Raw genomic sequence first — 57,671 nt, 5'->3', positions numbered from 1 at the left:
TGCGTGCCCCGAACTTACAGCGAGAGCTGCTGCCCCGCCTTCCAAAGCAGCAATGCGTTGCTCGAACACATCGCTTGTCGGATTCATGATGCGGGTATAAATATTCCCGAACTCTTTCAATGCAAACAAATTAGCTGCGTGTTCGGCATCGTTGAAAACATACGAGGTAGTTTGATAAATTGGAACTGCTCTCGAGTTGGTTGTTTGGTCGGGCTGATGCCCTGCGTGTAATTGAAGGGTTTCGAAACTTAACTTTTTTTCAGTCATTGCTATTTAATTTTGGGTTAGAAACTATTTAAAAAACGCCTTATAAATTTCCCTGACGCTTTTTTCTTTATCGGATTTACTTACTATGAGGTAACTCACCAGATCGGATGCACCGGAACCACTCAGCACCACATTAATTTTGTTATTGGCTACAGCAGTAAAAATCTTCGCCGAAACTCCATACGCATGTTGCATCCCGTGCCCCACTACCCCGATCAGCGAAATGTCTTTAATAACAGAAATATCAGTAACCGATGAAAACACGAGGTCGTGTATTAGCTTTATCGCCTTATCGCCATTCTCTTTGCTCAGGATAAAGTTGATGGAAGTTTGCGAGGTGATCACCGATTTGATGTTAAGTCCGGCTTCATTCAGCTGGTTGGTAACCCGCGCTAAAATTCCCGGTTTTAAACCAACTCCCGGCCCATCGAGTTTCAGCAAAGAAATATCGTCGGTGCAAGCCACACTTTTTACGATTTGTTCTTCAACAAAAGTCTCAGTATTGATAGTGGTTTCAATCGTTCCGGCGCCTGATTCAGAATTAAGAATAACGATCGGGATGTGCTCGTGTTCGAGCGGTTCCACAGTTCTTGGGTGGAATGAATAATGATCGAAATAAGCCAGCTCACTCGCTTCTTCGTATGTCAATCGTTGCAGCTTTGGAAGATCACTGATTATCGCAGGATCAGCCCGCAGGAAATCGTGATCGAGATCCCAGAGTTCCAGTTTTTCTGCACCAAGTTCGCGGGTTAGAAATGCTGCGGAATAATCGGCAGCCAATCTTCCCGATCTTGAGATTTTACCGGCTTCGGTAATTCCATATGTTCCCGGAACAATGTAGGTTCCGACGGCCAGATCGTTTATGGTTGAATGATCTATTCCGATCAATGTTGCATTGCCAAAATCGCCGGTTGCCATTAGTCTAAAATCCTCAGGCAGCAAAACCTTTGCCTTCTGCCATCTGGCTTTTAAAAGCTCAACTGACAAACGTTCAGCATAGGTTAAAACCTGATCTTTCAGTGCGGTGGAATAATCGCCGATCAGTGCAATGCCTCTTAATAAATTGGCGGTTTGGTCAGCCAGTTCGAGGTATTCGGGAGTAATATCACAATCAAGATAGTTTTTATATACTTCAATCAGCTGTTCCTTTATATCTGCATTCTCAATGCGCTTATCCAATACAGTTGACAGATGTACTTCCAAAATATTGATCAGTTGTGGCACGGCTGAAAGCACCACGAAATTACGCCCATTCTTATTAGCGCTTAAATATTCTGTTAAATTGATAAGTGAAGTTTTGTCGCCGATGTGACTACCTCCCACTCGAATAACTTTATCCGACATGAATTAATTTTAATTAAATTGATTTTGATTTGTATGCGCGAAATATGAATGCCTTCAGGTCAATGAAACAATCGACTGAAGGCTATCGCATAGACATAAACATCGACGACATAAATACAGTTACACAGCTCATTCGGGCTGAACACAAACTTGTATTTTCTGTAACTAAATTCATTCTTGTCGTTTTTGATTGCTTCAAATATAAGTTGATTTTTTAAAACGACAAGCTTATTTGGAATGATTTTAGATAAAATTTACATTGATTTTTTTTTCATTGCGTCTCAGCCTTTCTTCTTTTTTTATGTTTTCGGAAAATTTGAAAACATTTGTATTTTTGTTTTCATGGATAACACTGATATTCTGATTAAAATCCGCAAGATTGTTCGCTCCATCGATATTGAGTCGAAAAAGATTCAAAAGGAACACGGGGTGAGCATTCCTCAGGTACTGTGCCTGAATTACCTGCTCAATACTCAGAATTATCAGGCTACTCAGGGAGAAATCCGAAAATTTTTGAACCTGAATCCCAGTACCGTAAGTGGTATTATCAATCGCCTGGAGAAAAAAGGTTACCTCGCTCGGCTTCCAAAATCGGGTGATAAAAGGGTGGTGAACATCGCGCTTACCTCTGCCGGCGACAAACTCATAAAATCGATTCCCTCGTTATTACATGTTCAGTTATCCGAAAAGCTGAAAAAGCTAAATGACGAAGAACTGGCCAAGGTAATTGAAGGTTTGAATACGCTGGTACGTATTCTTGAGATCGAGGAAGTTGAAGCTTCGCCAATGATTACCATGGAAGCTGGTCTGGAAGAATTTGAGGAAAATAACGAGTGAAATTCTGAATACTACTCTTCAGAGGAAAATGTAAACTTACTGTTAATTAATGACTCGTTGACACTTTAGGATGCATCGACTTTTGCTTCATTTACAACATAATCTTTATCGATAACAAGGTCGGCATAAGGTTTTAGGGCCAGCATGTGCTGATGTTCCATTTCCAACACCTGGAAGCGGAAATCATCGATGTCTTCTTTTCCGCGGGATCCCTGGTTAACTTTGGTCTCGAGGTATGTTAAATCGATGTATACCCGTAAATCAACCTCTTTAATTTTGATGGCATAAAGTCCATCAACTACCAAAATATCGATATCGCCAAAATTGGTGATTAACTTATCGATTTGTTTCGATACCACATCGATGCAAGGCATTAAAGCTTCACGTCCTTCTTTAAATTCTTTGATGTTACGTTTCAGCAGCGCCCAGTCGTATTCTTTTACACCTACTCTGCTTATGCCTTTCTGCTTACGCCATTCGTTTCGTAAGTTTGGCGGAACCTTATAATAATTATCAGTATGAAGTATTTTTACCCGTTGCCCTTGTTTTTTCAGTAATAATGCCAACGAATGTGAAAGCTCTGATTTTCCTGCACCGGATTCACCTGAAATAGCGACGATAAATCGATAACCTTTCTTTTTTGTCCGTAATTTTTCCTGTAAGTGACTGTAAATCGACAATGCAGCACTTTTATGTTTCTCGTTTATTAATAAAACATCACCAAGCATCAGCTAAATCCTTTTCTTAATAATTAATTACTTCCTTTTTATTGGCTTGCAAAAATATTGCTTTATCCATAAAATTAAAGTGAATTTGGTCAGAATTTTCACTTTTTACTTCAATAGCCATTTCGTCTCTATTTAAATCAATGAAGTACTGATTTTGTTTAAACCAAAAGCTAAATTTGAGTTTTTCCCAGTTGGAGGGTAAGGATGGATTAATTTCGAGAATTTCTTTTTTGAAGTTAATTCCGGCAAAAGTTTTCATCACCATCAGAACGGTAGCTCCCATAACCCCGGCATGAATACCTTCGGCAGTTGTACCTCCCTGAATGTCGTTAAAATCGCTCTGGAGCGCCTCAAAATACAACTGGTCGCCATCTTCTTTAATTCCACATTTATTGGCCAGGTAGGCATGCACTACCCTGCTTAAAGTTGACCCGTGCGAAGTTCGATGTAGGTAATATTCGTAATTCCGGCTGAGGTAATCTTCAGGCAAACGATGTCCCGATTTCTCGATTATTTCTTTAACATCTTCTTTATCGATCGTGTAGAAAGTCATCAGTGTATCGGCCTGTTTTGCGAGTTTAAAATCATCGGGCGATTCGCCTTCGGCTTTCAGAATGCGATCGAGACGGTAAATGTTTTTATACTTTTTACGATACGCTTCCCAGTCCAGCTCCTTTAGTTTAAAATAACCGTCGAACTGTTCTATTATGCCTTGGTCCGAAACCGGAATGTGCAAATTCTCTTCTATAGTATTCCAATGCTCCAGTTCCTCTTTTTCGAAATTTATGGATGCAAAAATTGATTGCTGTGCATCTTGCGGCAATTTATTCAAAATTTCGCGCGACTTTTCGAAAAGCCAGGCCACCATAATGTTGGTGTAGGCGTTATCGGTTAATCCACCTCCCTTTGTATTCGGATTGGTTTCGTGAAATTCGTCGGGTCCCATTACATTGGCAATGCTGAAGCTGTTGTTATTATTCTTTTTGGCTTTACTGGCCCAAAACCTGCAAATCTCGAGGAACATTTCAGTTCCGTATTTCTCCATGAATTCGGTATCGCCGGTAACATTAAAATAGTACCAAACATTGTAAGCGATGGCAATAGAAACATGCCGCTGCAACGAACTGTAGTCGTCGCCCCATTCTCCCGAAACCGGATTCAGGTGGATAACCTGTGTTTCTTCACGCCCGTCGCTTCCGCTCTGCCAGGGAAACATGGCTCCCGAGTAACCGTGTTGTTTTGCATAATTGCGTGCTTCGTCCAGCCGGCGATAGCGATACATTAATACCGACTTTGCCACATCGGGCAGCAAGAGATCGTAAACCGGAAGTATGTACAACTCATCCCAAAAAATATGCCCGCGATAGGCTTCGCCGTGCAGTCCGCGCGCAGCAATACCGGCGTCAATCGTTTTGTTGTTGGGCGAAGAAGCCACCATCAGGTGGAAAAGGTGCAAACGAATAAGCATCTGTGATTTCGGATCGCCTTCGATTACGATATCAATCTTTTCCCATAATTCTTTCCATGCTGCCTCGCTTTCTTTAAAAACTTTCGAATAAGAAGCGGCAGTTTGCAGCGTGTTAAGACTGCGACCCAGAGCATCTTCAACATCATCTTTTTTCGATGTATAAACCGAAACTATTTTTTCAATTTTAATTTCTTCGTTCTCTTGGAGCTCACAGTCAAATTCGGTGAACAGTTTACCAGATTCTGTACTCGATTTTAAGCCGGATAATTTTTCACCTTTGCATTCAACTGAGTGTTTTACAGCTTCTGCAATCTCTATTTTCGATTCAGAAGTGCGCACTTTTAACCAACCACCATCCTCGGCTGTTTGCTGGTCTACCGGTTCGAGATGATTTTGATTGAGATCGCGGTATCGTGTAACCCCGTCATTAATGATCTGGCCGTCGAGTGCCGAATAAAACGAAATCTTACCGGAATAGTTAAGTGGCTTCAAACGGTATTCCATTGCCATAAGGTGCGGATTGTGCATGCTTGCAAACCGTGTGCTGTTTATGGCTGTTCGTCTGCCTTTTTCGTCTTCCACAACCAATTCTTTATGCAGCTGACCACTACTAAAGTCGAGTTTCCTTTTTATGGAAATAATGTCGCACTTATTTACATCGAACCATTGGTCTTCATCGATTTTAAAAGTCAGGAACAACCAGTTTGGTATGTTCACAAAATCTTCGTTCTCGATGTCTTTATCGGCAATTTTCGATGTTAACCGGTTGTATAAACCGGCAATATAAGTTCCAGGATAGTTGGTATCGGAAGCTTTTGTTTCTTCAAGTGTTCCACGAGACCCCAGGTAACCGTTTCCGATGGTTAACAGTGATTCACGCGATTTCTCTTTTTTAGGATCATAATCGCTGTATTCCAGCGACCAGTTGTTAAACGTGTCCGTTTCTTCGGGCATAAAATTATCTAATTTCTATTTACTGAATTCCTTAAATACTTTATTTAAACCTTCGATTCCACCAATCTCCTCCAAATCTTCCACAACAATATGGGCTCCGGCTTCTTTCAACTCTTTCACGTTATTTTCGCGCGCAATACCAATGGTTAATCCGAATTTTCCCTTAACGCCAGCTTGTACACCAGACACAGCATCTTCAACTACAATCGATTTGCTGTATGTTTTTTTAACCATATCGCAGGCTGTAGTAAAAATGTCGGGTTCGGGCTTTCCGTGCAAATTAAGTTCTGCTGATACGACACCGTCTACACGGGCATCAAAAACATCGAGCAGATTGACACGTTCCAAAACCGGTTTGCAGTTTTTACTCGATGATGCAACTCCAAGTTTAATTCCTGCCTTCTTGAGTTCATCGATCAATGCTGCTGTCGACGGGTATACTTCAGCACCTTCTTCCTCGAGAACTTGGTTGAACGCAATATTTTTTCGGTTTCCCAATCCACATACCGTTTCCTTGTCGGGATTATCCGAAGGATCGCCAAATGGGATGTCGATACCACGCGATTCAAGAAAAGATGCAACACCTTTGTATCTGGGTTTTCCGTCAACGTATGGCAGGTAATCTCCTTCGTGCGTGAATTCAACAAATTTTTCACTGTGTTCTTTTTCCCTTTTTTTCAGGTACTCATCAAACATTTTCTTCCAGGCAGCCGCATGGGTGAGCGCAGTTTTTGTTATCACTCCATCCATGTCGAAGATTACTGCCTCAAAACTCAGGTTTTTATTCATTTTCTAATTTATTTCTAACAACAACAAATCGTTACATGTGTTTAAACTCTTCCGTAATAACTTCATTTATTTGAAGTGTTTCAAAATAAACGGTATATTCGTTCGTAAACAAACTATTCAAGCTCAAATTCATAAAAAAGATACAATGAAACGTTTATTCATGATTTCAAACAGGTTGCCGTTCGAAGTAAACAATAACAATGGAGACAAAGAACTGATTCCATTTGGCGATGTATTTGATTCAGGACTACGTAACTTCTACAATTCTTTTGATATAAAATGGGTTGGCCGCGCCGGTATAAACATCGACCAGATAAACGAATCGGAAAAACAGTTTATCGACAATAAATTCAGATCGGAAAACTGCATTCCCATTTATTTGGATCAGCAACTGAACAGTGAGTTTATCGAAGGATTTTGCGACAATACAATTTGGCCGGTTTTTAATTATTTTATTGAAACATCTCGCTACAATCCCGATTTTTGGGAATCGTACAAAGTAGTGAACCAGATTTATGCCGATGCAATTTTAAAGTACATTAACGAAGACGATATTATTTGGGTGCACGATTATCATTTAATGCTTTTGCCCAAATTAATCAGGGAAAAAAAGCCCAACGTTTCGATCGGTTATTTTCAACACATCCCGTTTCCATCGTTTGAAGTTTTTAGGCTTTTACCCTGGCGGATGGAATTACTGGAAGGAATGCTGGAAGCTGATCTTGTTGGGTTTCATACCTACGATTACCAGCGCCACTTTATGAGCTGTGTAAGGCGGTTGCTCGGTCTCGAAACTTTTTTTAACCGCATACGGCTCGACGAGCGAGTGGTAAAAGTTGATGCCTTTCCGAAAGGCGTTGATTTTGATTTTTTCAACAATACAGCGCAGGAACTTGCAACAAATAAAAAAGCTAAGCATTCGGCCATTAGGGAGGAATTGCAGGAGTTTTTAAAAAGAGACAAAGAGCGAAAAATCATATTGTCGATTGATCGTCTGGACTATACCAAGGGAATTCCGGACAGGATAAAAGCGTTTGAATTATTCCTAAAGAAGTACCCGCAATACAGAGAGAAAGTCAGCCTATTTTTATTTGTAAAACCATCGCGCGAGAATGTACTCGACTACCGCGAACTAAAGAAACAAATGGACGAACTGGTCGGCCGAATAAACGGCATGTACGGCTCAATTAGCTGGATGCCTATCTGGTATTTTTACCGGGCTACCGACCGTATGGAAGCGCTTGAATTGTATACCAGCGCCGATATTGCTTTAATAACACCTACACGCGACGGCATGAATTTGCCGGCCAAAGAATATGTGGCCAGCAGGTACGACAAAACCGGTGTTTTGATTTTGAGCGAGATGGCAGGTGCCGCCAAAGAGCTGGGCGAGTCGATTATTGTAAACCCGAACAGTCGGGTTGACGTTGCTGAAGCCATTTACCAGGCTTTAAATATGAGCAAGACGGAGCAGGTCAAACGCAATTCGGCACTTCAGAAAAGGCTGAAAATATACAACGAAGAACGATGGGCCAACGATTTTATCAACAGCCTGGAAGGTGTGAAAAAACTCCAGGAATCGAATTATACCCGGAAGGTTACCAATCAGTTTATTAAAAAGCTGGTTGAAAAATACAAAAACAGTAAAAAGCGTATCATTTTTCTCGATTACGACGGTACACTAACCGGATTCCATAACGATCCACAAAAAGCCATGCCCGACGATGAACTGTATGGAATTATGGAAAGACTGACGTCGAACAAAAACAATACGATTGTTGTAATCAGTGGTCGAGACAAAGAGACACTATCAAAATGGTTTAAGAAATACTACGACAACCTTGCTTTTATTGCCGAACATGGTGTATGGAACAAGAATCCCGGATCGGAGTGGACCATGAGCAACCAGATCGATAAAGAATGGATGGATATTATTGAACCGGTACTTCAAAATTTTGTCGATCGCACTCCCCGATCATTCATCGAATATAAAAACTATTCGTTGGTGTGGCACTACCGACATGCCGACCCCGACATGGGACAACAAAGAGCATGGGAGCTGAAGGATGACCTGAAAAATTACATTGCCAACCTTAATCTGGAAATCATGGATGGCGACATGGTAATTGAAATTAAAAATGCAGGCATCAACAAAGGAATGGCGGCATTAAATAAAATTGGTAAAGAAGATTTCGATTTTGTACTCGCCCTGGGCGATGACTGGACGGACGAATACACATTTAATGCTATGCCCGACTCGGCATACACCATAAAAGTAGGCACAAAAACCACTGCTGCCCAATATTACGTAAACGATGTAAAAAGTGTTCGTAGTTTATTAAAACAACTCGAAAGTTAGGAACCGGGATAAATTTTTTAATGTAGTATCGTTCCCAGAATTTCTTCGTTTTCGGTTAGTTTACCGTCCGAAAGGTTGATGGCTGTTTCAATTAAAGCCAGATGCGAGTACGCCTGAGGAAAATTTCCCAGGAGTTCCTTAGTTTCAAAGTCAAGATCCTCGCTGAATAACCCCACATGGTTACTGTATTTCAACAGTTGATCGAACATCCGTTTGGCTTTGTCGTGTTCACCAATCGAATTTAAGGCATTGATAAACCAAAATGTACAAATAGTGAAAGACGATGAAGGCTGCCCAAAATCATCTTCATTTTTATACCGGTACAACAATCCGTTAAAGCACAGTTCCTTTTCGGTTTGTTTAACCGTTTCAACATATCGTTCGTCCTTTGCGTCAATAAATCCAAAGGATGCCATTAATAAGTTGGCAGCATCCATATGATCGGTTCCATAAGCTTGCGTGAATGCCTTTTTCTTTTCATTCCAGGCATTTGTAAGAATGTTGTCTTTTATTTCATCGGCTAATTTTTGCCAGTCGGCAAGGTATTTCTGTTTATGAATGTTTTTGGCAATTTTAATGGCGCGATCAATTGCAACCCAACACAATACTTTCGAGAACGTAAAATGCTTTTCTTCTGTTCTGATCTCCCAAATCCCCTTATCGGGCTTTTGCCAGTTGTTTTCCACAATGCGCACAATGCTTCTTACAATGGTCCACAAAGCTTCACTGTTTTCGAGCGAGATTTTAAAGCGTACAAATTGCTGATAAATCACATCAACCAAAACGCCGTAAATATCGTTTTGCTTTTGCAAATACGCGGCATTTCCAATCCGTACGGGAGCTGAATTTTTATAACCTTTTAAATGAATTAGTTCTTCTTCCTGTAACTGCTTTTCACGGTTAATGCCGTACATGATCTGTATTTTTTCATCTTTATCTGGTATAATGTCGATAATAAACTTCATGAAACGCTTCACCGTGTTCAAGTGTCCCAGCTTCGAAATCACATGAATGGCCATTGAGGCATCGCGAATCCAGCAGAAACGGTAATCCCAGTTACGCTCTTCGCCAAGCGATTCAGGCAGCGATGTGGTTGCAGCTGCCAAAAATGCACCGGTTTTATCGTAGCTTAAAAGCTTCAACACCAGGGCGCTTCTTTTTATTTCATCGTTGTACATGGCAAAAGAAGTGAGTTCATTGGACCAGTCTAGCCAATAAACTTCGGTTTTCTGAAGTTTCAGGTATTGCCTGTCAAGCGACTGATTAAGGATTTTCTCATCGTAGGAAAGTAACAGATAAGCATTTCCCTTGAGTTGAATCGGTTTTTGCTCGATGATGTCCTTGAAGTCCAGATCCGAGTACAGGTATATTGAATCGTAATCGCCTTCGGTAGTAAAACTTTTTATGTATTCACCCTCGTCAACAATTGTTGTTTCATGCTTGGCGTATTCCAGTTTGGGTTGAAAGAATACCGTGAAAGTCGGACTACCGGAAATAAGCCTGATGTAACGTATTATTTCTGAAGGATTGAAATAGGTGTTGTCGTCGATTTTGAAGCGAGGCATAAAGTCGATTACCTCGAAACAGTCGTTAGCGCTTTTGAATACTGTTGAAACGATATTGGTGTTCCGTACATATTTCTGGGTGATTTTATAGCTCTCATCAGTTCGAATATCGAAACTGCCGCCTATTTCATCGTCGAGCAGTTTTGCAAATACCGATGGCGAATTAAAATCGGGAATACATAACCAATCGATCGAACCTTTTTCAGAAATCAACGCTGCCGTTTTACAATTTCCTATAACTGCATAATTTAAATTATCCATTTAAACATTCTTTATGGATTTATTTTCAGGGATCATTAATGTCTCTTCCTGACGTTTATTTTAATAGCTCCTTTAAAAAGTTACGAACCTCCTTATAGTTAGAAACATAATAATCGGCTGTGGAATTTTCAGAGCCAACCTTTACGGCATAAGAATCTTTCGGAAGTGCTTTAAACATCAACTCATCGGTTGTGCCGTCTCCAAAAGCAAGAATGAAATCTGCCGATTTACCATCAAGGAAATCTACTGCTGCTGTTCCTTTGTTTATACCGCTGGCTTTAATTTCAATTAGTTTTTTTCCCTCAATTATTTCAACCTCCTGGTTAAGAATTAAGTTCGATAAGGTATCGGTTAGTTCCAGCGCTCTTAATACCCCCAGTTCAATATCGGCTTTTCGGTAGTGCCATACCAGCGAATAATCCTTTTCCTCTATTAAACTTCCTGGTGTACTATCGACGAACGATTCGAGAATAGGATGTATCTTTTCTTTCCAATCCGAATCCACTGTCTTTTTATCTTCCCATTTCTCACCGGTTTGTCGCACCCAGGCGCCATGTTCGGCAATGAGGTCGAAATTTTTATCGCCAAACCAGGCTTCAAGCGTATGCCGGTCGCGCCCGCTGATTAAAACCAAACTGGTGTTCTCCAACAAAACAATCTGGTCGAGTAGTTTGTACAATTCATTATCCGGAATTGCAGCCTGAGGTTTGTCGAAATATCGCTGTATCGTGCCATCGTAATCCAAAAACAACACTTTCGATTTTGCTCCCCTAAATTCGCTTAAGATCTTCTTACGCAGACTTGCCGATATTTTTCGTGCCTGGAAATCGGATTGCTTGGCAATGGTTGAATCGAGCGCTTTCATAAATTCCGACGCCCATTTATGTATATCATAACGCTTAATCCGACGTTGCATAGCCCGCATTCGTTTAATACGGTCTTCATCCGGCATGGTGAGTGCTTCATAAATGGCTTCAGCCGTATCGGCATAATCATTCGGATTAACCGATATTGCTTCTCCAAGCTCTTTTGCGGCCCCTGCCATCTCGCTCAAAACAAGCATCCCTTTTTGGTTGACCTTGGCAGCGATATATTCTTTGGCCACCAGGTTCATTCCATCTCTTAAAGGTGTTAATAATGCTACATCTGCCGAACTGTAAAGTTCAATAAGATTCTCGAAAGGCATAGAACGGTAAAAATAGATTACAGGCGTCCAGTTTAGTGTTCCAAACTCTCCGTTTATATTTCCAACCAGAATATCAACTTCATTCTTCAGGTTCTGGTATTGCTCTACATCGGTTCTTGAGGGAACAGTCAGCATAATCAGCGAGACTTTTTCCAGAAATTCGGGATGTGTTTTTAAGAACCGTCGATATGATTTCAGACGATGTGGAATACCTTTGGTATAATCCAACCTGTCGATTGACAGGATCAGTTTCCTGTCGGGTATACTCATCAAGAAGCGATCGATATCCTGATGCACTTTGGAGCGCTCCTGAATGGATTTGCTTTGCACTTCGTTAGCCAGATTTTCAAATTTCTTGTAGTCAATTCCCATCGGAAATACATCGATAAAAACCTGCCGGTTTTCGAGCTTAATCTGGTTGAATTCCACATCGTAACCAAGCAGACGTTTTACCGAACTTATAAAGTGACGGGCATAATCGTAGGTATGAAATCCGATTAAATCGGCCCCCAACAAACCGGAAATAATATCCTGGCGTTTGGGCAATGTTCTGATGATCTCGTACGACGGGAAAGGAATGTGAAGGAAAAAACCGATTTTAAGATCGGGGCGTCGCTGGCGCAGAATATTAGGAACCAGTAATAACTGATAATCGTGCACCCACACCTTGTCGTTTTTCTGGGCGTTTTCAATAATCGCTTCAGCAAACATTTCGTTTACTTGTAAATATGCTTCCCAATACCTGGCCTTGAACTTGGTAAACTCGGTAAAATAATGAAATAAGGGCCACAATGTTGCATTGCTAAAACCACCGTAATACTTCGAAATAAGATCTTCGGAAAGAAAAACCGGTAAACACTGTTCAGTTTTTAACAGTTTGGTAACAGTCTTTTCTTCTTCTTTATTCTGCGGAATAACCCCGGGCCAACCAATCCAAACACTGTCACTTCCTTTGTGATATGATTTTAGCCCGGTTGCTAATCCGCCGGCACTGGGCGTTATCAGCATTTCTTCTCCGTTCTTTTCAATTTTAACCGGCAAGCGGTTGGATGCAATTATTAATCGTCCCATTTTCTTTATTTCTGTAGAAATTATTATTATGACAAAGATACAAAATTTGTATCAACGGTTTTTAAAGCTAGCATGAACACAAAGTAAACAAAGCGTTTACCCCATTAGTTCAATTTTTGTAATCGTAAAATCCTTCAAATTTAGTTCGTATAGAAACATTTAAAAAATGTTATTACTTTTGTCTGCTGAAAAACAGACAGCAAAACCTTTAGTAATCATCGAAAATTACTTTTATGATTTATAATAGTGTACAGCAAAAAATCGCAAATAAAATTGAAGAAGAGTCCAGAATCAGCAATTGGAAAGACTGGAAATGGCAATTGAAACATTCCATAAAATCGCTGGATAAATTTGAAGAACTGACCGGAATCCGGTTCGATGAAAAAGAACGGGAGAACCTGCATAAGACCTTTGACAAATTTCCACTTTCAATAACTCCTTATTACCTGTCGTTAATCAGCAAAGAGAATTTCAGAAACGACCCGGTATTTAAGCAGGCTTTTGGAGGCATTGAGGAACTGATTACCTTGAAATCAGAACTCGAAGATCCGCTCTCGGAAGACAGCGACAGCCCGGTTGAAGGCATCACTCACCGATATCCGGACAGGGTGTTGTTTCATGTCAGTAATATTTGTTCGATGTATTGCCGCCATTGCACCCGTAAACGTAAAGTTGGCGACATCGATTTTGTGCCATCGAAAGCGCAGTTGAAAAAAGGAATAGAATACATTGCCAATACACCTCATGTGCGCGACGTACTACTTTCGGGAGGCGACCCGTTTATGTTGCCCGACAGTATGATCGATTGGCTGCTTTCGGAGATTTCTGCCATTCCACATGTTGAAATAATTCGTATAGGAACCAGAATGCCGGTTGTACTGCCCTACCGCATCACCGATAAGCTGGTAAATATTCTGAAAAAATACCAGCCGCTTTGGATCAACACTCATTTTAATCACCCCAACGAAATTACAGCTTCGGCCAAAGAAGCGCTGGCAAAACTGGCTGATGGAGGTTTTCCTCTTGGGAATCAATCAGTGTTACTGGCCGATGTTAACGACTGCCCGCGAATCATGAAATCGCTGCTGCATAAGCTTGTACAAAACAGGGTTCGACCCTATTATTTATACCAGTGCGACCTTTCTGAAGGACTTTCACATTTCAGGACTCCTATCGGAAAAGGAATTGAAATTATGGAAAGCCTGATCGGCCATACCAGCGGTTTTGCTCGGCCAACTTATGTAATTGATGCTCCCGGCGGTGGCGGAAAAATTCCGGTAATGCCAAACTACATCATTTCGTGGTCGACCAATAAAGTAGTGCTTCGGAATTACGAAGGCGTAATTACAACGTACAAGGAACCCGACAGTTATGAACAAAAAATGTGCGACAGGGACTGCGACAACTGCAACCTGGAGTTAAATGTAAAAGAAATTGACGAATCGGATGCGATTGGCATTGAACGATTGTTGTCGGATTCCAACGATTCGATATCGCTTGTACCCGAAGACAATGAAAGACACTTAAGACGAGAAGACGAAATTGTTGAATAACGATATAATAAGAACAATACAGAAGAAACAATAAACAGACATTTAGAAAAAATTAGAACAAAGTGGCGTGTTAATCCGTCACAATTAAAACAATTTAGAAAGCAATGAATCAAGATAGATTTGAAAAAATTGGAAAAGGAACGCTTATTCATCATGGCGATTACAACAAGCGAGTTTATTTAATGAAACTCGATAAGCGTGATCTACCGGGTGTTATAGGAGAAATCAATCAAATTGCACGAACAAACAAGTACACCAAAATAATCTGTAAAGTACCACAAAGTGCATCGCCGCATTTTCTGGCTGATGGCTTTTTTACCGAAGCCCAGATTCCACGATTTTACGACGGAAAAGAAAGTGCCTTTTTTATGTCCAAATTTTTAAATTCCGACCGTCTGATGGGCATGGAAACCGAACAGCTGAAATATTTTGGAGGCATGCTCGAGAAACGCAACGGAACAGTTGCCGATATTATTGAGCCCAACGGCTATCAGGTACGACGTTTGCAAGCGGAGCACAGCATGGAAATGGCAGCTATTTATCGCGAAGTATTCGATAGCTACCCCTTCCCTATTTACGATGAGAAATACATTGAGGAAACCATGAAAGACGAAGTGCAGTATTACGGTGTTGAAAGCAAAGGGAAATTAATTGCGCTCGCTTCTTCCGAAATGGATAAAAAAGGCTTGAATGCTGAAATGACCGATTTTGCAACGCCGAAAAAGAACAGAGGTAAAAAGCTGTCGTTGATGCTATTGCAGGAGATGGAAAGACAAATGAAGGACCAGGGATTCAAAACGCTTTATACCATGTCACGCCTCAACTCTGTAGGCATGAACAAGACCTTCTTGCGATCGGGCTATACTTATTCGGGAACGACGATTAATAACACCAATATTGCCGGCCAGATCGAAAGTTTGAACATATATTATAAACACATATAAACATGAATTTAGGAAATAGATGTCAGTTTGCAGCAGAATGCCCCATTTTTCAGGGTGAAGAGGAAACAAAAATCGAGCTTTCCTTATTCAGAAACGTATTTTGTAACCGCGGCTATAAAGGCTGGAAAAACTGCGACAGATATCTCGAATTAACAAAACAGAAAGAAAATAACGAAAAAAACTACTAATAAATGGACGATAAAACCGAAGTAAAAATTCAATCAATTGATAACCAGTTCGAAAAAGATATATTATTGTTTTTAAAAGAAAACGGGAAATCGATTTACGGTGAAATATTTAAGCAACTCAAGATCTCCGGCAGACGCGGCCAGGAAGCTATTTTTTCACTGCTGAATAAGGGGCTGGTTAAACATCCTGAAAAATCAACACATATCGAATTAAATGTTGATCTCAAAGCATGAGTTGGATCGATCTGTCGATTTTTATCGTTTACCTGGCTGCCATGCTGGGTGTTGGAATTTACTTTTTACGGAAAAACAAAAACACCGATGATTACTACGTTGGAGGAAGAAAATTAAGTAGTATTCATATTGGTTTGTCGGTGGTGGCCACCGATGTGGGCGGAGGTTTCTCCATTGGATTGGGAGGCCTGGGTTTTACCATGGGGCTTTCAGGAAGTTGGTTGCTTTTTACCGGTCTGCTGGGTGCCTGGATGAGCGGAGTATTTCTCATACCACGTATTTCAGAACTGGCCCGACGAAAAAGTTTTTTATCTTTTCCGCAATTTCTGGAATATATTTTTGACAGGCGGGTCGCCTTAATCGCCGGAATAATTTCGGCCATTGGATACCTGGGTTTTACCAGCTCGCAGATTCTGGCCGGAGCTAAACTGGCTTCGTCTACCTTCGACGGACTGAACCTTAATTATGCCTTGTTGATTATGGGAGTAATTGCCGTTGTGTATACTGTACTTGGCGGTTTAAAAGCTGTAATTTACACCGATACCATTCAGTGGATTGTTTTAATGGCAGGGCTGATTTTTGTTGGCATTCCCATTTCATACTACAGCATTGGCGGATATGAAGCCATAAAAAACACGATTGAACCAGAGTTTCTTTCGCTTCAGAACATTTCCTGGCAGCAAATCATAAACTGGATGTTTACCATCATTCCAATCTGGTTTATCGGAATGACATTGTACCAGCGCATTTATGCCGCTAAAAACACCAGGGCAGCACAAACAGGATGGTTTATTGCCGGTTTGTTTGAATATCCTGTAATGGCTTTTATGGGTGTAATTCTTGGAATGTTTGCACGCGTTGCGGTTGAAAACGGGTTGCTTGCCGGCTATACACTGACCAATCTCGATGCCGAAATGGGGCTTCCGGTATTATTGAAAATCGTACTGCCGGTCGGATTACTGGGCATTGTTCTTTCAGCTTATTTTTCGGCCATTATGTCGACAGCCGACAGTTGTTTAATGGCGGCCTCGGGAAATATCCTGACGGATGTATTGAAGAAACATGATTCACCCAACAGTCTGCGATTCTCGCAATTGCTTACACTGGCCATAGGCACCATCGCCTTATTGCTGGCCTTAAAAATGACGAGTGTTTTAGAACTAATGCTCCACTCTTACTCGTTTATGGTTTCCGGGATGATTGTACCTGTGCTGGCAGCGCTGTTTACCAAACACCCGAATTCGCGGGCAGCCTTAGCGGCTATGATTACCGGCGGAACAACTACACTAATCCTGATTATTGGAAATTTCCAACTGCCCTTTCAACTCGATGCCAATATATTTGGAATAGGCTTATCCGCAGTTGTCTATACCATTTCCAGTGTCTTCTTTAAAAAAGTTTAGGTAAATTAGGTGTTTCATTTGTTACTATAGAAAACAGGTAAAACCATTTACATGAGCATGGATAGTCTTAAAGATTTTCTGGGGTTCGAATTTTTTACGTACAAAGATTTCACTTTCACGGTAAAATCCCTCATTATAATAATTATAGCCTTCTTTATTACGAGGTTGTTATTGTGGATCATCAAAAAAATCATGTTTCGTAAAAAGGACATTGATTTTGCCAAACGAGGAACCTTACATTCTGTCTATCAGATTGTTGCCTATGTGCTTTGGATCATTACCATTTTAATCGTCCTGGAATCGTTCAATGTTAAAATAACGGTTCTGCTGGCCGGTTCAGCCGCGTTACTTGTTGGCGTGGGGCTGGGACTTCAAAACACATTTAACGATTTTATTTCGGGTTTTATCCTTCTTTTTGAGGGATCAATCAAAGTGGGCGATATCCTTGAAGTAGACGGCGATATCATCAAGATCAGAAAAATAGGAATACGAATATCGGAAGCGTTTAACCGTGACGACATCGTGGTTCTCATCCCCAACTCCATCATCACAAACAATAAAGTGATCAACTGGAGCCACCAGTCGAAAAAAACGCGGTTTCGAATTAAAGTGGGCGTGGCATATGGCAGCAATGTTGAACTGGTTGAGCGTCTACTTCTCGAAAGTGCAAAAGAACATCCCGAAGTTGTAAATGATGGAATGATTCGTGCACGTTTCGTGGATTTTGGAAACTCATCACTCGATTTTGAGCTGTTGTTTTACAGCCAGAATATATTCAGAATCGAAAATGTAAAATCCGACATCCGGAGAACGATCAACCGAAAATTCAACGAAAATCAGGTTACCATTCCTTTCCCGCAAATCGATCTTCATGTGAGATCGGATGATACAAAATAGTTTCACTATTCAGAGGAACTTATTCAAAGCAATAAAAAACAGGGAATATTTCAATTCCCTGTTTCATATTATTAAATGTTGACTACCGCGATTCGTAAGGTTCGTGTTTTGGCCACGATACCGGATTTTTCTGCAACTGATCTTTTACGATCTCAATTGCTTTTTCCAGTTGATTATCTATCCCTTTAGCCAGTTTCTCGTGATCTTCGGCCACCGGAACATCCGGATCGACACCATGTCCTTCGAGGAACCATTTTCCATCAGGATCATACATTCTGAATGTTGGTGCAGTAACATTTCCTCCATCGATCAGTGAAGGAGTTCCGCTTATCCCAATCAAACCGCCCCATGTGCGCGATCCAACCAGCGGTCCGAGCTCGGCTTTGCGGAAATAATCGGGGAAGGCATCTCCTCCGGATCCGCTCCAGCCATTTATAAGCATTACTTTTGGTCCGAAATGACCAACCGGCGGCCATTGCCAGTCGTGGCCGTCACGAACGGCCCAGTAAGCCAAAGCTTTGCGGTTTAACAATTCAATAAAACGATCGGGAATCTGCCCACCGCTGTTAAAACGCTCGTCGATGATCAAACCATCTTTATTCCATTGTCCGTAAAACTGGCGAGCCAGCTCATTTTGCCCATCAATTCCGGTGCTTCGCACATAAATGTAACCCACTTTTCCATCGGTAGCTTCGTCTACCCTCTGGCGTTTGGCTTCTATCCAGGCTAAATGACGAAGCCTCGATTCATCATCAAGCAATTTTACAACCACTTTTATGGCATCAGCTTCCGAAGTCGTCTTGCTAACCGTAAGTTCAACGGTTTTGCCGCCCAGCCCCTGAAACGCGGCAGCTGGCTCGTTATCCACTGATAGAGGTAGTCCGTTCACTTTCAAAATATAGTCTCCTTCTTCCACGTCAACTCCGGGCTCGGCAAGTGGAGAACGTGCTTCGGCATCCCATTTGGCGCCTTTCAATATATTTTTGATTCGGTATGCACCATCGCTAATCGCCCAGTCAACACCCAAATATCCGGTTTTCTGACGAGGTGCTTGTTCCAGATCGCCGCCGCCTTTGTATGTATGTGATGCGTTCATTTCGCCGATCAACTCTCCGAGGATAAAGTTCACATCTTCGCGGCTGGCAGCCTGTTCAATTAGCTCACCGTATTTCTTTTTCAAGGCATTCCAATCCAATCCATGCATGTTTTTGTCGTAGAAATAATCACGTTCAATCCGCCAGGCATCGGCAAACAATTGTTTCCATTCTTCTTTCGGAACCACATTCATTTCCATATCCTGAAGTGGCACGAACTTTTCTGCTTTCTGATTCTCATTTACACCGATTACACTCAGCTGGCCTTTACTCATAACCAACATTTTTTCGCCGTTCGCAGCAATAACAAATCCATCGGCATTATCAATAATCGTTTTGAGTTCGCGATCTTTTAAGTCCCAGTAAACAACTGGCCTTTTTGCATTTTCACCACTGGTATTCGTCAAGTCATGAAAAATCACTTTTCCTTTGGTAGCTGCCAGGCTTTGATAATTACCTGCATCAACCGGCAATATAACGAGGCGTTGTTCCAATCCGTCAAAATCAGTGTTAATTGCCTCTTCCTCTTCTTCCGATTCGTCTTTTTCTTCAGTTTCCTTGTCACCGTTATTATCTTCGTCTTCTTTTATCTCTACCCTATCATTTTCAGGTTCAATGGGAGATGGAGTATCTTTCTGAAGACTGATAGCTGCAATTTGTGATGACTTTGAATAAATAAAAGTGTTATCGAAATCGCTGTAGTCGGGCGTCATCGAGCGGTTTGTGATCACATAAAGGTATTTTCCGTCCGGATCGAAGGTAGGCGAAGTATTGCTGTAAAATTCAGACGTTACGGCATGTTTCTGATTTTCCTGTACATCGTAAATAAACACGACTGAATTACGGTTCTCTACTCCTCTGCTCCACGTCACATAACGGCTATCCGACGACCAGGAAACAGAAAATCCTTGCAATGGACCGTGCATCATCCACAGTGCTTTATCTATTTCTTTGACCTCGCCGCTTTCTACATCACACACTTTTATGCTCATGGTTTGATCAATAAAAGCCAGTTTCTTCGAATTTGGTGACCAGTACAAATCGTAGCGAAACCCGGGTCCCAGTGAAGTAACAGTTTTTGAGGTTTCCTTTTCAACATCATAAAGCGTTAGTTCATATTCTCCTGAAGCATCGCTCCACCACGCTATTGTTTTTCCGTCGGGCGACCAGGCCGGCGAACGTTCTGCAACACCTGAACTTTGGGTAAGATTCAATATGAATCCTTTTTCGGCAGGGAGTGAGAAAACTTCTCCACGTGCTTCAGCTATTACACGATTTCCGTCGGGAGAAATATCAGCTCCTATCAGGTATTTGTTCACTTTTACATTTTTTGGCATACTTGCCATTTGGTCGGTAAGCACAGTAATCTCAACTTGTTTGGTTTCTTCGGTCGACAGGTTCATCAAATACAAATCACCACCCGCTTCAAAAACCAGATCATCTGGTCCAATTGAGGGAAAGTGAACGTCAAATTCAGAAAAATCAGTGACCTGACGATTTGTTTTCGAATCAACATTATAGCACCAGATATTGTATCGTTTTTCAGGACCATTATCTGACAGGTAATAAATTTTATTTTCGCTCCACATGGGTAACTCATCACTGGCATTGTTATTTGTAATGTTTTGGGTGGTGTAATCCTCCAGGTTCATTACATAAATATCTGGGGCCATTCCTCCCCGGTATCTTTTCCATGTTCGGTTTAAACGCGATTTATCGGTAAAAGCCAAATACTTTCCATCGGGAGAAAAAACTCCGACTTCGGCATAAGCAGGAGGCAGAACTTCGGGTAATCCTCCGTCTTTGTCAATGGTAAATAACCGCGAAAAACGCTGCCTGCCACTTTCCTTTGAAGTGGCAAACATAATCTTTTCGCCACTGGGATGCCAGTCGGTAACGATACTGCCACGCCAGGTAATGCGTTGAGGAAGTCCCCCGTTAACAGGGACGGTGTAAACATCCATTGAGCCATCGTAATTGGCCGAAAAAGCCAGGGTCTGTCCATCGGGTGAGAACTTGGGTTTTACTTCCTCTCCTTCGGGAGAACTTAATCGCGATGCCTGTCCGCCATCTTTGTCAACCAGCCAGATATCACCGGCATAAACAAAGGCAATTTTTAATTCAGAAACATCGGTATACCGAAATAGCGAAGCATCTACCTGTGCCGCTGATGACAGAGCAACAAACATGGCGATGACAAGCAGAAATAGATTTGTCTTCATGTTATTTTTTTTATAATTATGGTTACTAAGTATTAGCTAACAAAATGCACATTGAAAAGTTTGTTGATTCCAAAATCATGAAGTTATTTCAATCGATTTTTAGTTTTATGTAAGTTATTAAATATGATTGAATTAATCTAAAGTATCAGCAGAATTATCGGAAGGAAAACACAAATCGCTTGTGGGAATCAACGCTATTCAATAAGCGGAAATATTAATAAGGATGAAATGACATAAAAAGAAGCATCCCGTAAACAGGATGCTTCAGTTTATAAATTCTCCTTTATCGGATCATACAACAGAAATTTCATTTCTGTTCGAAAAAACGAATCGATCCAATTCTTAAATAAAATCTTGAGGTTAGAACAATTGATGAGTCTGCGTCCTAAACTTCGGCTAATTATTTATCGGCAAATGTTTTTCTCTTTTTTTGTCGCCATATAAAAGTTTGTACAGCAGTACAAGGCTGAAAATGAATCCAACAAAAGAGATCGCGAATAAAACAAATAGAAAAGTTTCCATAATACTAAATTTTGGTTTGTAAATGATACACATGTCTGTTTCCAGATTGTGCTGTGTATTTAAAATTTGTTTAGTTTATACTCCTGTAAAGCACATTCCCCTTATCAAAAGTCAATCCAAGTATTGTAAAAAACTAAAATTCAACACATTAGCAATCTACACCCCAAAAAGCAATCGTCTCTATATGGGACAATGTTTCGAAATATTAGAAAATGCTGAATATAATTAGGTCTATTTACTCCAGTATTAGTGGTCAACTTAAATCGTGGAAGTGTGGTCACATTAAACGGCTCTTCCAATTAATGAAAGAAAAAAATCTTATACTGATAAAGCAAAGTTTTCACGAAAAACATCAACCAAATTCCTGAATTACGAGGTTAATACTTCTTAGAGAACTGAAATTGTTGAAGCTAATCCAAGTTATCGGTTGAGTACACGAGTAGAAGAACTTTGTAATTTAGCACAACAGATATTTCTTCCTGACTTTTATTGATGAACTTACAATTAATATTCCCTTTAGCTGCATAGAGAATGAAATGGCTGTTTTCATCTAATTTTTTAATTTCTGCAATTGTATGTGTACCACCATCTTTGATGTTGGTTAGGTAGTCGCCCTGTGTGTAATCTTTGAATCTCACAGCAGCTTCGAAATTACATAAGTCTTTAATCCCTACGGAATTTTGAATGTTATAATTGCCTTCTCCTGCAGAAATAAAATCATCTAAATCAGTATAATGCATAATGTGTAGATCTATGTAAAAATCTGAATTTTCAAATTCACCCACATTTACACGAGTACCCCTCTTATTATCACAAGTTTCTGTGTCATAATATGACAATTCTTCTACGATACCATCATATTTTTTACCATTTACCTCTACTTCCAGATATTCCTCACTCAGAGGATCATCTTTTTTGTCACTACAAGATAAATATGAGATAAATGAAACAACAATTAATAGGTTTAAGATAGATTTTTTCATGATTTATGTTTTACATAAAAATCCAAATATCATGCCAGAGAGTACCCTAGCTTTATTTACTTGATTGTTTCTTATAGGTAGAAACTTACTTAAGGCAAAATTTTGATTATCCAAACAATAGTTTAGCACTTTTTTTTGCAGTCCTAGTGATTTTGGGTTACAGAAATACCTAGACTTTTGTATTTCCTCTTACCATCCTTGTTTACATGCAACATTCGCGGATTCTCGCCATTAGCAAGGGTTTTAGACTTAAAACATACTACTTAAACTGGAGTATTCATGAGGTAAAATGGTTTACATCTTGGGTTATATTGCTCTGTAAAAACCTGCGTATAAAAGAAAAATCAGCTAATTACATTTAACGGTAACTAGCTGACCTTTTAGTACCCCGGACGGGATTCGAACCCATGACCTACTGCTTAGAAGGCAGTTGCTCTATCCAACTGAGCTACCGGGGCAGCCTTATTTTGCCGTGCAAAAGTATAAATCAAATTGCAAAAAACAAACACGAATCTGCAATTTACAAATTCGGCTTTTGTAAAATGCACATTTCGAACAGTTTAAAGCAGATTGATTCCGTTTACTTTGCAGGTTTCAATCATTTTATCGGGCCAGATACTCGATTGTATTTCACCAATGTGAGCCTTGCGTAAAAAGTACATGCATAAACGCGATTGACCGATACCACCACCAATGGAAAGCGGTAGTTCGCCATTTAGCAGTTTCTGGTGCCAAAGCAATTCTTTTCTTTCTTCGGCTCCTCTGATACGCAGTTGCTCGAGCAATACTTCGCGGTTTACCCTGATCCCCATCGACGAGATCTCAAAAGCACGATTCAACACGTTGTTCCATAATATAATATCGCCGTTCAGTCCTTTGAGACCATTACCGGTTGGTGTACTCCAGTCATCATAATCGGGTGCACGTCCATCGTGAATCTGTCCTCCGGGCAATTCACCACCAATACCAATTACGAAAATAGCACCATGTTTTTTCGCCTCTTCGCTTTCGCGTTCAAAAGGAGTTAGCTCAGGATATTTTGCCTCTAATTCTTCGGCATGAACAAAGGTAATTTCATCGGGTAATTCGGGTTGAATATCCAGGTAAGTTTCGCAAATGTGGAACTCGGTTCTTACTAATGCGGCATAAATTTTCTTTACAATGTATTTCAGGTAATCGAGGTTGCGTTGATCTTCACTGATAACACGTTCCCAATCCCACTGATCGACGTACAAAGAATGAATATTGGTCAGTTCTTCATCAGGCCGGATGGCATTCATATCGGTATAAATACCAAATCCTTCCCTGATTCCCAATTCAGCAACAGCCAGGCGTTTCCATTTTGCCAGCGACTGCACAATTTCAGCTACCTGCTCATCCATGTCCTTCATCGGGAACGAAACAGGACGTTCAATTCCGTTCAGGTCGTCGTTGATACCAGTACCCTGCTTTACAAAAAGTGGCGCTGTAACCCGCCGCAAACGCAACTCGGAAGCTAAATTCAATTGAAAAAAATCTTTGATTTGTTTAATCGCTTGTTCGGTTTGATTCACATCCAAAACCGATTTGTAGTTCTTTGGAATAGTAATTTGCATGATCTTTTTTGTCTTATTGTCTGTTATTCGCAAATGTAAAACTCTTCTTTTAAACTCATCCCACCAATCGGACAATTTTCATTCTAAATTATTCAGATGGATTGCTATTTTTGCGCCGTAATATGTCGCAATTCAGCAAAAATATACCGCGCCTTTATCTGGTAAAAATCTCGAAATGGTTTAACATGGTAATGCCCATCCTTGTGCCATTTTATAAGGATAACGGCATGGGTATGCACGAAATTTTTGTATTGAAAGCCATTTATTCGGTGGCCATTGTTGCCATGGAAATCCCGTCGGGTTGGATGGCAGATGTTTGGGGCCGTAAGAAAACACTGATTCTTGGAAGCATTCTCGGTAGTGCCGGTTTTCTGATCTACAGTTTTTCCTATGGATTTTGGGCCTTTGTGATTGCTGAAATCATTCTTGGAATCGGTCATTCCTTTGTTTCAGGTGCCGATTCGGCTATGCTTTACGATAGTTTAAAAGCCGATAAAAGAACAGACCGGTACATTCGGGAAGAAGGAAAGATCACTTCCGTTGGTAATTTTTCAGAAGCGATAGCCGGCGTAATAAGTGGCTTACTTGTTTATTTTAGTTTACGTGCTCCTTTCTATTTCCAATTTGCTGTTGCATCCATGGCCATTCCTGCCGCGCTAACCATGATCGAACCAAAAGTACATGCCAAAATACAAGCATTATCGGTTAAAAAGCTGGCAATAAATATCCGAAACACTTTTGTCCGGGATCAGAATTTGCGTATTTCCATTTTGCTTTCAGCAGTAACCGGTACAGCCACACTTACTTTTGCCTGGTTGGTCCAGCCATTCTTCGAAGCTATCGGGCTGCCCCTTGAAATGTTCGGTATTTTGTGGACGGCGTTGAATTTAACGGTTGGTGTGTCATCGGTTTTTTCATATAAAGTGGCTCAATTTCTCGGGAGACGCTGGTCGATATTAATGGTAATACTTGTGCTTTCGGCCGGATATGTGCTTTCCGGAACCGTTATTTCCTACTGGGGACTCGCATTTTTATTTATTTTTTACCTAGTGCGTGGAATTGCAACACCAATTTTCAAAAACTACATTAATCAATACACAGAAAGCGAGGTTCGGGCCACTATGCTATCTGTCAGAAATTTTGTGATCCGGATTACTTTTGCAGGAATTGGCCCTTTATTGGGATGGATCACCGATAACATCAGTTTGAACAAAGCCTTTTTACTCGCCGGAATTCTTTATCTTACAGCTTCTCTGATTATTGTGTTTCCCTGGTTCAAAAAAGGAAGAACCGACTAAAGTTCCAGTTTCAACCCGTCATAGGCCATAAAAACATTTTCCGGTAATTCTTTTTGAATAGCACTGTAGGTACCAAAATTATGACTGATGTGTGTTAAATAAGCTTTCTCCGGCTGAACTTTCTCAATAATTTCAAGCGCTTCATCGAGGTTAAAATGAGAAATGTGTTTTTCTTTCCGAAGCGTATTTATGATCAGAATTTTACTCCCGATTATTTTCTCCATCTCTTCTGCAGGGATCGAATTTGTATCGGTTATGTATGTTAAATCACCAATACGATAACCATAGACCGGAAGTTTATGATGATAACATCGAACCGGTGTAATTTCAATCCCATCAACTGCGAAGGGCGCATTATCCACTTTTTTCAGTTTCATCTTCGGAATTCCCGGATACTTGTTTTCAGCAAATACATAACTGAATATTCTCTTGATGGCTTCCTGTACACGTTTCTCCGCATAAATTTCCATCGGATGTTTCTGTATCCAGTTGTAAGACCGAATATCGTCGAGGCCAAAAATATGATCGACATGCTCATGCGTCAGCAGAATGGCTCGCAGCGAACCAACGTTTTCGCGCAACATTTGCTGACGAAAATCGGGTCCGGCATCAATCACCAGGTTTTGCCCGTTAACTGTAAGCAGCAACGACGAACGCAGCCGTTTATCACGCAGGTCGGTTGAACTGCATACCTCGCAATTACATGCAACCACAGGAACTCCCTGCGATGTTCCGGTTCCTAAAAATGTAGCTTCTATATTGGGTTGTTTCATTGGAGTCATCCGGCAAATTTAAGAAAAGCTGTAAATTTTGCAGAGAATAACTAATTTTGTCCAAATCATTTTTCTGAATGGCAGCACTCTATCTTGTACCAAATGTTTTAGCCGAAGGCAACTGGCAAAATGTATTGCCGGCTGGTGTTTTACCGGTTCTCACGAATACCCGCTTTTTTATTGTTGAGAATATACGTACTGCCCGGCGTTTTATGAAGCAGGTGAACCGCGATATTGATATTAATGCCTGTACGTTTTACGAGATTAATAAACGCACCGATCCGAAAGACCTGCCCCATTTTCTGAAACCTTTGGAAGCCGGTAATGATGTGGCCGTTATTTCTGAGGCAGGTTGCCCGGGTGTTGCCGATCCCGGAGCCGATGTAGTACGCATTGCTCATCAAAAAGAATTAAAAGTCGTGCCGATTGTTGGACCATCGTCTATTTTGCTGGCCTTGATGGCCTCGGGATTGAACGGTCAGGATTTTGCATTTCGCGGTTATTTGCCAGTAAAACCCAACGAACGCAGCCGTGAATTATCAGCACTTGACAAGAAGATCAGAACCAGTCGACAAACCCAAATATTTATAGAAACACCATACCGAAACAATCAACTTGTTGAAGACATTCTGAAGAGTTGTTCCCCTACTACCCTGCTTTGTATTGCAGAAAATATTACCGGAGAAAATGAGTTTATTCAAACCAAAACCATTCAGCACTGGAAAGGTAAAGTTCCGGATTTACATAAGCAGCCCGTAATATTCCTCCTGGGTTAAAAAGCAAAACAGGAGGCAAAATACCTCCTGTTGCGCCATGTTTCAAGGATTCAATTCTGCCCTAAACCCTGTTCCACAATCTTATAATCGATTATCTATCAACTTCTTTTTCCATACTCTTTAACTGTTCCGCCGAAAGTGGTGTCCCGAATCCTACGTATTGCAATACAGGTTTTTCCGGATTTTCAATAGGAGTCCATACACCATCTTTATGGTTTTGGTAGACCGAATTATATTCTACACCGTCAACTACAGGAATAACGCCTTTTGTTTGCATCACTTTTCCGTTCTCCAGCCAGGTGAGGTCGATCTTCTTACCGGCAACCTTAAGTACATTTTCGTTTCCGTGACAGTCTTCACACTTATCGCCGTCTTTCTTAACCGAGTGACTGAATTGCGGAGCAAAGATCAAAAGTGTTTTATTTCCCGGAGCCACAAAGGTCTGCATATTGGCAGAAGTAACTTTACCTTCGTAATTCATCAGGAATTTCCAGTGCGAAACCGGTTGTGCCACACGTTTCTTCTCATTGATCATGGTTTCTACATGGCAATTCGTACAACTGATCACATGACGCACATGGCAGGCTTTGCAATCCAGTTTATCTCCATGAACGGTATGTGCTTCGCTATCGGAGACTTCCTCGTGACAACCTTCGCAGGAAGCATCCATTGCTCCGGGTTGTTTCATGGTTAGGTATTTTGACCCATCGCCGTGCATCTCGCGTGAAGTGTGACAATCCATGCAGGTCATTTCTGCTTTAAAATGAACATCGGGTGTATTGGCCGCCTTGTCAATTTTCATGATCATTGCCGATTCGCGTGCGTGGCATTTTAAGCAGGTTTTCTGGCTGGCTGCAACCGCGGTAGAATAAACCGGTTTGTTGTTTACCATGGTTTTGTGACATTCGTCGCAGGAATTAACATGGCACCTGGTACAACCTACCTCTTCGTATGGAATTCCTGTAATCAATTCCAGCCCGCCCTGTTTTTTACTGTACCAGTACGACATTCCGTTAGCTGTTGCATGCAGGCTCGATAAATAAGCGCAATTATCACTGTTCATTTGTTGAGCCTGAACCGGCTGAACTGAAAGTGAAAAACTCAGAATAATAAGAAGAAAAGTTACGCTCAAAAAACTTTGTTTAATGATTGAATTTTTCATCGGTTATGGTTTTAAGTTAGTTGATATCTAGTCGGTTGAACTGTAAAATACATTTTAAACAATTGTAAAGAGTCAAATGCAATTTCATTAATTGCTGTTATTCAAATATACAAATAAATACCATATGTTCATTATAGAATAGTAAAATCTGCCCCTAATTTACTGTTTTAGAGCATTGTTATGCAGAAGAAAAATTACACGTAAATAAAGAATTAAGAATTGTACCTTAAGAATTTACAGGGAACCATTTTCTTTTAAAAGGTTGAATTCGTATTCGAAATTCGGAGTGAAAATGCCTTTCCCAATATTTTTCTGAACTTGATTTTTTGTCCAGAAATTAAGTTGATCAACTTCTTCAGAATAATTATTGGAGGATTCCATCTTTTTTAATGAGTTGGAATTCCTGTTCATTGCAACCTTTTTAAAATCGTGGGAGATAAACATGTAAACCAGTTCTGCTTCTACTTCCGACTCCCATTTGTACACTTTCCTAAGTTGTGCAGTAAAATCTTTTAGTCCAATTTCTTCAAAAGCTTCTTTTTTCAGCGCCTGTTCCAAAGTTTCGCCGGCCGAAATATGTCCGCCAACAGCCGTGTCCCATTTCCCGGGCTGAATCGATTTATTCACAGGGCGTTTTTGAAGGAGTATCGAACCATTATTATTTAGTACGTGCAAATGTACCACCGGATGCAACAATTTGCTTCCGTTGTGCACCTGGCTGCGTGGTGCCTGGCCGGTTACCTTTCCTTGCTCATCGACCAACGGTACCCATTCTTCCTGGCTAAGTTGCTTTTTAATACGTCGTTGCCGGTACATTTCAAACAAAAAATAAACTCCAAAAATGATGTAAAAAAGACCGCCGCTAATAAATGCCCAGGCTTCTTTGCTCATATAAAAAGTTGAATAAAAAACAAGAACGGTGTGTGCCGTAAAAATGTAGAACAGGTATTTCATGCTGGTTTGCATTTGCGCCATTTGTGCATCATTCAGTTGCACATCTTTCATGTAACGCTGCCCCATTAAACCAATAATGTTGAATGATGAAAATGCAGAAACGCCCAACACTGCGATCAGGATAAGCTCAATTAATCCGGGTTTTAGTTTGAAAAATATGTCGTTATCGAGCCAAACGGAAACAGCACCGAGAACGACCAGCAAAAGCGTATCAAAAAGTACAAACTTTTCGAATCGCTTCTCTCGAATAGCTATCCACAACATTTCGAGAATACCAACACCTACAGCAACAAATAACCCGATTTTAGTCCCCCAGATTTCATCGGCAGCGATGAACACAAAAAGAGGAATAAAACCGGGTAATAATTGCCGTAATAATTTTGTTCTGTTCATTTCACTCAGAACCTGGCGAATTATTCTTCAGGAATTTCGATGGGGATTACCTTATAAACTTCTACTTCCATTATCAGTGTTTTAAACATTCCAACACTTCCATCGTTCGATCCCCGTTGTCCGTATGCCAGTTCTGAATTAATAACCAACTTTGAACGCGATCCGGGTTGCATGTACGTAATGCCTTCTTCAAGCCCGGCAATGGAGTTCCCGGCACCGGGAATAAACCGGTAAGGTTCGTATCGGTGTCCGTCCAGATAGCCACTGGTTTGATCGATGAGAATACTGTCGATTTCTTCGTCAACAACATATAACAGCCAGGTGGCGTAATAAATCTGCACCTGATCGCCCAATTTTATGGTATCGCCTTCTCCGGTCCCTTCTTCATTGAAATAATATAAACCTGAAGCGGTTGGTTCTGCTCCGGGATGAACCTGGTCGATATATGTCTTGAGGTTCGCTAATTCTTCGCGTCTCAACTTTTCATAATCAATACCATCGTCGCAGGCAAGCATGAATACTATTCCTGAAATAAAAAATAAACCCGCCAGTATCTTCTTCATCTGATAATGTTTTTATTCTGTTTGACTTCTTCGTTTGAAGAATTTAGGGTGCAAATTTAATAAGCTTGCTTAATTTCTACCATTTCTACCTTAAAAATAAGTGTTTCGTACGGTCGAATCGGATAATACCCTGCACTTCCATAGGCCAGATCCGAAGGAATGATCAAATAAGAAGTGGTGCCTTTGTTTATGGTTTGCACGCCGTCGTTCCAGCCTTCTATCATTGGAGTTTCGTTCAGTACAAACTGATAGGTACTATCCGCACTGTGATACATTGAAGCATCAAAAATATAGCCACCCAACAAAAAGCCGGTATATTTTACAGTGCAGGTATCACCCGATACTGGGAATGGTCCGTCTCCTAACGAATCAACCACATAGTAGACACCAAGTTCGGTGGTATCTACATCAAATCCTCTCTGTGCGAGTGTGTCGAGGTAAATCGCCAGTTCCTCCTGCTCCATTGCAGCGGTTCTCTCGATCATATCATCGGTCCGGTCCTCCAAACACGAAACCACCAACACTCCGGCAAACGCCATCATCAACAACCTTGTAACTAGTTTCATTTTCTAAATTTCAATTTTATATGAACGGGAGTGAGTTTATTTTAAAACATACTCCTATTCAAACAGTTATAAATAAAAACTTCAGGAAACGACAACAGAATATCGCTGCCTAAATTTCAGTATCTAATAACTGATGTTTATACTGTGGTAAAAGTTGCGTGAACTTTTGAATTGTTTCCTCAAAATTTAATTCCGACTCACCTCCGGCAGCGTTCAGGTGCCCACCGCCATTGAAGTTATCGTGTGAGAATGCATTGGCCGGAAAGTTTCCTATCGATCGGAAAGAAGCTTTTACATACTCCTCTTTTTCGATAAAAAGAGCACTAAAAACAATATTATTGATCGAGAGCGGATAATTTACAAAGCCTTCAGTATCTCCGGGTTTGAAATTAAACTGCTCCAAATCGGCTTTGGTAAGACTGATGTATGCAGCTCTGTATTCGGGAAATACTACCATTTTCTGGTTCAGGCAATAACCCAGTAACTTCATTCTATCGGCCGAAAAATTGTGAAACACCGCCGATTGAATTTTATCTGTATCAATACCATATTCCAGCAATTCTGAAACCACTCTGAACGTATTCTTCGAAGTATTGTGGCTAAAGCCGCCGGTATCAGTTAAAATGCCCGTATAAAGCGCTTCTGCAGCTTTTGTGTCGATGTATGAACTCATTTCAGTTTGAGCCAGAACATCAACCACAAGTTCGGCTGTTGAACTGTATTGCGTCTCCGAAACGGTATGATCGCAAAATTGTGTGGGGTACGGATGGTGATCGATCAGAATTTTTGTTTTGTCGTATTTATGAATCATTTTCTGAAGATGACCCGCACGTTTTTCTTCGTTAAAATCGACGCAGACCAGCACATCTGCATCAAACAGTGCAGCTTTTGCAGCTTTTTTATCTTTTTCGTAAATCAACACTGGAACATCGGCCGAAAACCATTTCAGAAATTCGGGGTATTCGTTTACCGGTACCACGGCTACTTCTTTACCCTGGTTTTTTAATACCTGGCCCAGGCCAAGCGCCGAACCAATGGCGTCGCCGTCCGGATTTTCGTGAGGTACAATACACACCCGGGAGGCTGTTTCCAAAGCATTTTTTATTGAACTAAAAGTCTGTAATTCAGTATTTTTCAAAGCTTTATTTTTTTGAAGGGACAAATATACTAATTCTTAATCGTCGGGGAATGTTAAATAAACCTATTTTTAGTAATATTGTAGTATAACCAAACGAAAATAGAAAATGGCAGGCAAACTGACTTTTACGATGATAAAACCCAGGGCGGTAAAAGACAATCACATCGGTGAAATCCTAAAAATGATCAACGAAGCGGGCTTTGTTATCAAGGCTATGAAATTTACAAAGCTTAGCGTGGATCAGGCTTCGGCCTTTTATGTCGTTCACCAGGGAAAACCTTTTTACGAAAAGTTAGTGGAGTTTATGAGTTCCGGCCCCATTGTAGCGGCACTCCTGGAAAAAGAAAATGCCGTTGAAGATTTTCGACAGTTGATTGGAGCCACCAATCCTGAGAATGCGGCAGAAGGAACAGTGCGCAAATTATACGCCACAAGCATGACTGAAAATGCAGTGCATGGTTCTGACAGCGATGAAAATGCCATGATTGAAGCTGATTTCTTCTTCTCAAAAACCGAACGGTTTTAAGCAGACTGGAACTCAATTACTACTTATTCTTGATGATTTCAGCACTGACAAGCAGCTGAAAGTTTATTTGAAGATGATCTTCTCTACAATTTCTTCACCTGCGTTTTCGTTGATACGCCTGCAAATTTCTTCGCGCATCATAAAAAGTTCGTTTTTAACCACTGCCGAACTGATCTCGACAAACAGGATTCTTTTTCGGATATAAATGTTGCGGGTGTAATGTGCAATGGTTTTACCGAGAAGTTTTTCCCAGCCTTCCACCACATCAACTTCTTTTAATTTGCGTTCGATGCGGTGTTGCTCGATGTATTCTTTTAATACCTCGCTTAACGATTGTGTATTGCTCCTTCTCATTCTTCGAGTTTCACGGTTCCGTCCTCCACCTTAAAAATACGAAAATCTGCGTGCAATTTCTTAATTATCGTGTCGAGATGTTCGCGATTGGTGTCGGTAATAAATATCTGCCCGAACTGCTCGCCAGCCACAGTACTAATAATCTGCTCTACCCGATATTGGTCAAGTTTATCAAAAATATCGTCGAGCAAAAGGATCGGACTTAAGCCCGAAATCTCTTTTATAAATTCAAACTGTGCCATTTTCAATGCTACCAGATAGGTTTTTTTCTGTCCCTGCGAACCCAATTTCTTAATCGGATGATCGCCAAGTTGAAGCACGAGGTCATCTTTATGAATACCAACGGTGGTGTGCTGCACTACCCTATCTTTGTTTTGCGCTTCGTTTAGTGCATTTTCCAGATCCTTATCGTACAGATCGGATTGATGAATTAACCCCACTTCCTCACTTCCCTGAGAAATAAACGAGTAGTAGCGTTGAAATACGGGAATGAGTTTTTCAACAAACTGCGCGCGTTGCTCATGGATACGCTTTCCATACTCAACAAGCTGATTATCCCAAATTGCCAGAAGTTCTTTATCGAAATACCTGTCGGCGGCAAACTGTTTGAGCAGGTTATTCCGTTGCTGGAGTGCCCGGTTGTATTTCAGCAAATCGTCGAGGTAGTTTTGGTTGTACTGCGAAATAACACCGTCCATAAATTTCCGGCGTTCGTCGCTTCCTCCCAAAATAAGTTCGCTGTCGGAAGGCGAAATCATTACCAGTGGTATCAACCCGATATGCTCCTGCAACTTTTTGTAAGGCTTGGTATTTCGCTTGAATTGTTTTTTTTGTCCCTGCTGAATGCCACACGAAATATTTTCGTTCGAATCCTGGCGCTGGTACATTCCGTTCAGCATAAAATACTTCTCGTTGTGGTTGATATTCAACTGATCGCCGGCATTAAAAAAACTTTTACAAAAAGAGAGGTAATAAATGGCATCGAGCATGTTGGTTTTGCCGGCACCGTTTTTTCCTATGAAGCAATTCAGTTTGGGAGAAAAGCCAATGTTCACTTCATTGATGTTCTTAAAATTAACGATTGAGATCTCTTCAATATGCATGCTTCCCGGTGTTGTTTAAACCGCTACAAAACTATTAAAAATGGTAGCATTTTATTGAATTGTTGGTAAAAACCAAAGATTAACAGCTGAATGTTGATTATTCTACAAAATAATAAGAGCATCCCTTAAGCAGTTTTGAAAAAAAAACTATTTTTGCGGCACAATTTCGAAAAAGAACAAGATGGCTAAGAAAAAAACGGAACAAGCTGATAATTTACAGGAACTTGAAAGCGCGTTAACCAAAACGGAACAATTTATTGAAGATAACCAAACAATAATCAGCTACGTGGTTGGTGCAATTATTTTGGTAGTTGCCGGATATTTGGGATTTAACAGGTTTTATTTGCAGCCGAAGCAGGAGGAAGCCAATTCGCAAATGTTTATGGCTGAGAATTACTTTGAAAAAGATTCGTTCAACCTGGCTATTAACGGCGATGGAAACTACCTTGGTTTCCTTGATATTGTTGACGACTACGGCATTACAAAAGCAGCTAACCGTGCAAAATATTACCTCGGAATATCGTACCTGCATCTTGGACAGTACGATGAAGCCCTGGATTACCTGAACGATTTTAAATCGGACGATTTGTTGTTGGCTCCGGTAGCAGAAGGTGCAAAAGGCGATGCTTACCTTGAACTGGGTGAAAGCGATACAGCTTTAAAGCATTACAAAAAAGCTTACACCATATCGGATAACCAGCTTACCGCTCCGATTTATATGATGAAAGCTGCAAAGTTGCTGGAATCGATGGATGAACTGGAAGATGCAATGAAGATTTACAAGGATATTAAAACTAAATATCCTGAATCGACGGAAGCAACTAATGCTGACCGTTACATTGCGCGGGTAAAAATTAAACTTGGATAAGTTGAATAAAATTCAATAACTTAACCCCTCTTTCCGAGGGGTTTTTTATTTATAATACTTTGGTGATTACGAGTTTCGGGTAATATAAATCCAAATCCGGGAGCTATGTCCTGAACTCGAAAAACACCGTTTATTAAGACGTTCGAAAAATAAAAGCAAACGAATATGGCAACAAAAGATTTATCAGCATACGATATAAATTCGGTACCATCGGCAGAAGCTATGAGCTTTGGCATTGTGGTAGCCGAGTGGAACTGGGAAATAACATCGGCATTGGCACGGGGAGCTATCGATACCTTAAAAAAGCACGGTGCCACTGATGACAACATTTCGGTAAAATATGTCCCCGGAACGTTTGAGCTGCCATTGGGCGGACAGTATTTTGCCGAGCTTGACAATGTTGATGCGGTTATTTTGCTTGGCTGTGTTATTCAGGGCGAAACTCGCCACTTCGATTACATTTGTGAAGGCGTTACCCAGGGAACCAAAGATTTAAACCTGAAATACAATAAGCCGTTTATTTTTGGCGTACTTACCACCAACAATGAGCAGCAGGCCCGCGATCGTTCCGGAGGCAAATTGGGTAATAAAGGCGATGAAGCTGCGGTTACTGCCATAAAAATGCTCGACCTTAAAAATTCGTTTATCAAATAAATAGCCGAAGGATAATAGAGCGATGCTCCCGGATTCGGGCTTAAAATAGATTTGATCTTTATTTTGCTGATTTTACTGCAGTCAACCTATAAAAAAAGGGCTGCAAAATGCAGCCCTTAAACTAACTAAACGAAACTATCACCGTATCAATCTACTGGCGACCGGAACCACCCGGTCCCCTCCTGGAACGTCTTTCTTCCAGGTACTTCTCGTATTTTTTGTATTGATCTTCGGTGAGAATCTTTTTCATTTCCTTATTCTGCTCATCACGGAGTTTTCCCATTTTTTCGCGCATTGCTTCGCGGTCTCCACCACCTGATCTCATGTCTTCAAACATTGCGGACATCTTCTCTGAATATTTTTCATTCAGTTCCAGTACCTTTTTTTGCTGATCTTTATTCAGGTCAAGCTCTTTTGTGAGTTCTTCGGTCTGGCGTTTAGCCCTCTCTTTCGGATCGAAGTCTCGCTGGCCACGATTTTGAGCAACTGTAACTACAGTAAAAGCGAATAGTGCAAGTAATACTAAACCTAATTTTTTCATTGTTGCATAAGTTTTAATTCAATATTAGAGATATTGCTGCTTTGACAGTTGCAATAAAAGAAGGTTTAACCGGAGCTAAAAATTAAATTGTAAAAGCGAGGTTTAATCCAACAACATCAGAAGAAATCCACTTGTTAAGCAGTTTTGCCTTCTGAAGCGCATAATAAGCCGACAGTTTGAAGGATTTGTCCGTGAAAGCAACTATACCGCCATAAAAACGCAGCAAGTGGATTCCATTATCGTTAAGCTTAATAAATGCTTCTTCCGTAGTATAAAACTGCATTCCCCATGTTGTTAGTTTCGGAAACTGCAATGTTAATGCCTGCCTGTACCTGAAATGATCGTTCAGATTCTTGAAGTTGCGATATTCGAAACGGTTGCCCAAAGTGATTGTAAATTCATTCAAACGATCGGAAAAGTTGACATAGGCCAGGGGGCGGTTTTCGGTTATCCATGTATTTTGAATCGGCTGCGATTTTACCAAACGAAAACCAAGACCGTAATCCAACCACTCTTTTGCACGATGCACAACATAAGCCTCTCCATAAACCACTTCGAGTCGCGAACTTGTTGTGGCATATTGAATCTTTTGGGCGACTTTAACCGAAAACTGTTCATTCAGGCGGGTTGTCAACTGGTTTTTGTTCCATATTTCAAACTTTCGCTGTGCAGAAGTACACAGCCCCAAAAACAGTAATATGATGGTAAACAACCTTGACATGTGGTAAAAATAAAAATAGTGCTATTTATGAAACATCTGAATGTGCTTACAAAAGAAAAGCTTAATTGAATATTTACGTTGATGAAGTTTTAAATTGTTTCTAAGGTATTATTGTGCCGGAACATGCCGGACTACATAAAAAAAGGGTTGCAGTACTGCAACCCTTTCTTGTATTATTTCAATTGTACCTATTAAGGATTCTGATCGTTTTCACTGATCAAATCATTGGCATCAATTTCATCCTGAGGTATCTGGTAAACCAGTTTATTTGATTCTGCAGGCAGTTGCATGGTAACAGCAACAACAGGATCATGATTACTGTTTGTTCTGTCAACCGGAATTTTCAGACGTTTGATATCTAAACCTCTGAAGCCTTCACCCCAAAGTTCAATTCTTCTTTCTAAAAGAATTTCATCCAATAGTGCCTGACCTGTTTCAGAAACTGTTGCTTCAACTGAATAGCGATGATCGCGCAGTTCTTTTAACAAGGCTTGCGCTTGTGAATCTTCACCACCTTTACGAGCTCTGGCTTCTGCTTCAATCAAAAGCATCTCTTCAGGACGCATCATTACGTAATCGGCGGCAAATTCTTTATCGCCACCTGATGCAAATTTATAAGGGATCAAACGACCTGATTCGGCATCAGTTGCATCAATCAGTTGCTTTCTTACATCGTTATCATCCATTTCGTTGTACAAGGCCAGGCTGTATGATTTCGGGCTGTATCCCAAACCACAATATCCGCCAATAGTCCAGTCCATATGTGAGAACCATGAGGCATAAATTGTTGATTGCTCATCGTTAATTTCAAGACCCCACATCCAGTTTTGTTCAGCGTAGCTGTCAAATCCGGTTGAGAAATCATCCGGCGACATGATGCTGTATCCGTTACGGGCAGCACTTGCCATTGTTGCGGCAGTGTTCCAGTCGTTCATTACAAGTGCAACACGGGCACGAACTCCCTGGGCAATGTTTAACGTTGGATCAGAGATATGACGCTGAGCTAAACCACTTGACTGGAACAGGCTGATAGCTTCATCAAGGTCTGCAACGATCTGGTCGTAGACTTGACTAACCGAACTACGTTCTTTTCCTTCAACTGTACCTTCAAGATAAATTGGCACACCCGGATCATTTTCATGTCCTTTGTATGTAAACTGGAACATTTGAACCAGTCTGAAGTATGAAAACGCACGGATTGTAAGTGCCTGAGCTTTCAGATTTTGCTTAAACTCTTCACTATCCGACGCAGCTTCATCAATGTTATTGATAACACCGTTTACATTATAAATGGCTCTGTAGTATAATGTCCATGTATAAGTGGGACGACGATAAGTTGCATTCCGGTTATCGATGTTATAATCGTAACCAAACCAGTGGAAACGTTCAACAGCAATATCTTCACCCATTAAATCCTGGGCAAGGTCAATCGCTTTAACGCCAAACTGGTCGTGATTGGAGTGAAATTCACGCAAATCGCGCTTAACACCATCGAGCACGGTTTGAGCACCTTCGGCAGTTTCAAATACAGCCTGATCAGAGATTTCGTTGGTAGGTCCGGTTTCAAGGTAATCTTCAGAACATGCTGAAAACATTACTGAAACGATTGCTAGTATATATATTATTTTTCTTTTCATTTCTTAATCCTCCCAATAATTAAAATTTAACATTTAACCCAAATGAAACGGTTCTAATCGGTGAATATTGGTTTCCAGGATTTCCGCCAAGCGATTGCTGAGGATCGAGTCCTTTTCGTTTAGAGAACAGGTAAACATTATCTGCCGCAACATATACCCTCAATACATCGATCCTTGCTTTTTCAGTTATACTTGTTGGTACTGTGTACCCCAGGTTAATGCTTCTAAAGTTCAGGTAATCGCCATCAACAAGGAATCGTGTTGAACGGCCATTAGCATCCTGATCACCATCAATAATTGGTACATCAGTATCTGTATTTTCCGGAGTCCACCTGTTAAGAATATCCGAGTGCCAGTGGTCACCATATTCACCACCGTGCATTAATCCGGCGTAACTTCCATCATAAACTTTTCCGCCAAGACCAAAGTTGAACATCACAGACAGGTCGAAGTTGAAAAATTCCATGGTGTTCACAACACCACCTGTAAAGTCAGGAAGTGCCGATCCAACATAGTAACGATCTGCATCGGCATATTCTTCGGTTGTTCCGCGTTCACCTGTAAGAACAGGATCGCCGTTATCATCAAAAACCGGATCTCCATTTTCGTCAGTTTCCTGAATATCATAGTACCACATTGATTTTCCGTTGTTAGAATTTACACCTGCATATTCTTCGATGTAGAAATCGAAGATTGATTTACCAACTTCCCAACGTTTGCTTCCATCAATAATGAATTCCTGCGGAATCGATTTGATTTCGTTGGTGTTACTACTCAGGTTTACATCCAGATTCCACCTGAAGTTGTTTTGGTTCACCAGTAAAGCTCCAAGTTCAATTTCGAAACCTTTGTTTTGCAACTCAGCAATGTTTGCATCGATCGATGTAAAACCGGTTGAAGGAGCCAGTGGTTTTTCAAACAACAAATCTTCATTGTTTCTAATGTAGTATTCAAAATTTACAGAGTAACGGTCGAGGAATTTAGTTTCGGCACCTACGTTTGTCGATTTCAGTGCTTCCCAGGTTAACTCCGGTGTAGCCAAACGACTTGCAAGTAATCCAGGATAATCAATGTTATTCCATCCGGTTGAATAAAGTCCCTGGTAAGCGTAGTAAGAACCAATGCGGTCACTTCCCTGCTCACCATAACTTGCTTTCAGTCTTAAACTGTTAATCCAGGCAGCATCTTGCATGAAGTTCTCTTCCGAGATTCTCCACGAAACACCCGCTCCCCAGAATTGTCCCCAGCGAACATCTTTGGCAAAACGTGAGTTACCATCGGTACGGAAGTTAAAACTAGCGTAGTAGCGATCTTTGTAATCGTAATCAACCTTTGCCAGGTAACTTTCGATACGGTAGTTGTGTTCGTATGAACCCGATCCTTCAGCAGTTGCTGCAGCATCCAATTCAACCAATCCAGGGAATGGGAAACCTGTACGTGTTGCCGACAGGTAGTTATAACGATATTTGTAGTTCTCGTGACCGGCCAGTACGTTGATATGATGATCTCCGAATGTTTTGTCGTAAGTCACCAGTTCGTTAGCTGTATACGAGAAAGTTCGTGTACCTGTGCGTGTTGAACGTCCCTGGAAATTCTGTGCATCACCATATTTTTGGTTTTGGTGAGTTAACGCTGAATAATTGTAGAAGTCAGTACTCATCGAAACTTTAAAGTTCAATCCTTCCATCAATTTGAAATCAGCATAACTACGCATGGTGAAAATATCACGACCGTAATCGCGAGTATCCAGTTCAATTGTTCCCAGTGGGTTTACATTCGAACCATAAGATCTTGCACGACCGTATTCATTACCATAGTCGTATATTTTATTGCCTTCAGCATCTGTTTGAAGATTACCATCGTTATCGTAAAGATAAACCGGATAAATGGGCGCAATAAAACGGGTGAACATAAATGAGTTCACATAAGAACTTCCTGAAGAATTCGGGAAGTTTTGACGCGACAATGAACCTGAAACGTTCATTCCCACTTTTACCCAATCTTTTAGTTGCGAGTTCACGTTGGCACGAACTGAATACCTTCTGAATTCAGATGCTTTTATAATACCTTCATCATCCAGTACGGTTCCTGAAAGGAAGTAGTCCGTTTTTTCGGTACCACCACTTGCATTCAACACAACTTCCTGACGATTTCCGGTAACAAAAGCTTCCTCCTGCCAGTCATCAGTCCACAACAATTGTCCGCTGGAAGTGATCTGGCCGTTTGTACCAACAACCTGATTATCCGGCACATTGTAGGCATTGTATCCACCCAATGTGTAAACAAGATCTTCGCTGGCTGTTGCAGCTGCTTCCGAGGGTGTTGAACCCGCAGCCATCAGCGCGTTTCTGATTCCTTCCCACTGCAACTCGTAGTACTGCGGAACATTAACACGGTCGTATTCTTCAATAGCACGACTGTTAAAACCGTAAGAAGCTTTTACTTCAAAAGAAGATGTTCCCTGACGACCTTTTTTGGTGGTAATCATGATTACACCATTGGCTGCCCTTGAACCGTATAATGCAGTTGCTGAGGCATCTTTCAGAATTGTCATCGATTCAATATCGTCGGTAGTAATTGAGTTAAGGTTACCGTCAAACGGGAAACCATCAACTACAATCAGAGGATCAGCATCACCAAATGTGCTGATACCACGAATACGGATTGTGGCATTGGCACCGGGTTGTCCGGAACCACTGGTTACAGTAACACCTGCCGACATTCCCTGTAATGCTTTTGAGATACTTGAGGTTTGAATTTTTTCAAGATTCTCTGATTTTACTGTACTTGCAGAACCTGTAAATGATTCCTTTTTGGCTGTACCGTAGGCTACAACCATAACTTCGTCAACACCAATCACGTCGGGGCTAAGAACGGCATCCACTTTGGAACCTGAAACAGGAACCTCCTGCGTCTTCATCCCTACAAAAGAGAAAACCAAAACTTGTCCGGCTTCGTCCGGAACATTAAGATTATAAACACCATCGAGATTGGTTACGGTACCAATGGTAGTACCTTTTACTACAACTGAAACTCCAGGAATTGGCAATCCATCATCGGAACTCGTAACCGTACCGGTAATATTTACCACCTGAGCTTCTACCATCAGCACGCCTAACATGGCTATGCCTAAGAGCATAAGCGCAATTTTTTTCATAGATAAAAATTTAAGTTAATAACTTACTCACTCAATAATTACTCGCGCGAATTTAGTAAAAAATTAAAACTTTAACATTTATTCACAATATTTTAAAATCTATAATAGATAGACACTATTTATTTTGCTTATTCGGATAACCTTTTAAACTGTATAAATATTATATAAAAATGCTAGATAGACGTGAATTGGAGAAAAATATTCAGGGGCGCAGATCGACTTGAAGTCCAAATAGAAATATCAAAACAAATAATTCCTTTTAGAAATTTATGGTCGTGCTCAAATTTTTCAAACCATATTTAGACCGACCTTAACCGGAACATCAATATTTAATTTTGTTTTCCGAGTATTTTGCGTTGTTCTTTACGGGTCATCTCTAGTGCCCTGATTTCGTAGGGGTGAGTAACCACGTATTCGGAACTGGAATTTAATATTTCAATCTTGTCGTTATCGTAAATAAATTTCGGAATAATAAATTTCGGATCATCGGAGAAAAGCGACTGATACATGATTAGGATTTTTACCTGTTCCTCTCCCCTGCTGACCGCTCCCAGTTTTTGCCCTGCATAAATTTCATCTCCTGCTTTCAGATTTTTATCGTTAACTGTTACATTGTGGTAACACATTAAAGTACCATCGGGCTGCAAAATTGTTACCGTATTTGTCCACGCGTTGTACCACAGATTTGCATCACCTTTTCGTTCGGCACCGGCTATTTCAGCAATTGTCCCATTTCGCGAAGCAAACACTTCGTCGCCGGCATTTGCAAAAAATCCTGCCGCCGTCCATGAATCCAAATCTTCATTGCCCCAAAAACCCTCAATTTCTTTTACATCGAAGACATTTACTGTTTTACCTGCTTTAAATGGAATTAAATACGGAAAATCGAAATCGATCTTTGACAAAGGATTAGATCGGAATACCTTTATTTCGTAGTTAAAACGAGGCACGTCCTGCCCTTCGTAACGCAACAAAGTAAATAAATCGTTGAATCCAGGTGTAAGTTTTTTCACGTAGGGAACGGATTCCGGAAAGGCAGTATTTTGTAAATCACCAAATTTAAGGTGCAGAAAAAGTGGCACTTTTGAATTGTTATAGGCCGAGAAAATACAATCTCCAACCGCATTGTAATCGGCCTGAACTTCAACAGGCTGAGCCGACACATAAAGTACAAACACTGATAAAATCGCTGTTATAATAAGATTTCGCATGATGTTTTTTCGTTTCAAATTCAAATGTAGTTATTAATTTTGACGAATGTATTCGAAAGAAGAGCTCAAGCAACTCAACATAAATTTTTGGACCAATTTTGGGCAATATTGCGATGTGCACCCCACGCTGCGTCACAAAAAAAGAAAGTGGATGCTACACCGAACAAAGATTAAAGATATTGCCTTTCGTTTTGAAATTGGCCGGACAGATGCCAAAGTTATCCTTGAACTTGGAAGCCGAAATGAGAACCTCCGCTTAAAAGCTTTCGAATTTCTGGAACGTTGCAAAACAATTATGGAAGACGGATTTGAAAGTGGATTGATATGGGAATTCTTTCACGAACGCGAGGACAGTCACAAGCAAGTATGTAGAATATACACAGTACTTGATGGTGTTGATCTTCATCGGCAAAATCAGTGGCCCGATATCTATAATTTTTTTATTAAATGCATGAGTTTGCTGGAAGATAATTTTCTTTTGATCCGCGACTTACTTCAGGAAGAGCTGAAAAACTGATTTTCGTTGTGAAATTATTTTTTTAGTAATACTTCAATGAACCCGGCGAGTTCGGGAAATTCCTTCAAGATGCGTTGGTCAGCCAGTTCAAAATCATCAAAACAAAAGCCCGGTGCTACAGTACAACCTGCAAGTGCAAAAGATGCAGTATCGGGTAAACGCGCGGCAAACCAACAATTTTTAGGAATAATCAGCTGTAAATGTTCGCCTCGCTCCAGGTTTCTTCCAAGTTTGGCAGCATGTAGTTTTCCATTTTCGATCCATAGAATTTCAACAGCACCGGTTCCGGCATAATAATGCCAGATTTCGTCGGATTTAATGCGATGAAAAGCCGAAAAATCATTGCCCTCCAGTAAATAATAAATAGAAGTACCGGCATCCCGTTCGCCTATTGCGGTTCGAATCCGATCGTCCGAACGATAAATTTCACGAAACCATCCTCCTTCAGGATGCTTCTCGAGTTGTAGCTTTTCGATGTAATAGTTCGCTGAATTCTCCATCAAATAAATAGTTCCCTCAAGGCCCCAAAATAGTCTTCATCCCATCCATCCGAAATGTTCTCGTAGGCTTCATCAGGGATATTGGTATGAATCAATTCAACACTGGTCCCTTTTTTATCAGGGTGAAGTTTAATGGTAACGATCGAGTCATTTCCCTGATCGCCAAAAAACCATTGCTGCACGATTTTTCGGTTCTCTTCAAATTCCACATTCAGGCCTGTAATACTACCGTTCCACAAGGAAAATTCAGTGCCTGCTTCGGTCGACATCACGACCTCTTCCCCAGTCCAGATTTCCAGCATCCTGGGATTGGTAAGTGCGTTGTATACATCAGCCGGAGCAGCTTTTAAAGTATAGTAGCGTTTTATGCTTTTCATATTTCTGATTTGTTTGATTTTGCAAATTCAACATTTTAGAGAATTCACAAGAACTCTTTCCTTCAAATTTAAAACTTCCGCCGGAATTATCGATCCTGTTTCAGTCCTTTTGAGAGAAATGCAAAGCGGTTGGCTTATCGCACACGTTTTGTCCGGGTTACTTTTCGATTGATGGTGTAATTAAATCCTACAGTAATAAACTCCTTGATTTGCAGCTTAGCTTTTTCACCGATCTTATTATCGTCGTCATCGTACACCGGGAATAACACGTCATCGTCGTACACCATATGAAGCATCATTCTCATGCTGATGTAGTCCGTCAGCTGTACTCTCAGGTTATTTTCCCAGTCGATATCCAGTTTTTTAAACGGATCCCTGTAATTCACAAACATTTTGTATTTGGTCTCCCAGGTAATGTCCTGAGTAAGATTGGTTTTATATTTGAATTCAGCATTCAAACCCGGCTCCCAGAAAGCCCTCCTTCCAGCTTCAACACCAAACTTGGTTTGATCGATCAGAGCGGTATCCTTCACAAATACATTTTTTACAGTGATGGGCGATAAAAACAGCGAGAAATCGGAATTGGGTTTATAATCCATACCGAGTTTAAAATAAGTTTTCGCAGGTGACATAAACGCAGAAATCGGATCGGGATGATCTGCTTTTGGATATTTATAGCCCCTGAAAAACTGGGTATTAAAATTGAATTCACCACTGTAATACCACTTTTTGTGCGCTCTCAAACCGAAGCGTGAAGTCACTTCAACTTTATCATCGTTCTTTTTTAGCTCCGATCCTTTACCACCGGGCTGCAGCCAGCCATTTCGTATTTCGGCCGAGTTTTCCCATTTTATTTTTGCATCGGCACTCGAATAATTGGCCGAACCTTTTAAGTTTAACAAGAGCGAAATGGCACTTTCTCCCCCTTTCTTCCAGTTCTCGTAGTAGGTTTGTGTAAAACCGACCGATCCTTCACCATTTAATATCCACGGTGTTTCAACAGCATAAGGATTCTTCATTTTCGAAAATCCTGATTTATTTTCTTTCAAACTTTCAAAATCAAAATCTTTGGTTTGCCTTTCTGAAAAACGGTTAAAAGTAACACCATCACTTACCAGCAACTGAACTGACTTTTTATCCATCGATTTCAGAACCAGCTGCAGCGAATCGTTTTGAGCATTTTTTAGCCACATTTTGGCAAAATGAGTGTTGCCATTCTGCATGGTTACTGTCACCGGATCACCATTCATGTTCAACACATTTACCGTAGTGGTATCGATGTAATCGGCATACGAAGTCAGCAGGTCGATCACGACTTTTAAGGTGTCGTTCACTTCGTCCATCACCCTGTCGTTGTAAATGCGCAACACCCTGTAATTATTTAGTGTTACCGAATCGCGATACCGATTTGTCTTGAACCGAAGTTGTTGCTCAAACATGTTTTGACGGTATTCCTGAGCAACACGATTAACGGTTTCTGTGGTTACAGAATCGTTGTATTCCAGTCGTTTTTGTTCCACATATGCACTTCTAAGGCTATCGATTTTTACCAGTCGCTGAAACTCCTCGGGCGAATTTAAAATGCTGTCGGGTATAACTTCCGGAATAATCAAAGTGTCGGGAAAAACATAGCTTCCATCCGCAAACAGAACCATTCCTTTATCGGGTGGAACCAGTGGTGCCTCCAATTTTGCATTTTCAATTACCTGCTCAGGAACCGGAATTGGATTTTGCTGAACTTCGCTCTGCAAATCGATGCCAATTTGCTCTACATTTCTTTTAATTTCCTCTGCAGGAACATAACCCGGAACACTCAGGCTGTCCTCAACATTTTCAGGCAGTCGGTATACGTAGAAGGTATCGGCCAATTGCTTTTGGTGGAGAAAGTAAAGCGCAGTATCCAGTGGAATGTCTTCAAAAAAATTGATCAGGCTCCTAATGTTTGTTCGGACATCGGCATCCGTTACATGCCAGTTTTTATCCTGTAAAAAATACGTACGAAGAATTTCAATTCCGGATTCCAGGACCTCCTGATCATTGGTTTCTGTTTTCTTCTGAGCAAATGTTGTTTGTAGGAATGTAATACAAAAAAGAGCAACTAAAATTGTTCTTATTTTTGCTTGAACCATGTTTCTGTTTTTAGCTTTTTCTTCAAACGCAAAATTAGCATTTATGTTATATGCTTTGCTCCTGAATAAAATCAGGAATTAACAAAACCTTCTTAATAAAGTGGTGCTTTCTTACAAAAACTTTACCAAGTTGCAAACGGATGTTGTGCCAGCCAGGCATTAAAGTAGCGCTTATCGTTGCTTACTTCGCTTAAAATCCAGTCGGGCAGTACAATTTCTTCGTGTTCATCCTGAAGTTCAATTTCGGCTAAAACCAAACCATCGTTTTGATTTTTAAATACATCAACTTCCCAAACTTTTCCCTGAATTTCTTCAAGGTACCTGATCTTTTCAATCGGATGATCTACGCACATTTTTAACAGAACCGATGCATCCTCAGCAGGAATTTCATATTCCAGTTCGGTGCGGGTAATTCCCTTAGTTTCGCCTTTAATCGTAATAAAAGCCTTTTCGCCTTTTACTCTTACACGTACAACTCGTTTTTTATCAGTCGACAAATATCCCTGAATAATTTTTTCTCCGCGGGTAGTCGGCCACCATTTATGGGTATCCACTAAAAATTTGCGTTCGATCTCAAGCATTTTACATTTTTGAAATTCTGAAAAGTATTGTTTTAATCAAAGGCACAAATTTATTACTATTTTTAAGCAAACTAAAAACCAAATTTATGATTTCGAGAGACGATGCCTTGCAATTATTAAACGAAAATATTAAAGCCGAAAATATGCGTAAACACTGTCTGGCTTCAGAAGCTGTGTTACGTGCTATTGCCCGTAAGTTGGGCGAAGATGAAGATGAATACGGTCTGGCAGGCTTGCTGCACGATATTGACGTGGAAATAACAAATGCCGACCCCAAAAAACATGGTCCATACGCTGAAAATATTCTAAAGGGAAAAGTTACCGATGAAATGCTTGATGCCATTGTAATGCACAATGAAATGGCGACAGGTAAGGAACGTTCTACGAAATTTCAGCAAGCACTGGCAGCAGGCGAAACCATAACCGGGTTGGTTACCGCAACAACGCTCGTTTATCCCGATAAAAAGCTGGCCAGTGTTAAACCAAAATCGGTGACCAAGAGAATGAAGCAAAAAGCTTTTGCCGCTTCTGTGAAACGTGAGAATATTTTAGAATGTGAGAAAATCGGAATTCCAATTCACGAATTTGCCGAGCTTTCAGTAAACGCCATGCGCGAAATCAGCGACGAACTTGGCCTGTAATCAATAAGTATACGAAACAAAAGCCACCTTCTTTGAATCGGGGCTCCAAGAAGGAACGTTGATGGTGCCCTGACCGCCGTACAAAAAAGCAACCACTTTGATTTCACCGCCATCTGCAGGCATCAGTCGCAGCATAACACGCTGATTGTGCGGATGCGAAGCCGCCGGCACCTCGGGCGGATATGAAATCATGATCAGCCATTTACCATTGGGTGAAGGATGTGCAAACCAGTTCTGGTAGTTATCAAATGTCACCTGCTCTTGTTCCGAACCATCGGGTTTCATTCGCCATATCTGCATCATTCCACTACGTGTAGAATTAAAATAGATGTATTTTCCATCCGGTGAATATTCGGGCCCGTCATCCAATCCTTCTATTGTAGTCAGGCGAATCTCTTTCCCTCCGGCCGAAGGAATTTTGTAAACATCGTAATTGCCGTTTCGCTCGGCACAATAAGTCAGCCACTTTCCATCGGGCGACCAACCGTGCCAGTACGATGGCCCTTTTTCGGTAATCCTTTTTGGCGTGCCGCCTTCTATCGGGACTGTATATATTATTGAATGATTTACGCCATTCTCTTCCACATGATTACTGATCGCCAATGTTTTCCCGTCAAAAGAAATTCCGTGGTCATTATTATTTGATTGTGCAAATCCGGTATTGATTTCCTCTGGCTTCATCGTTTCAGCATCAAATTTGTACAATTTTCCGTCCGAGTTATAAATCAGAAACTTACCGTCGCGCGACCAGTTTGGTGCTTCAATGTGCTCGTCGGTTTCGTAAATGATCTTCCTGTTTCCGCTTGCCACCTCCAAAATTTCGAGGCGGCTGGGTGATGGATTCCGATAACCATCAACACCTTCGGCTGCCGGAATTTCAATGCGCACATTACTGAATTTGGCTGTTTCCACCACACCTGTGTCGTGCGAACAGATAAACATCCCAATAGAAACTTCAGCACCCAGATCAAATTGCTTTTCAGCAACGGTGATTAAAGGCTGTCTATCCTTTGAAATACGAACAATATATGTGTCTCCTTTCCTTTCCAGCTGAATAAACTGCGGTGCATTAAGCTCCGATGGAATTTCATCGGTATTCTCTCCTTTTTTTTCGCGGAATTGCATTCCGGTCAATCCATCGCCATGTACACAAACATTGACATAGGCCGAATTGGCATCAAAATCAGAGCGGGCCATCAAACCAATTTTTCGATGAGGATTTACACCTTCGCCAACAAACTGAACATTAGCAGAAAAGATAAAATCACCTTTTACCTTTTGAAAAACAAACCAAAACTCGTCATTATCGAACCACATGTTCTCGCCGGCACCTTTTAATGTGAAAGTTTGCAACTCGTTGTGGTAGATGGTATTTCCTTTCAGAACGGGATTACCAATGGCAATCGAGGAAAATTTTGTATTCAAATTCTGCGCGTTTACAGTTGCGAAAACAAAGGAAGAAAACATTACAAGCAGAGATATACTAAGTCGTTTCATTACGTAATTAAATTGAATCACGTAAAATTAACGAAGTACTTAATATTTTAGCTACTTTCTTTTTATTTTTCACAAACTCGGCTGCTTCCCTGCCCATCTCTTCAAAATCGGTTGAAACAACGGTGATCCCGCCTCCAACAATTTGTTTCATAGGTGTATCGTTGTATGAGAGTACTCCAACATCTTTACCCAATTCAAGGTTTTTTGTCCGGCAGCTTTTGATCACTTCCACCAAATCGGCGTCATGAATAACAAAATAGGCGGTATTTTCTTTTACCTGATCGAGATGAATTGAACTAACTTGTTTGAAAGCGATAGAACGCTTGGTACAAAATCCGCTAACTGCCGTTACAATAGCCGATGGATGAGGAGTAATTTGTTCATCGTAGACCAGCACCATTTCGGCGTATTTCTGAAGTTGTGCTGCACCTTTATCCAAACATTGAACCAGTGACTGGCTAAAATCCTGAAGCAGGTAGTTTGTTTTTTCATCTTCGGGAGTTCCCATGTCGAGAATTAGCAATTTGTGGGGATCGATTTTCTTTAGAACAGGATGAATTGTCGCCTCGTCAATATTCATTACGATATACATGCTGTAACGACCTAAACTGTTCTCGATTAGCTGGGTAAAAACCTCCTGATTGTAGTGATGAAATAAAAGATCGACAGAATAAGTTTCGGGCAGGTTTTGCCGAAACGATTGATAGAGTTGCTCCTTAAAAGCGCTGAAATCATCGAGCAGCATGAATACTTTAAAAGAATCGCCCGACACAAAATAACCTTTCGTTGGTGCCGATTCAATCAGGTTGCGTTGCTTCAATATGTTATAAGCCTTAAACACCGTATCTCGCGAAAAACCACTGTCGGCACTCAATTGATTCACCGAAGGCAGCATGTCTCCATTTTTAAGCAAACCATTCGCAATGGCTTCCGAAATAGAATGCACCAGTTGTTGCAATTTGGTTTGCCCTGCAGTATCATCTATTTTAAATCTTGGTTTTGCCATGCTATTTTAAATTAGGTGTCTGAAAGTATAAGTTAGCCAAATCGTCACGCTGAATTTATTTCAGGTTCTGTCAAATCAACAAGATTCTGAAACAAGTTCAGAATGACGGCAATATCACGCTTTCAGACACCTTTTATGTGCTATCCGTAAATTGGTCCAAAATTCGCGCAGGCGCGATAATCCGAGCCTTCTTTATCTTCACCAAACGCATTCCATGCACTTGGACGGAAAATCTGGTCCTCTTCAACATTGTGCATACAAACCGGAATACGCAGAATAGAAGCCAGTGTGATCAGGTCGGCACCAATGTGTCCGTAGCTAATGGCACCGTGATTTGCTCCCCAGTTGGCCATGACCGAATACACATCTTTAAAAGCACCTTTTCCGGTTAATTTTGGAGCAAACCAGGTGGTTGGCCAGGTTGGATTGGTGCGTTCATCCAATACTTTGTGAATGTCATCTTCCAAATCAATCGTATAACCTTCTGCAATTTGCAGCACAGGTCCCTGCCCTTTTACCAGGTTTACCCGGCTCATGGTTATGGGCATTTCACCACTGGTTTTAAACTGACTCGAAAAACCTCCTCCGCGGAAGTATCCGGTTTCTGCCGGACAGAATTTGGTGTTTTTTAAACACGCATCAACATCCTGCTCGGTAATTTCCCAGAATGGTTTCATTACTGAGTTTCCTTCAGCATCCTTTTGCTGCCCCGTGGCATCCATTGTGGTCGACCCTGAATTGATCAGGTGAATAAGCCCGTCTTTCGCCATACCAGTTAAATCTTTACCTGTCACACGTTTAACAGCTTCAGGGCTCCAGTAGGTACGAACATCAGAAAAGATCTGTGCGGTGTTGGTCAGGAGGTGACCAAACAACATTGGCACTGCATTTAGGCTGTCGTTTTCGGTGGCAAATACAAAAGCTTCACGAATTCCGTTCCAATCGAACGAACTGTTGAGAATTGTTTCTGAATAGTCACCATTCGGGTAATAATCAGTCCACTGACGCTGTCCCTGGAAACCACCGGCAATGGCATTGTGTCCGTTGGCTTCTTCACCAAATCCGGCTTCTTTCAGTTTTGGGTTACCGATCATCAGGTCGCGCATAATCAGCGTCATTTTTACAACTGTCTCCCACTCCCAGTCTTTACGTGCACGGTCCGACTGCTGTTCAGGCGCGTTGTAATCATCGCCTTCAATAATATTCTCGTTAGTCCAAGCCAGTGCTTTTTCGTATTCCTCTTTATCATATATCTCCTGATCCAGACGACGTTTTACTTCGGTCATATCAACAAACTCAGTACGCATACCCAGGTAATCCTGAAAAAAATCGGGATTAACCATCGATCCGGCAATACCCATTGAAGTGTAACCAAGCGAGAGATAGGATTTCCCTTTCATTTGCGCCACTGCTAAAGCCGATTTTACAAAGCGCAGAATCTTCTCAGAAACATCCCCAGGAATACTTTCGTCGTCGCTGTCCTGAACATCGCGACCATAGATACCAAAAGTCGGGAATCCTTTTTGATTATAACCCGCCAATGCAGCCGCCAGGTAAACTGCTCCCGGACGCTCGGTTCCGTTAAAACCCCAAACTGCTTTTGGAATCATAGGAGTGGCATCCATAACTTCGGTCCCGTAACACCAGCAAGGAGTAACCGTCAGCGAAACGCCAACACCTTCGGCCGCAAATTTATCGGCACACAAAGCGGCTTCTGCCACTCCTCCTATGGTTGTATCGGCAATCACACATTCTACTTTTTCTCCACCGGGAAAACGCAGATTTTTCTCGATCAAATGCGCTGCGTTCTTTGCCATGTTCATGGTTTGAACCTCGAGCGATTCACGCACTCCTCTTTCGCGCCCGTCGATTACCGGGCGAATTCCTACCTTAGGTAGTCTTCCAATTAGTCTATTAGCCATTGTAAATAATATTTGTTGTTTTATTGAATATTTATGTCATACAGCTGTTTTTACTATGCTGTCCTGTCCTGTACTGCAATGTAAAAATTAAAACGAAATCAAAAAACAGTTTTTAGAGCATGTTTTTTCAAATTAAAGCTCAATCTCATAGCTAACAGGAGGAATACGATAGAAAGCCTTTAAGATATTAGCTATTTACAGCTATTATTGAATTCAATTTAAAACATAATTATTTCCAAGTTGTTTCATTGTAGAATTTTAAACTCAAAAAATGAAAGAGCTTCCACGTAATGTGTGGATATTAACCATCGCTCAGGCCTTATTATTATCGGTAAGTTCGTTGGTTGTTTTTGTTGGAGGATTGGTAGGTGCTGAATTGGCTCCCCTCGAAAAGCTTGCCACGCTTCCCGTTGCCAGCATTGTAATCGGAACGGCAGTAACCATACCTCCGGTAACTCTACTGATGAACACCATCGGCAGAAAAAAGTCGTTTTTTATCATCGGTGTGTTTTCCATCCTTGTAGCATTTTTAGCGGCTTATGCCATTTCCATATCCAGTTTTTACCTGTTTTGTGCCAGTACATTTTTACTGGGAACGACTTATTCCTGCGTTATGCAGTTTCGGTTTGCGGCCATGGAAAGTGTGCGCGAAGAATTAATCCCTAAAGCTGCATCGATGGTTTTGATTGGTGGAATTGCGGCCGCATTTACAGGGCCTGAGATTGCGTTGCTTGGAAAAGATCTCACATCGGTTGAATATACCGGCTCATTTATACTGCTGGCCGGATTGTTTGCTCTGGGGCTCCTGTTCTTATTTGCTTTTAAAAATCCGATTACACGTGATGAAAGCCATAAAAATCCTCAACGTGCTTTAAAAGAAATTCTAAAACAACGAGTTTTCTGGGTTGCTTTACTGAGTGCTACCATCGGTTACGCAGTAATGAGTTTTATTATGACAGCCACGCCGGTGAGCATGCACGTTATGGACGGTCACACGCTAGAACATACCAAGTGGGTCATACAAAGTCATATTGTTGCCATGTTCCTTCCGTCGCTGGTTGCAGCATGGGTGATTAAAAAGCTGGGGATTGCACGAATGATGATGACCGGACTGATTGCCTATCTGGTGTGCATTGCCATTGCATTTACCGGCAAAGCACTTGGAAATTACTGGATCTCGTTGGTGTTGTTGGGAATTGGCTGGAACTTTCTTTTTATTGGTGCCACTACCCTGCTGCCACGCTCCTACAAACCAAGCGAGCGGTTTAAAGTACAAGCTGTAAACGACTTTGTTATTTTTGGTGTTCAGGCTGTTGCATCGCTCTCTGCAGGTTGGTTTATATTTGCTGTGGGCTGGGAAATTCTCTTGTTGATTACGATTCCTTTTATTGTTTTTCAATTTATTATTGTCGGCAAATGGAATATGGAAAAATCGGAGGAATGAGTTATTTCTTTTTCGACAATCTTATTTAACCCAATATTCGATTCATTGATAGTTGGTTAAAGGGTTTTTAACGAAAATTATTTTTTTGATGAATTGAAAAGTTGTTATTTGCAGTTAAAACACTTAGCAAGCCAAATTCATGCGGAGAACAGATCATAAATACCGGTTGACGGTCATTCTGATTTTTTTAATTCTACTTTCCTTTCAGTCAGGTGCACAAATTCTATCAGGAAAAATTACCGACGAACAAAATCACCCCATTCCTTATGCTACCATTTTTATCAGTGAAACCCGGGAAGGCACCACGTCGAATGTCGACGGAAATTTTCAGTTTCAACTGGCCCACGGCAGTTATCACCTTACCATCCGATCGATGGGATTCTTGCAAAAGAATACGATCGTTAAAATTAACCGCGACAGTGTTTTTCTTCCGGTAGTTATGCAGATCCAGAAATTTGAATTAAAAGAAGTAAAGATATTTCCGGGTAAAGAAGATCCTGCATATTTTATCATGCGAAAAGCCATTGCAAAAGCCCCTTATTACCGCGAGAAAATAAAGCATTATGTGGCCGACCTGTACATAAAAGCAAATTTTGAATTTACCAATATTCCGAATTTCATAAAGAAACAGGAGGTGGAAGACGGTAAGAAATTTAAAGACTATTTTAAGGAAAACGTGACTTACGTGATGGAGTCGCAGAACAAAATAACGTTTGATTATCCCAATCATTACGATCAGAAAGTGATCAGCAAAAAAACATCGCTGACCGGAATTGATGAACCTCCGGTAATGGGCCTGATGACCACCAGCTATTATGAAGAACGACCGGAACAGGTGATCTCTCCCCTGTCTGCACCGGCACTTCGCCATTACGATTTCAGGTACGAGGGCTTTATCACAGTAGGCGATTTCGATGTTTTCAAAATTAAAGTAAGGCCAAAACGAAAGAGCGACGAACTGGTTAAAGGTTACATTTATATTGTCGATCAGCTTTGGTGCATTTACAACCTCGATTTCAGCTCGACTTTTGAATTTGTGGATTACCGCATCAAGCAACAATTCGAGAACCTTGGCAACGAAAACTGGCTGCCGGTTTCGCACAACATTACAGGAAATTTTGGAGCGCTGGGAATGCGTGGAAATTTTTACTACGGAGCCTCGGTAAAATACGATTCGATTGTTGACAATTATGCTTCAGGGATCGTTCCTCGGCTCGCTGATACGATAGTTGCCGAAAAGGAAATCACGAAAGCAGAAAGTGAAAAAACAAATGCATTGAAAGAACAGGTAGAACAGATCACACAAAAAGAAGAACTCAGCAATACAGACGTCAGGAAAGTAGCTCGTCTTAATCGAAAGATCCTAAAACAGGAATACAAAGATTCAACTCGTGTGATATCTGATTTTTATACCAATTACAACATCAACGATCAAAAAGATTCACTTGTTGAAAATATGCGTTGGGATACTATCCGTGCGATTCCGCTGACACCGTCCGAAGTGGCCAGTTACCAGATGGCCGATTCATTAAAATCGATGGAAAGCACCGAAACAGATACCTTACGAAGTGATGCTGAGCGTCGTAAATCAAAATTATCGAAAATTGCATTTGGCAGTTACGATTTGTACAGGGATTCACTGACCCGCTTGCGCTACAGCGGATTGATCAATCTAGAGAACTTCGATTTTAATGCAGTTGATGGCTACAAATACAAGCAATTCTTTCAGCTGAGTTACAATCCCGATTCGGCCAAAACCATTTACCTAACTCCTGAATTTGGTTACGCATTTAACAGAAAAGCAGTGTTTGGCAGCGTTAGCACACGGCTAGTAAACATTCTCGGATACGGAAATAGTCTGGAGTTAAAAGCCGGTAAAATGAGCAGGGATTTTAAAAGCGAATATGGTATTGATCCGATTTTAAATGCGCTAAGTTCGTGGTTTTTTGCCGAGAATTACATGAAGCTTTATGAAACAAAATTTGCCGGACTTAGTGTTTCGCAGCGGTTCAAAAAACAATGGACTGCACGGTTGAATATCGACTACAATCATTTTTACCCGCTCGAAAATCATGCAGATTATTTATTAAGTGACAATAAGGATTTCGAACCGAACATACCCGGAGGACTTTCCATGACCGATGAAGCGTTGTTGGAACAAAAAAGTTTTACATGGGAACTGGGATTGGAATATTACGAAAGGATCTACAAGCCCTGGCTGCAGGAATCGCCCTTTCTATTTCTCGATGATTACTACCGTTTCCAGGTCAGTTTTAAACAGGGCTTAAAAGGCGTATTTTCCTCGGGTTCTGATTACACTCAGATAGATTTCCAATTCAGGCAGGAGGCTAATATTTCGCCAACTTCAGGAATAGCCTGGAAATTAAACGCCGGTTACTTTTTAAATGCCGATCAATTACATTTTTCGGAATACAAACATTTTCAGACCTCGGAAATACCTGTAGCTTTTATTCCATTTACTAATACTTTGCAATTGCTTAACGATTACGAACCGGCTTCAAAAGAAGGCTACATCAACCTTTCAGGAGAATACCGAAGTGAATATGTTTTACTGCGTTACCTGTCGTTTGTAAATCGTAAAACCTGGAGCGAAAGTCTGCACCTGAATTATTTCAGCCGAAATCCATCGTGGGAAAATTACTGGGAAGTTGGTTACAGCCTAAATAACCTGTTTTTTGTTGGTAATGTCGGCTTTTTTACCGGTATTGCAAATGGCAATTTCGAAAGCTTTTCAGTAAAACTATCAATTGCCGTAAACGACTAGTTACTCATTTAGTCATTAAGAACAATCGTCATGCTGAATTCATTTCAGCATCTCAACAGATATCTAAAAGATTCCGAAATATCCAGATAAATATCGGGACGAGATGACGTTCTTACAGTCTTAAAATAAACAATTCACAACAAACATAACTCCATTACCTGGTCTCACTCAACCCGTTTTTTGCTTCGTCGTCATCCGGATTCAGTTCCAGTGCTTTTTTGTACCAGAAGCGCGCAACGTTCAAATTCCCTGAATCCAGGGCTTTCTTAGCCGTAGCTTTGTATTGAGTCACTCGTTCGGCTGAACGTCCCTGCAGACGTTCCTGTACCAATCTTTCAATTTCAGCCAACTGATCTCTGGGGTACTGCTCGTCCGATTTTTGTCCCAATGCCTGGTTGTACCAACCACGGGCTACTGCGAGTTCGTTTTCGCGGAAACTATTGTCGGCCAAATCAATAAAACGTTGGTATTCCCTGTCGCGCTGACTCATCATCATTCCATTCAGAATTCGGTTTATCTCATTGATACGTTGTTGCGGATAAGCTTCTTCCGGCCTCAAATCAAGTGCCTTGAAATACCAGGCCCGGGAAACATTGTATTGTGTGTCGTCGAAGAAGGCATCAGCTTTTATGATCAGCTGATCGTATAACGCGTTAATTCCTGATTCTTCAAGAATTCGCTGTTCATCGAGTTCTTCCTGCATGGCAGCAATGTTAGCTTTACGCTGCTCCAGATCTTTGGCTGCATCGGCTTCAGCCTGTGCCTGAGCTTTCTCTTGCGCCCATATATCATCAATTCGCTGGATTTGGGTACGCGGGTATTCTTCCTCAGGTTTTACCCCCAGCGCCAGTTCGTACTGTAACCTGGCATCGTCGTATTTCTTCGTGCGGAAATGACCATCGGCAACCACAATAATGTTGCGGTATTTCTCATCGATAACACGTTGCTCCAGAATACTATCGATTTCGGCAAGTCTCGTTTTTGGATACTGCTCCTCAGGTTTTAAGTTCGACGCCTCCTGGTAATTTTCTTTCGCCGGATTAAAATTGTTGGTATTAAAATAACGATCGGCATTGGTGATAAACGCAGCATACTTTCTGTCCAACTCTTCCTGCGCCGCTTTTGCTGCTGCAAGTTCCCTCAATATCCTGTCGATTTCGCTAATTTGCTGTTGAGGATATTCTTCCTCCGGTTTAATCGTTAAAGCCGAACGGTATTCATTTTTAGAATTCTCATATTCTTTGGCTTCAAACAGATCATCTGCCCTTGCAATTGCATCAGCGTAGTTCTTGTCCTTTTCAGCCTGAATAGCTGCAAGTCGAGCCGCTTCGGCAGCAGCTGCTTCCTGAGCCAGTCGTTCGCGTGTGGTTACAATCGAATCAATTTTTGCCAGTTGCTCATCCGGGTAAGATT

Annotated in this window: 48 protein-coding genes, 1 tRNA gene and 1 pseudogene (1 of these 50 only partly in view); 17 read left to right on the top strand and 33 right to left on the bottom strand. The window is 41.0% G+C overall.

Annotated elements, in window-relative coordinates; genetic code table 11:
* Both WFY05_RS08365 and WFY05_RS08360 read right to left on the bottom strand, forming a co-directional pair.
* Positions 1 to 267, bottom strand: the 5' portion of a protein-coding gene (locus WFY05_RS08365; protein WP_340112350.1) for an O-acetylhomoserine aminocarboxypropyltransferase/cysteine synthase family protein. The gene continues 1,038 nt to the left of window position 1, outside the view; the window shows 267 of its 1,305 coding nt (coding positions 1–267); its start codon is at positions 265 to 267; its stop codon lies off the left edge, out of view.
* Between the two features lie 24 nt (positions 268 to 291).
* Positions 292 to 1,611, bottom strand: a complete 1,320-nt coding sequence (locus WFY05_RS08360) for an ACT domain-containing protein (RefSeq protein WP_340112349.1) — start codon at positions 1,609 to 1,611, stop codon at positions 292 to 294.
* Positions 1,612 to 1,953: 342 nt separating this feature from the next.
* Between WFY05_RS08360 and WFY05_RS08355 the strand changes: the two genes are divergently transcribed.
* Entirely contained in the window at positions 1,954 to 2,448 is a 495-nt protein-coding gene (locus tag WFY05_RS08355) for a MarR family winged helix-turn-helix transcriptional regulator (RefSeq protein ID WP_340112348.1), read from the top strand.
* A 65-nt stretch (positions 2,449 to 2,513) separates the two neighbouring features.
* Here the strand turns inward: WFY05_RS08355 and WFY05_RS08350 are convergent, their stop codons facing one another.
* The 3 genes from WFY05_RS08350 to WFY05_RS08340 are packed head-to-tail and all read right to left on the bottom strand — an operon-like array spanning position 2,514 to position 6,387.
* Positions 2,514 to 3,176, bottom strand: coding sequence for a uridine kinase family protein (locus tag WFY05_RS08350; protein WP_340112347.1), 663 nt, complete (start codon positions 3,174 to 3,176; stop codon positions 2,514 to 2,516).
* A 16-nt stretch (positions 3,177 to 3,192) separates the two neighbouring features.
* Complete coding sequence (locus WFY05_RS08345) at positions 3,193 to 5,598, bottom strand: glycoside hydrolase family 65 protein (RefSeq protein ID WP_340112346.1); 2,406 nt, start codon at positions 5,596 to 5,598, stop codon at positions 3,193 to 3,195.
* A gap of 15 nt (positions 5,599 to 5,613) precedes the next feature.
* Positions 5,614 to 6,387, bottom strand: coding sequence for a beta-phosphoglucomutase family hydrolase (locus tag WFY05_RS08340; protein WP_340112345.1), 774 nt, complete (start codon positions 6,385 to 6,387; stop codon positions 5,614 to 5,616).
* Positions 6,388 to 6,532: 145 nt separating this feature from the next.
* Between WFY05_RS08340 and WFY05_RS08335 the strand changes: the two genes are divergently transcribed.
* Positions 6,533 to 8,746: a bifunctional alpha,alpha-trehalose-phosphate synthase (UDP-forming)/trehalose-phosphatase gene (locus WFY05_RS08335; protein ID WP_340112344.1), complete on the top strand. Its 2,214-nt coding sequence runs from the start codon at positions 6,533 to 6,535 to the stop codon at positions 8,744 to 8,746.
* Between the two features lie 17 nt (positions 8,747 to 8,763).
* On the opposite strand, the gene WFY05_RS08330 is transcribed toward WFY05_RS08335, so the two are convergent.
* Together WFY05_RS08330 and WFY05_RS08325 are read right to left on the bottom strand one after the other, a co-directional pair.
* Positions 8,764 to 10,572, bottom strand: a complete 1,809-nt coding sequence (locus WFY05_RS08330; protein WP_340112342.1) for a glycoside hydrolase family 15 protein — start codon at positions 10,570 to 10,572, stop codon at positions 8,764 to 8,766.
* 55 nt (positions 10,573 to 10,627) lie between these two features.
* Positions 10,628 to 12,829, bottom strand: a complete 2,202-nt coding sequence (locus WFY05_RS08325; RefSeq protein ID WP_340112341.1) for a bifunctional alpha,alpha-trehalose-phosphate synthase (UDP-forming)/trehalose-phosphatase — start codon at positions 12,827 to 12,829, stop codon at positions 10,628 to 10,630.
* Between the two features lie 233 nt (positions 12,830 to 13,062).
* On the opposite strand from WFY05_RS08325, the gene kamA reads away from it, so the two are divergent.
* The 6 genes from kamA (at position 13,063) to WFY05_RS08295 (ending at position 18,048) form a co-directional block, all read left to right on the top strand.
* Positions 13,063 to 14,382, top strand: a complete 1,320-nt coding sequence (gene kamA, locus WFY05_RS08320) for a lysine 2,3-aminomutase (RefSeq protein WP_340112339.1) — start codon at positions 13,063 to 13,065, stop codon at positions 14,380 to 14,382.
* A 104-nt stretch (positions 14,383 to 14,486) separates the two neighbouring features.
* A complete protein-coding gene (ablB, locus tag WFY05_RS08315; protein ID WP_340112336.1) occupies positions 14,487 to 15,326 on the top strand; it encodes a putative beta-lysine N-acetyltransferase in 840 nt (279 codons plus the stop codon).
* A gap of 2 nt (positions 15,327 to 15,328) precedes the next feature.
* Positions 15,329 to 15,514, top strand: coding sequence for a hypothetical protein (locus WFY05_RS08310; protein WP_340112335.1), 186 nt, complete (start codon positions 15,329 to 15,331; stop codon positions 15,512 to 15,514).
* A gap of 3 nt (positions 15,515 to 15,517) precedes the next feature.
* On the top strand, positions 15,518 to 15,748 hold the full coding sequence (locus tag WFY05_RS08305) for a hypothetical protein (RefSeq protein ID WP_340112334.1): 231 nt from the start codon (positions 15,518 to 15,520) through the stop codon (positions 15,746 to 15,748).
* Positions 15,745 to 17,151 (top strand): sodium:solute symporter family protein, encoded by a 1,407-nt coding sequence (locus WFY05_RS08300; protein WP_340112333.1) that lies wholly within the window; start codon positions 15,745 to 15,747, stop codon positions 17,149 to 17,151. The genes WFY05_RS08305 and WFY05_RS08300 overlap by 4 nt, the downstream gene beginning before the upstream one ends.
* A 192-nt stretch (positions 17,152 to 17,343) precedes the next feature.
* The gene (locus WFY05_RS08295) at positions 17,344 to 18,048 is read left to right on the top strand and encodes a mechanosensitive ion channel family protein (RefSeq protein ID WP_340112332.1); all 705 of its coding nucleotides are present in this window, start codon (positions 17,344 to 17,346) and stop codon (positions 18,046 to 18,048) included.
* A gap of 82 nt (positions 18,049 to 18,130) precedes the next feature.
* On the opposite strand, the gene WFY05_RS08290 is transcribed toward WFY05_RS08295, so the two are convergent.
* The 5 genes and pseudogenes from WFY05_RS08290 to asnA all read right to left on the bottom strand — a co-directional run bounded on the left by WFY05_RS08290 (position 18,131) and on the right by asnA (position 24,464).
* On the bottom strand, positions 18,131 to 21,364 hold the full coding sequence (locus tag WFY05_RS08290) for a S41 family peptidase (RefSeq protein ID WP_340112331.1): 3,234 nt from the start codon (positions 21,362 to 21,364) through the stop codon (positions 18,131 to 18,133).
* A 932-nt stretch (positions 21,365 to 22,296) separates the two neighbouring features.
* The gene (locus tag WFY05_RS08285; RefSeq protein ID WP_340112330.1) at positions 22,297 to 22,869 is read right to left on the bottom strand and encodes a hypothetical protein; all 573 of its coding nucleotides are present in this window, start codon (positions 22,867 to 22,869) and stop codon (positions 22,297 to 22,299) included.
* Positions 22,870 to 23,012: 143 nt separating this feature from the next.
* A pseudogene (locus WFY05_RS22255) lies at positions 23,013 to 23,117 on the bottom strand (Arm DNA-binding domain-containing protein); the annotation flags it as partial.
* Between the two features lie 136 nt (positions 23,118 to 23,253).
* Positions 23,254 to 23,327: transfer RNA gene (locus WFY05_RS08280), tRNA-Arg, on the bottom strand.
* A gap of 102 nt (positions 23,328 to 23,429) precedes the next feature.
* Positions 23,430 to 24,464 carry an aspartate--ammonia ligase gene (asnA, locus tag WFY05_RS08275; protein ID WP_340112329.1) on the bottom strand — a complete coding sequence of 345 codons (1,035 nt, stop codon included), beginning with the start codon at positions 24,462 to 24,464 and terminating at the stop codon, positions 23,430 to 23,432.
* A 122-nt stretch (positions 24,465 to 24,586) separates the two neighbouring features.
* On the opposite strand from asnA, the gene WFY05_RS08270 reads away from it, so the two are divergent.
* A complete protein-coding gene (locus WFY05_RS08270) occupies positions 24,587 to 25,762 on the top strand; it encodes an MFS transporter (RefSeq protein WP_340112328.1) in 1,176 nt (391 codons plus the stop codon).
* Here WFY05_RS08270 and WFY05_RS08265 read toward each other — a convergent pair.
* A complete protein-coding gene (locus tag WFY05_RS08265; protein ID WP_340112327.1) occupies positions 25,759 to 26,544 on the bottom strand; it encodes an MBL fold metallo-hydrolase in 786 nt (261 codons plus the stop codon). The genes WFY05_RS08270 and WFY05_RS08265 overlap by 4 nt on opposite strands.
* 68 nt (positions 26,545 to 26,612) lie before the next feature.
* Between WFY05_RS08265 and WFY05_RS08260 the strand changes: the two genes are divergently transcribed.
* Positions 26,613 to 27,311: an SAM-dependent methyltransferase gene (locus WFY05_RS08260; RefSeq protein ID WP_340112326.1), complete on the top strand. Its 699-nt coding sequence runs from the start codon at positions 26,613 to 26,615 to the stop codon at positions 27,309 to 27,311.
* Between the two features lie 91 nt (positions 27,312 to 27,402).
* Here WFY05_RS08260 and WFY05_RS08255 read toward each other — a convergent pair whose 3' ends face one another.
* The 5 genes from WFY05_RS08255 to WFY05_RS08235 form a co-directional block, all read right to left on the bottom strand.
* Entirely contained in the window at positions 27,403 to 28,473 is a 1,071-nt protein-coding gene (locus WFY05_RS08255; RefSeq protein WP_340112325.1) for a hypothetical protein, read from the bottom strand.
* A gap of 234 nt (positions 28,474 to 28,707) precedes the next feature.
* Entirely contained in the window at positions 28,708 to 29,820 is a 1,113-nt protein-coding gene (locus WFY05_RS08250) for an NUDIX domain-containing protein (RefSeq protein ID WP_340112324.1), read from the bottom strand.
* 20 nt (positions 29,821 to 29,840) lie between these two features.
* Complete coding sequence (locus WFY05_RS08245) at positions 29,841 to 30,383, bottom strand: FKBP-type peptidyl-prolyl cis-trans isomerase (RefSeq protein ID WP_340112323.1); 543 nt, start codon at positions 30,381 to 30,383, stop codon at positions 29,841 to 29,843.
* 56 nt (positions 30,384 to 30,439) lie between these two features.
* Complete coding sequence (locus WFY05_RS08240; protein ID WP_340112322.1) at positions 30,440 to 30,949, bottom strand: FKBP-type peptidyl-prolyl cis-trans isomerase; 510 nt, start codon at positions 30,947 to 30,949, stop codon at positions 30,440 to 30,442.
* A 109-nt stretch (positions 30,950 to 31,058) separates the two neighbouring features.
* Positions 31,059 to 32,087 (bottom strand): DHH family phosphoesterase, encoded by a 1,029-nt coding sequence (locus WFY05_RS08235; RefSeq protein ID WP_340112321.1) that lies wholly within the window; start codon positions 32,085 to 32,087, stop codon positions 31,059 to 31,061.
* A 106-nt stretch (positions 32,088 to 32,193) separates the two neighbouring features.
* Between WFY05_RS08235 and WFY05_RS08230 the strand changes: the two genes are divergently transcribed.
* Complete coding sequence (locus tag WFY05_RS08230) at positions 32,194 to 32,613, top strand: nucleoside-diphosphate kinase (protein ID WP_340112320.1); 420 nt, start codon at positions 32,194 to 32,196, stop codon at positions 32,611 to 32,613.
* A gap of 63 nt (positions 32,614 to 32,676) precedes the next feature.
* Here WFY05_RS08230 and WFY05_RS08225 read toward each other — a convergent pair whose 3' ends face one another.
* Positions 32,677 to 32,967, bottom strand: coding sequence for a DciA family protein (locus WFY05_RS08225; protein WP_340112319.1), 291 nt, complete (start codon positions 32,965 to 32,967; stop codon positions 32,677 to 32,679).
* Positions 32,964 to 34,070 (bottom strand): DNA replication/repair protein RecF, encoded by a 1,107-nt coding sequence (gene recF, locus WFY05_RS08220; RefSeq protein ID WP_340112318.1) that lies wholly within the window; start codon positions 34,068 to 34,070, stop codon positions 32,964 to 32,966. The genes WFY05_RS08225 and recF overlap by 4 nt, the downstream gene beginning before the upstream one ends.
* A 181-nt stretch (positions 34,071 to 34,251) precedes the next feature.
* On the opposite strand from recF, the gene WFY05_RS08215 reads away from it, so the two are divergent.
* Together WFY05_RS08215 and ribH are read left to right on the top strand one after the other, a co-directional pair.
* Positions 34,252 to 34,938, top strand: a complete 687-nt coding sequence (locus WFY05_RS08215) for a tetratricopeptide repeat protein (protein WP_340112317.1) — start codon at positions 34,252 to 34,254, stop codon at positions 34,936 to 34,938.
* A 165-nt stretch (positions 34,939 to 35,103) separates the two neighbouring features.
* Positions 35,104 to 35,592, top strand: coding sequence for a 6,7-dimethyl-8-ribityllumazine synthase (gene ribH / locus WFY05_RS08210; protein WP_340112316.1), 489 nt, complete (start codon positions 35,104 to 35,106; stop codon positions 35,590 to 35,592).
* A gap of 151 nt (positions 35,593 to 35,743) precedes the next feature.
* Here the strand turns inward: ribH and WFY05_RS08205 are convergent, their stop codons facing one another.
* The 5 genes from WFY05_RS08205 to WFY05_RS08185 form a co-directional block, all read right to left on the bottom strand.
* A complete protein-coding gene (locus WFY05_RS08205) occupies positions 35,744 to 36,133 on the bottom strand; it encodes a DUF4890 domain-containing protein (protein WP_340112315.1) in 390 nt (129 codons plus the stop codon).
* A gap of 82 nt (positions 36,134 to 36,215) precedes the next feature.
* Positions 36,216 to 36,854, bottom strand: a complete 639-nt coding sequence (locus tag WFY05_RS08200) for a DUF2490 domain-containing protein (protein ID WP_340112314.1) — start codon at positions 36,852 to 36,854, stop codon at positions 36,216 to 36,218.
* A 191-nt stretch (positions 36,855 to 37,045) separates the two neighbouring features.
* Positions 37,046 to 38,491 carry a RagB/SusD family nutrient uptake outer membrane protein gene (locus WFY05_RS08195; protein ID WP_340112313.1) on the bottom strand — a complete coding sequence of 482 codons (1,446 nt, stop codon included), beginning with the start codon at positions 38,489 to 38,491 and terminating at the stop codon, positions 37,046 to 37,048.
* A gap of 19 nt (positions 38,492 to 38,510) precedes the next feature.
* Positions 38,511 to 41,648, bottom strand: a complete 3,138-nt coding sequence (locus WFY05_RS08190; RefSeq protein WP_340112311.1) for a SusC/RagA family TonB-linked outer membrane protein — start codon at positions 41,646 to 41,648, stop codon at positions 38,511 to 38,513.
* A 329-nt stretch (positions 41,649 to 41,977) separates the two neighbouring features.
* Positions 41,978 to 42,859 (bottom strand): M23 family metallopeptidase, encoded by an 882-nt coding sequence (locus WFY05_RS08185; RefSeq protein ID WP_340112309.1) that lies wholly within the window; start codon positions 42,857 to 42,859, stop codon positions 41,978 to 41,980.
* 46 nt (positions 42,860 to 42,905) lie between these two features.
* Between WFY05_RS08185 and WFY05_RS08180 the strand changes: the two genes are divergently transcribed.
* The gene (locus WFY05_RS08180; RefSeq protein WP_340112308.1) at positions 42,906 to 43,376 is read left to right on the top strand and encodes a DUF4268 domain-containing protein; all 471 of its coding nucleotides are present in this window, start codon (positions 42,906 to 42,908) and stop codon (positions 43,374 to 43,376) included.
* A gap of 14 nt (positions 43,377 to 43,390) precedes the next feature.
* Here the strand turns inward: WFY05_RS08180 and WFY05_RS08175 are convergent, their stop codons facing one another.
* The 4 genes from WFY05_RS08175 to WFY05_RS08160 all read right to left on the bottom strand — a co-directional run bounded on the left by WFY05_RS08175 (position 43,391) and on the right by WFY05_RS08160 (position 46,963).
* The gene (locus WFY05_RS08175) at positions 43,391 to 43,876 is read right to left on the bottom strand and encodes a cupin domain-containing protein (protein ID WP_340112307.1); all 486 of its coding nucleotides are present in this window, start codon (positions 43,874 to 43,876) and stop codon (positions 43,391 to 43,393) included.
* Positions 43,876 to 44,253, bottom strand: coding sequence for an SRPBCC domain-containing protein (locus WFY05_RS08170; protein WP_340112306.1), 378 nt, complete (start codon positions 44,251 to 44,253; stop codon positions 43,876 to 43,878). Before WFY05_RS08170 ends, WFY05_RS08175 begins: the two co-directional genes overlap by 1 nt.
* Before the next feature lie 134 nt (positions 44,254 to 44,387).
* Positions 44,388 to 46,382: a DUF3078 domain-containing protein gene (locus tag WFY05_RS08165; RefSeq protein WP_340112305.1), complete on the bottom strand. Its 1,995-nt coding sequence runs from the start codon at positions 46,380 to 46,382 to the stop codon at positions 44,388 to 44,390.
* Between the two features lie 122 nt (positions 46,383 to 46,504).
* On the bottom strand, positions 46,505 to 46,963 hold the full coding sequence (locus WFY05_RS08160) for a CYTH domain-containing protein (RefSeq protein WP_340112303.1): 459 nt from the start codon (positions 46,961 to 46,963) through the stop codon (positions 46,505 to 46,507).
* An 86-nt stretch (positions 46,964 to 47,049) separates the two neighbouring features.
* Between WFY05_RS08160 and WFY05_RS08155 the strand changes: the two genes are divergently transcribed.
* Positions 47,050 to 47,604, top strand: a complete 555-nt coding sequence (locus WFY05_RS08155; RefSeq protein ID WP_340112301.1) for an HD domain-containing protein — start codon at positions 47,050 to 47,052, stop codon at positions 47,602 to 47,604.
* Here WFY05_RS08155 and WFY05_RS08150 read toward each other — a convergent pair whose 3' ends face one another.
* The 3 genes from WFY05_RS08150 to WFY05_RS08140 form a co-directional block, all read right to left on the bottom strand.
* The gene (locus WFY05_RS08150) at positions 47,605 to 49,029 is read right to left on the bottom strand and encodes a TolB family protein (protein WP_340112300.1); all 1,425 of its coding nucleotides are present in this window, start codon (positions 49,027 to 49,029) and stop codon (positions 47,605 to 47,607) included. It lies immediately after the preceding gene.
* Positions 49,030 to 49,108: 79 nt separating this feature from the next.
* Positions 49,109 to 50,107: a GntR family transcriptional regulator gene (locus WFY05_RS08145; RefSeq protein WP_340112299.1), complete on the bottom strand. Its 999-nt coding sequence runs from the start codon at positions 50,105 to 50,107 to the stop codon at positions 49,109 to 49,111.
* Positions 50,108 to 50,247: 140 nt separating this feature from the next.
* Positions 50,248 to 52,029, bottom strand: a complete 1,782-nt coding sequence (locus tag WFY05_RS08140) for an L-fucose isomerase (RefSeq protein WP_340112298.1) — start codon at positions 52,027 to 52,029, stop codon at positions 50,248 to 50,250.
* A gap of 271 nt (positions 52,030 to 52,300) precedes the next feature.
* Here WFY05_RS08140 and WFY05_RS08135 point away from each other — a divergent pair, with 271 nt between their 5' ends.
* Both WFY05_RS08135 and WFY05_RS08130 read left to right on the top strand, forming a co-directional pair.
* Positions 52,301 to 53,473 (top strand): MFS transporter, encoded by a 1,173-nt coding sequence (locus tag WFY05_RS08135; protein WP_340112297.1) that lies wholly within the window; start codon positions 52,301 to 52,303, stop codon positions 53,471 to 53,473.
* A 139-nt stretch (positions 53,474 to 53,612) separates the two neighbouring features.
* Positions 53,613 to 56,258 (top strand): DUF5686 and carboxypeptidase regulatory-like domain-containing protein, encoded by a 2,646-nt coding sequence (locus WFY05_RS08130; protein ID WP_340112296.1) that lies wholly within the window; start codon positions 53,613 to 53,615, stop codon positions 56,256 to 56,258.
* A 154-nt stretch (positions 56,259 to 56,412) separates the two neighbouring features.
* Here WFY05_RS08130 and WFY05_RS08125 read toward each other — a convergent pair.
* The coding region (locus WFY05_RS08125) for a hypothetical protein (RefSeq protein WP_340112295.1) at positions 56,413 to 57,671 on the bottom strand (1,259 nt) is incomplete at its 5' end.

The sequence above is a fragment of the Maribellus mangrovi genome (genome assembly GCF_037646455.1).
GTDB classification, from domain to species: Bacteria; Bacteroidota; Bacteroidia; order Bacteroidales; family Prolixibacteraceae; genus Draconibacterium; species Draconibacterium mangrovi_A.
The sequence above is the reverse complement of the archived record's forward strand: the minus strand, read 5'-3'. Positions and strand labels throughout refer to the sequence as shown.

Coding starts and splice junctions, on each gene's coding strand:
- WFY05_RS08310 (WP_340112335.1), top strand. CDS start 15,329: ATGAATTTAGGAAATAGATGTCAGTTTGCAGCAGAATGCCCCATTTTT.
- asnA (WP_340112329.1), bottom strand. CDS start 24,464: ATGCAAATTACTATTCCAAAGAACTACAAATCGGTTTTGGATGTGAAT.
- WFY05_RS08360 (WP_340112349.1), bottom strand. CDS start 1,611: ATGTCGGATAAAGTTATTCGAGTGGGAGGTAGTCACATCGGCGACAAA.
- ablB (WP_340112336.1), top strand. CDS start 14,487: ATGAATCAAGATAGATTTGAAAAAATTGGAAAAGGAACGCTTATTCAT.
- WFY05_RS08260 (WP_340112326.1), top strand. CDS start 26,613: ATGGCAGCACTCTATCTTGTACCAAATGTTTTAGCCGAAGGCAACTGG.
- WFY05_RS08335 (WP_340112344.1), top strand. CDS start 6,533: ATGAAACGTTTATTCATGATTTCAAACAGGTTGCCGTTCGAAGTAAAC.
- WFY05_RS08340 (WP_340112345.1), bottom strand. CDS start 6,387: ATGAATAAAAACCTGAGTTTTGAGGCAGTAATCTTCGACATGGATGGA.
- WFY05_RS08255 (WP_340112325.1), bottom strand. CDS start 28,473: ATGAAAAATTCAATCATTAAACAAAGTTTTTTGAGCGTAACTTTTCTT.
- WFY05_RS08170 (WP_340112306.1), bottom strand. CDS start 44,253: ATGAAAAGCATAAAACGCTACTATACTTTAAAAGCTGCTCCGGCTGAT.
- kamA (WP_340112339.1), top strand. CDS start 13,063: ATGATTTATAATAGTGTACAGCAAAAAATCGCAAATAAAATTGAAGAA.
- WFY05_RS08225 (WP_340112319.1), bottom strand. CDS start 32,967: ATGAGAAGGAGCAATACACAATCGTTAAGCGAGGTATTAAAAGAATAC.
- WFY05_RS08300 (WP_340112333.1), top strand. CDS start 15,745: ATGAGTTGGATCGATCTGTCGATTTTTATCGTTTACCTGGCTGCCATG.
- WFY05_RS08195 (WP_340112313.1), bottom strand. CDS start 38,491: ATGAAAAGAAAAATAATATATATACTAGCAATCGTTTCAGTAATGTTT.
- WFY05_RS08250 (WP_340112324.1), bottom strand. CDS start 29,820: ATGAACAGAACAAAATTATTACGGCAATTATTACCCGGTTTTATTCCT.
- WFY05_RS08285 (WP_340112330.1), bottom strand. CDS start 22,869: ATGAAAAAATCTATCTTAAACCTATTAATTGTTGTTTCATTTATCTCA.
- WFY05_RS08325 (WP_340112341.1), bottom strand. CDS start 12,829: ATGGGACGATTAATAATTGCATCCAACCGCTTGCCGGTTAAAATTGAA.
- WFY05_RS08295 (WP_340112332.1), top strand. CDS start 17,344: ATGTTTCGTAAAAAGGACATTGATTTTGCCAAACGAGGAACCTTACAT.
- WFY05_RS08355 (WP_340112348.1), top strand. CDS start 1,954: ATGGATAACACTGATATTCTGATTAAAATCCGCAAGATTGTTCGCTCC.
- ribH (WP_340112316.1), top strand. CDS start 35,104: ATGGCAACAAAAGATTTATCAGCATACGATATAAATTCGGTACCATCG.
- WFY05_RS08205 (WP_340112315.1), bottom strand. CDS start 36,133: ATGAAAAAATTAGGTTTAGTATTACTTGCACTATTCGCTTTTACTGTA.
- WFY05_RS08130 (WP_340112296.1), top strand. CDS start 53,613: ATGCGGAGAACAGATCATAAATACCGGTTGACGGTCATTCTGATTTTT.
- WFY05_RS08265 (WP_340112327.1), bottom strand. CDS start 26,544: ATGACTCCAATGAAACAACCCAATATAGAAGCTACATTTTTAGGAACC.
- WFY05_RS08240 (WP_340112322.1), bottom strand. CDS start 30,949: ATGAAACTAGTTACAAGGTTGTTGATGATGGCGTTTGCCGGAGTGTTG.
- WFY05_RS08245 (WP_340112323.1), bottom strand. CDS start 30,383: ATGAAGAAGATACTGGCGGGTTTATTTTTTATTTCAGGAATAGTATTC.
- WFY05_RS08160 (WP_340112303.1), bottom strand. CDS start 46,963: ATGCTTGAGATCGAACGCAAATTTTTAGTGGATACCCATAAATGGTGG.
- WFY05_RS08190 (WP_340112311.1), bottom strand. CDS start 41,648: ATGAAAAAAATTGCGCTTATGCTCTTAGGCATAGCCATGTTAGGCGTG.
- WFY05_RS08345 (WP_340112346.1), bottom strand. CDS start 5,598: ATGCCCGAAGAAACGGACACGTTTAACAACTGGTCGCTGGAATACAGC.
- WFY05_RS08200 (WP_340112314.1), bottom strand. CDS start 36,854: ATGTCAAGGTTGTTTACCATCATATTACTGTTTTTGGGGCTGTGTACT.
- WFY05_RS08155 (WP_340112301.1), top strand. CDS start 47,050: ATGATTTCGAGAGACGATGCCTTGCAATTATTAAACGAAAATATTAAA.
- WFY05_RS08290 (WP_340112331.1), bottom strand. CDS start 21,364: ATGAAGACAAATCTATTTCTGCTTGTCATCGCCATGTTTGTTGCTCTG.
- recF (WP_340112318.1), bottom strand. CDS start 34,070: ATGCATATTGAAGAGATCTCAATCGTTAATTTTAAGAACATCAATGAA.
- WFY05_RS08165 (WP_340112305.1), bottom strand. CDS start 46,382: ATGGTTCAAGCAAAAATAAGAACAATTTTAGTTGCTCTTTTTTGTATT.
- WFY05_RS08185 (WP_340112309.1), bottom strand. CDS start 42,859: ATGCGAAATCTTATTATAACAGCGATTTTATCAGTGTTTGTACTTTAT.
- WFY05_RS08330 (WP_340112342.1), bottom strand. CDS start 10,572: ATGGATAATTTAAATTATGCAGTTATAGGAAATTGTAAAACGGCAGCG.
- WFY05_RS08140 (WP_340112298.1), bottom strand. CDS start 52,029: ATGGCTAATAGACTAATTGGAAGACTACCTAAGGTAGGAATTCGCCCG.
- WFY05_RS08270 (WP_340112328.1), top strand. CDS start 24,587: ATGTCGCAATTCAGCAAAAATATACCGCGCCTTTATCTGGTAAAAATC.
- WFY05_RS08305 (WP_340112334.1), top strand. CDS start 15,518: ATGGACGATAAAACCGAAGTAAAAATTCAATCAATTGATAACCAGTTC.
- WFY05_RS08350 (WP_340112347.1), bottom strand. CDS start 3,176: ATGCTTGGTGATGTTTTATTAATAAACGAGAAACATAAAAGTGCTGCA.
- WFY05_RS08215 (WP_340112317.1), top strand. CDS start 34,252: ATGGCTAAGAAAAAAACGGAACAAGCTGATAATTTACAGGAACTTGAA.
- WFY05_RS08180 (WP_340112308.1), top strand. CDS start 42,906: ATGTATTCGAAAGAAGAGCTCAAGCAACTCAACATAAATTTTTGGACC.
- WFY05_RS08175 (WP_340112307.1), bottom strand. CDS start 43,876: ATGGAGAATTCAGCGAACTATTACATCGAAAAGCTACAACTCGAGAAG.
- WFY05_RS08135 (WP_340112297.1), top strand. CDS start 52,301: ATGAAAGAGCTTCCACGTAATGTGTGGATATTAACCATCGCTCAGGCC.
- WFY05_RS08230 (WP_340112320.1), top strand. CDS start 32,194: ATGGCAGGCAAACTGACTTTTACGATGATAAAACCCAGGGCGGTAAAA.
- WFY05_RS08145 (WP_340112299.1), bottom strand. CDS start 50,107: ATGGCAAAACCAAGATTTAAAATAGATGATACTGCAGGGCAAACCAAA.